The 57,671-nt window shown below is 71.0% G+C and carries 47 protein-coding genes (2 of these 47 running past the window's edge); 27 read left to right on the top strand and 20 right to left on the bottom strand.

Annotation, left to right across the window (positions count from 1 at the left end; genetic code table 11):
- Both poxB and ACFS27_RS01290 read right to left on the bottom strand, forming a co-directional pair.
- On the bottom strand, positions 1-82 hold the beginning of the coding sequence (poxB, locus tag ACFS27_RS01295) for a ubiquinone-dependent pyruvate dehydrogenase (protein WP_377179552.1). 1,652 nt of this gene lie to the left of the window's left edge; 82 of the gene's 1,734 nt are visible here — the first part of the coding sequence; the start codon lies at positions 80-82; the stop codon falls past the left edge of the window.
- Between the two features lie 128 nt (positions 83-210).
- Positions 211-957, bottom strand: coding sequence for a lytic murein transglycosylase (locus ACFS27_RS01290; RefSeq protein ID WP_377179550.1), 747 nt, complete (start codon positions 955-957; stop codon positions 211-213).
- Between the two features lie 140 nt (positions 958-1,097).
- On the opposite strand from ACFS27_RS01290, the gene ACFS27_RS01285 reads away from it, so the two are divergent.
- On the top strand, positions 1,098-3,473 hold the full coding sequence (locus ACFS27_RS01285) for a glycosyl hydrolase family 95 catalytic domain-containing protein (RefSeq protein WP_377179548.1): 2,376 nt from the start codon (positions 1,098-1,100) through the stop codon (positions 3,471-3,473).
- A gap of 133 nt (positions 3,474-3,606) precedes the next feature.
- Positions 3,607-4,866: a DUF4190 domain-containing protein gene (locus tag ACFS27_RS01280; protein WP_377179546.1), complete on the top strand. Its 1,260-nt coding sequence runs from the start codon at positions 3,607-3,609 to the stop codon at positions 4,864-4,866.
- Between the two features lie 19 nt (positions 4,867-4,885).
- Here ACFS27_RS01280 and ACFS27_RS01275 read toward each other — a convergent pair whose 3' ends face one another.
- A complete protein-coding gene (locus tag ACFS27_RS01275) occupies positions 4,886-5,410 on the bottom strand; it encodes a 2'-5' RNA ligase family protein (protein ID WP_377179544.1) in 525 nt (174 codons plus the stop codon).
- A gap of 117 nt (positions 5,411-5,527) precedes the next feature.
- Between ACFS27_RS01275 and ACFS27_RS01270 the strand changes: the two genes are divergently transcribed.
- From ACFS27_RS01270 to ACFS27_RS01260, 3 genes are all read left to right on the top strand, one after another.
- Positions 5,528-6,067, top strand: coding sequence for a GNAT family N-acetyltransferase (locus ACFS27_RS01270; protein WP_377179542.1), 540 nt, complete (start codon positions 5,528-5,530; stop codon positions 6,065-6,067).
- 146 nt (positions 6,068-6,213) lie between these two features.
- Positions 6,214-7,095 (top strand): glycerophosphodiester phosphodiesterase, encoded by an 882-nt coding sequence (locus ACFS27_RS01265; protein WP_377179540.1) that lies wholly within the window; start codon positions 6,214-6,216, stop codon positions 7,093-7,095.
- A gap of 93 nt (positions 7,096-7,188) precedes the next feature.
- A complete protein-coding gene (locus ACFS27_RS01260) occupies positions 7,189-7,824 on the top strand; it encodes a hypothetical protein (RefSeq protein ID WP_377179538.1) in 636 nt (211 codons plus the stop codon).
- On the opposite strand, the gene ACFS27_RS01255 is transcribed toward ACFS27_RS01260, so the two are convergent.
- Positions 7,799-8,569 carry a TetR/AcrR family transcriptional regulator gene (locus ACFS27_RS01255; RefSeq protein ID WP_377179536.1) on the bottom strand — a complete coding sequence of 257 codons (771 nt, stop codon included), beginning with the start codon at positions 8,567-8,569 and terminating at the stop codon, positions 7,799-7,801. The two genes, ACFS27_RS01260 and ACFS27_RS01255, sit on opposite strands and share 26 nt — an antisense overlap.
- A gap of 67 nt (positions 8,570-8,636) precedes the next feature.
- Here ACFS27_RS01255 and ACFS27_RS01250 point away from each other — a divergent pair, with 67 nt between their 5' ends.
- On the top strand, positions 8,637-10,748 hold the full coding sequence (locus tag ACFS27_RS01250; RefSeq protein ID WP_377179534.1) for a HelD family protein: 2,112 nt from the start codon (positions 8,637-8,639) through the stop codon (positions 10,746-10,748).
- A 6-nt stretch (positions 10,749-10,754) separates the two neighbouring features.
- Here the strand turns inward: ACFS27_RS01250 and arfB are convergent, their stop codons facing one another.
- Both arfB and ACFS27_RS01240 read right to left on the bottom strand, forming a co-directional pair.
- Positions 10,755-11,201: an alternative ribosome rescue aminoacyl-tRNA hydrolase ArfB gene (arfB, locus tag ACFS27_RS01245; RefSeq protein ID WP_377179532.1), complete on the bottom strand. Its 447-nt coding sequence runs from the start codon at positions 11,199-11,201 to the stop codon at positions 10,755-10,757.
- Positions 11,202-11,287: 86 nt separating this feature from the next.
- Positions 11,288-12,079, bottom strand: a complete 792-nt coding sequence (locus tag ACFS27_RS01240; protein WP_377179530.1) for an SDR family NAD(P)-dependent oxidoreductase — start codon at positions 12,077-12,079, stop codon at positions 11,288-11,290.
- A gap of 150 nt (positions 12,080-12,229) precedes the next feature.
- Here ACFS27_RS01240 and ACFS27_RS01235 point away from each other — a divergent pair, with 150 nt between their 5' ends.
- Positions 12,230-12,853, top strand: a complete 624-nt coding sequence (locus ACFS27_RS01235) for a TetR/AcrR family transcriptional regulator (protein WP_377179528.1) — start codon at positions 12,230-12,232, stop codon at positions 12,851-12,853.
- Here the strand turns inward: ACFS27_RS01235 and ACFS27_RS01230 are convergent.
- Together ACFS27_RS01230 and ACFS27_RS01225 are read right to left on the bottom strand one after the other, a co-directional pair.
- Complete coding sequence (locus ACFS27_RS01230) at positions 12,804-13,676, bottom strand: alpha/beta hydrolase (RefSeq protein ID WP_377179526.1); 873 nt, start codon at positions 13,674-13,676, stop codon at positions 12,804-12,806. The two genes, ACFS27_RS01235 and ACFS27_RS01230, sit on opposite strands and share 50 nt — an antisense overlap.
- 162 nt (positions 13,677-13,838) lie before the next feature.
- On the bottom strand, positions 13,839-15,692 hold the full coding sequence (locus tag ACFS27_RS01225) for a LamG-like jellyroll fold domain-containing protein (RefSeq protein WP_377179524.1): 1,854 nt from the start codon (positions 15,690-15,692) through the stop codon (positions 13,839-13,841).
- A gap of 113 nt (positions 15,693-15,805) precedes the next feature.
- Between ACFS27_RS01225 and ACFS27_RS01220 the strand changes: the two genes are divergently transcribed.
- Positions 15,806-16,714 carry a 1-aminocyclopropane-1-carboxylate deaminase/D-cysteine desulfhydrase gene (locus tag ACFS27_RS01220; RefSeq protein WP_377179522.1) on the top strand — a complete coding sequence of 303 codons (909 nt, stop codon included), beginning with the start codon at positions 15,806-15,808 and terminating at the stop codon, positions 16,712-16,714.
- A 24-nt stretch (positions 16,715-16,738) separates the two neighbouring features.
- On the opposite strand, the gene ACFS27_RS01215 is transcribed toward ACFS27_RS01220, so the two are convergent.
- Positions 16,739-17,542, bottom strand: a complete 804-nt coding sequence (locus ACFS27_RS01215) for an IclR family transcriptional regulator (RefSeq protein WP_377179520.1) — start codon at positions 17,540-17,542, stop codon at positions 16,739-16,741.
- 176 nt (positions 17,543-17,718) lie between these two features.
- Here ACFS27_RS01215 and kduI point away from each other — a divergent pair, with 176 nt between their 5' ends.
- The 8 genes from kduI to ACFS27_RS01175 all read left to right on the top strand — a co-directional run bounded on the left by kduI (position 17,719) and on the right by ACFS27_RS01175 (position 31,559).
- Positions 17,719-18,537 (top strand): 5-dehydro-4-deoxy-D-glucuronate isomerase, encoded by an 819-nt coding sequence (gene kduI / locus ACFS27_RS01210; protein WP_377179518.1) that lies wholly within the window; start codon positions 17,719-17,721, stop codon positions 18,535-18,537.
- Positions 18,534-19,337 (top strand): SDR family oxidoreductase, encoded by an 804-nt coding sequence (locus ACFS27_RS01205; RefSeq protein WP_377179516.1) that lies wholly within the window; start codon positions 18,534-18,536, stop codon positions 19,335-19,337. Before kduI ends, ACFS27_RS01205 begins: the two co-directional genes overlap by 4 nt.
- Before the next feature lie 79 nt (positions 19,338-19,416).
- Complete coding sequence (locus tag ACFS27_RS01200) at positions 19,417-20,499, top strand: sugar ABC transporter substrate-binding protein (RefSeq protein ID WP_377179514.1); 1,083 nt, start codon at positions 19,417-19,419, stop codon at positions 20,497-20,499.
- Positions 20,500-20,501: 2 nt separating this feature from the next.
- Positions 20,502-21,539: an ABC transporter permease gene (locus ACFS27_RS01195; protein ID WP_377179512.1), complete on the top strand. Its 1,038-nt coding sequence runs from the start codon at positions 20,502-20,504 to the stop codon at positions 21,537-21,539.
- Complete coding sequence (locus ACFS27_RS01190) at positions 21,536-23,098, top strand: sugar ABC transporter ATP-binding protein (RefSeq protein ID WP_377179510.1); 1,563 nt, start codon at positions 21,536-21,538, stop codon at positions 23,096-23,098. Before ACFS27_RS01195 ends, ACFS27_RS01190 begins: the two co-directional genes overlap by 4 nt.
- 2 nt (positions 23,099-23,100) lie before the next feature.
- On the top strand, positions 23,101-24,093 hold the full coding sequence (locus ACFS27_RS01185; RefSeq protein WP_377179508.1) for an ABC transporter permease: 993 nt from the start codon (positions 23,101-23,103) through the stop codon (positions 24,091-24,093).
- A gap of 78 nt (positions 24,094-24,171) precedes the next feature.
- Positions 24,172-25,659 (top strand): aldehyde dehydrogenase family protein, encoded by a 1,488-nt coding sequence (locus ACFS27_RS01180; protein ID WP_377179506.1) that lies wholly within the window; start codon positions 24,172-24,174, stop codon positions 25,657-25,659.
- 143 nt (positions 25,660-25,802) lie between these two features.
- Positions 25,803-31,559, top strand: coding sequence for a LamG-like jellyroll fold domain-containing protein (locus ACFS27_RS01175; RefSeq protein ID WP_377179504.1), 5,757 nt, complete (start codon positions 25,803-25,805; stop codon positions 31,557-31,559).
- 71 nt (positions 31,560-31,630) lie between these two features.
- On the opposite strand, the gene ACFS27_RS01170 is transcribed toward ACFS27_RS01175, so the two are convergent.
- Positions 31,631-31,855: a tautomerase family protein gene (locus ACFS27_RS01170; RefSeq protein WP_377179502.1), complete on the bottom strand. Its 225-nt coding sequence runs from the start codon at positions 31,853-31,855 to the stop codon at positions 31,631-31,633.
- 193 nt (positions 31,856-32,048) lie between these two features.
- Here ACFS27_RS01170 and ACFS27_RS01165 point away from each other — a divergent pair, with 193 nt between their 5' ends.
- The 4 genes from ACFS27_RS01165 to ACFS27_RS01150 all read left to right on the top strand — a co-directional run bounded on the left by ACFS27_RS01165 (position 32,049) and on the right by ACFS27_RS01150 (position 35,943).
- The gene (locus tag ACFS27_RS01165) at positions 32,049-32,735 is read left to right on the top strand and encodes a YcnI family copper-binding membrane protein (RefSeq protein WP_377179500.1); all 687 of its coding nucleotides are present in this window, start codon (positions 32,049-32,051) and stop codon (positions 32,733-32,735) included.
- Positions 32,735-34,432, top strand: a complete 1,698-nt coding sequence (locus tag ACFS27_RS01160) for a copper resistance CopC/CopD family protein (protein WP_377179498.1) — start codon at positions 32,735-32,737, stop codon at positions 34,430-34,432. The genes ACFS27_RS01165 and ACFS27_RS01160 overlap by 1 nt, the downstream gene beginning before the upstream one ends.
- A gap of 53 nt (positions 34,433-34,485) precedes the next feature.
- Positions 34,486-35,112 (top strand): LysE family transporter, encoded by a 627-nt coding sequence (locus tag ACFS27_RS01155; protein WP_377179496.1) that lies wholly within the window; start codon positions 34,486-34,488, stop codon positions 35,110-35,112.
- Positions 35,113-35,430: 318 nt separating this feature from the next.
- On the top strand, positions 35,431-35,943 hold the full coding sequence (locus ACFS27_RS01150) for a histidine phosphatase family protein (RefSeq protein WP_377179494.1): 513 nt from the start codon (positions 35,431-35,433) through the stop codon (positions 35,941-35,943).
- 6 nt (positions 35,944-35,949) lie between these two features.
- Here ACFS27_RS01150 and ACFS27_RS01145 read toward each other — a convergent pair whose 3' ends face one another.
- Together ACFS27_RS01145 and ACFS27_RS01140 are read right to left on the bottom strand one after the other, a co-directional pair.
- Entirely contained in the window at positions 35,950-37,410 is a 1,461-nt protein-coding gene (locus ACFS27_RS01145; protein WP_377183566.1) for an HNH endonuclease, read from the bottom strand.
- Between the two features lie 255 nt (positions 37,411-37,665).
- Positions 37,666-38,268, bottom strand: coding sequence for a PadR family transcriptional regulator (locus ACFS27_RS01140; RefSeq protein ID WP_377179492.1), 603 nt, complete (start codon positions 38,266-38,268; stop codon positions 37,666-37,668).
- Between the two features lie 46 nt (positions 38,269-38,314).
- Here ACFS27_RS01140 and ACFS27_RS01135 point away from each other — a divergent pair, with 46 nt between their 5' ends.
- Complete coding sequence (locus ACFS27_RS01135) at positions 38,315-39,022, top strand: bleomycin resistance protein (protein WP_377179490.1); 708 nt, start codon at positions 38,315-38,317, stop codon at positions 39,020-39,022.
- On the opposite strand, the gene ACFS27_RS01130 is transcribed toward ACFS27_RS01135, so the two are convergent.
- The 8 genes from ACFS27_RS01130 to ACFS27_RS01095 form a co-directional block, all read right to left on the bottom strand.
- Positions 39,019-39,789, bottom strand: a complete 771-nt coding sequence (locus ACFS27_RS01130) for a formylglycine-generating enzyme family protein (RefSeq protein ID WP_377179488.1) — start codon at positions 39,787-39,789, stop codon at positions 39,019-39,021. The two genes, ACFS27_RS01135 and ACFS27_RS01130, sit on opposite strands and share 4 nt — an antisense overlap.
- Before the next feature lie 308 nt (positions 39,790-40,097).
- On the bottom strand, positions 40,098-42,020 hold the full coding sequence (locus ACFS27_RS01125) for a chorismate-binding protein (RefSeq protein ID WP_377179486.1): 1,923 nt from the start codon (positions 42,018-42,020) through the stop codon (positions 40,098-40,100).
- 206 nt (positions 42,021-42,226) lie between these two features.
- Entirely contained in the window at positions 42,227-45,097 is a 2,871-nt protein-coding gene (locus tag ACFS27_RS01120) for a sugar-binding domain-containing protein (RefSeq protein WP_377179484.1), read from the bottom strand.
- 224 nt (positions 45,098-45,321) lie between these two features.
- A complete protein-coding gene (locus ACFS27_RS01115; protein ID WP_377179482.1) occupies positions 45,322-48,699 on the bottom strand; it encodes a family 16 glycoside hydrolase in 3,378 nt (1,125 codons plus the stop codon).
- Positions 48,700-48,841: 142 nt separating this feature from the next.
- Entirely contained in the window at positions 48,842-50,413 is a 1,572-nt protein-coding gene (locus ACFS27_RS01110) for an alpha/beta hydrolase (protein ID WP_377179480.1), read from the bottom strand.
- A gap of 227 nt (positions 50,414-50,640) precedes the next feature.
- The gene (locus ACFS27_RS01105) at positions 50,641-51,378 is read right to left on the bottom strand and encodes a phosphotransferase family protein (RefSeq protein WP_377179478.1); all 738 of its coding nucleotides are present in this window, start codon (positions 51,376-51,378) and stop codon (positions 50,641-50,643) included.
- A 17-nt stretch (positions 51,379-51,395) separates the two neighbouring features.
- Positions 51,396-51,932 carry a GNAT family N-acetyltransferase gene (locus ACFS27_RS01100; RefSeq protein WP_377179476.1) on the bottom strand — a complete coding sequence of 179 codons (537 nt, stop codon included), beginning with the start codon at positions 51,930-51,932 and terminating at the stop codon, positions 51,396-51,398.
- 95 nt (positions 51,933-52,027) lie between these two features.
- Positions 52,028-52,939, bottom strand: coding sequence for a LysR family transcriptional regulator (locus ACFS27_RS01095; protein ID WP_377179474.1), 912 nt, complete (start codon positions 52,937-52,939; stop codon positions 52,028-52,030).
- A gap of 220 nt (positions 52,940-53,159) precedes the next feature.
- Here ACFS27_RS01095 and ACFS27_RS01090 point away from each other — a divergent pair, with 220 nt between their 5' ends.
- The 6 genes from ACFS27_RS01090 to ACFS27_RS01065 all read left to right on the top strand — a co-directional run.
- The gene (locus tag ACFS27_RS01090) at positions 53,160-53,894 is read left to right on the top strand and encodes an SDR family NAD(P)-dependent oxidoreductase (RefSeq protein ID WP_377179472.1); all 735 of its coding nucleotides are present in this window, start codon (positions 53,160-53,162) and stop codon (positions 53,892-53,894) included.
- 84 nt (positions 53,895-53,978) lie between these two features.
- A complete protein-coding gene (locus ACFS27_RS01085; protein WP_377179470.1) occupies positions 53,979-54,602 on the top strand; it encodes an NADPH-dependent F420 reductase in 624 nt (207 codons plus the stop codon).
- Positions 54,603-54,749: 147 nt separating this feature from the next.
- Positions 54,750-55,625, top strand: coding sequence for a TIGR03619 family F420-dependent LLM class oxidoreductase (locus ACFS27_RS01080; protein WP_377179468.1), 876 nt, complete (start codon positions 54,750-54,752; stop codon positions 55,623-55,625).
- A gap of 83 nt (positions 55,626-55,708) precedes the next feature.
- Positions 55,709-56,332, top strand: coding sequence for an NADPH-dependent F420 reductase (locus ACFS27_RS01075; protein ID WP_377179466.1), 624 nt, complete (start codon positions 55,709-55,711; stop codon positions 56,330-56,332).
- An 89-nt stretch (positions 56,333-56,421) separates the two neighbouring features.
- Positions 56,422-57,366, top strand: a complete 945-nt coding sequence (locus ACFS27_RS01070) for an SDR family oxidoreductase (RefSeq protein ID WP_377179464.1) — start codon at positions 56,422-56,424, stop codon at positions 57,364-57,366.
- A 70-nt stretch (positions 57,367-57,436) separates the two neighbouring features.
- Positions 57,437-57,671 carry the start of an NADPH-dependent F420 reductase gene (locus ACFS27_RS01065; RefSeq protein WP_377179462.1) on the top strand. Its footprint extends 440 nt past the window's final position, so 235 of the gene's 675 nt are visible here — the first part of the coding sequence; the start codon lies at positions 57,437-57,439; the stop codon falls past the right edge of the window.

Raw genomic sequence — 57,671 nt, 5'->3', positions numbered from 1 at the left:
GGGAGTCACCGGGCAGGCCGTAGACCCGCTTGACCCCCGCGTCCTTGATGATCTCCACGACGGTCTCGGCGACATTCGTCATCTCGTGCACCTTTGCTCGTCAGCAGTCACTTCTCGATCAGAGAGCGTCTCGAACGTAGACCGGGGCGCATGCCGTCGCAATGCCAGGCGCCGCGGGTCACGAGCCGTCGCCGCGACGCCGGCAGAGCCCTACGAACCGTAGGACTCGGCGAGCTCCGCGACCTTGTGGGCGTAGGACACCGACTCGTTGTAGGTCCCCAGAGCCGTGGACCAGCCGTCGTCGGTCGTGACGTCGCCGCCGCTGTCGCACAGGTAGAGCGCGGCCGTCAGGGCAGCGTCGTCGATCTGGTTCGGATCCGCTTCGCCGTCGAGGTTCCCGTCCTCGGCGTAGTCCGCCCAGGTGGTCGGGATGAACTGCATGGGGCCGACGGCGCGGTCGTACTCCTCGTCGCCGTCGAGCTCTCCCTCGTCGGTGTCGAGGATCTCCTTGACCCCCTCGCTGCCGTCCAGCGCGATGCCGATGATGGACGGGCGCACGGTGCCGTCGGTGGCCGCGCTCGCTCCGCCGTAGCTGCCGTGGATCGTCTCGACGGCGCCGATCCCGGCCAGCGTGTTCCACCCGACGCCGCACTCCGGCCGGGTCTGTGCCAGCCAGAGGGATGCGCCGGCATAGGCCGCCAGGGCTCGCTCGGGGATCTCCGTGCGCTCGGAGACGTCCCGGAGCCAGTCTGACCGGGCGAGCTCGGCGAGGGGGACAGGGTCGGCGTCCGCATCGGGTTCCGCGGCGGACTCGGGCACCAGCTGGAGCGGCGCGGGTGGGAAGTCGAGCACCGGCGGGTCCTGGATCGGACCCTGGCTCGGTGCTGAGCCCATGCTGCAGCCGGCCAGGAGCAAGGCAGCCGCGACGGTGACGATCCCGGTTCTTGGTGTTCTCACGGTGCTGACATTACGGCCGTTCAGAGCCCCAAATGTCCATCCCGACAAGACCTCCCGCACATGTGCGCATCTGGACACGCCACCCGAGCGGAACACTAGGCTCGCGTCATGCCGGTGCAGCCCGTGACCTCGACCGTGCGATGACGGTGCTCGAGTACCCGGGTCCGGCGGCGGAGTGGCTGCACGCGTTGCCGCTCGGCAACGGACGGCTGGGCGCGATGTGCTGGGGCGGCGCGACGGCGCGGTTCGACCTCAACCACGAGGGGGTGTGGTCCGGGTCGCCCGACGGCGACGCGGCGTCCGCCGGCGGCACCGACCAGGAAGCGCGGCAGCTCCTTGCGCGGGCCCGCGACGCGGCGGTATCGGGGCGCTGGCACGAGGCCACCGAGCCGCTGCAAGCGCTCCAGGCGCCGTACGCCCAGGCGTTCCTGCCCCTCGGCACGCTGGAGGTCGTGACGGCCGACGCCGGTCCAGGTCGCCGGTCGCTCGACCTGCGCACCGGGACCCACACCTGGAGCTGGGCAGGAGGGCGGTCGCGCACGGTGGTCTCCGCGGTCGACGACGTGCTGCTGCACGTGGTCGACGGCGCGGTGCCGCACCCGGTCGAGGTGCGCCTCACCTCGCCGCTACGGGAGCTGCACCGGGAGCACCGCCCGGACGGGGTCGAGGTCCGGCTCCGCGCGCCGTCCGACGTCGCGCCCGGTCACGAGCCGGACCTCCCCGCCGCGACCTGGGGTCCCGGCGCGGTCGAGGCCTGCGTCGTCGTCGGCTGGCGCCGGCACGACGACCGGTGGGTGCTCGCGCTCGCCGTCGAGACGACCTACGACGGGCCGGGCTCGGCGCTGCGCGGGTCGGCCGGGGAGCTTGCCGACCGGGCCCGCGCACGGGTCGGACGGGTGCTTGCGGAGGTTCCCGCCGAGGTGCTGCGACGGCACGAGGCGGAGCACACGGGCCTGTTCGACCGGTGCGGCGTGCGGGTAGGCGGACCTGTCCAGGACGTGACGGGCAGCCAGGACGTGTCGGGCAGCCGGGGCGACGTCAGCGGTCGTGCCGACGGCGGCGGCCGGGAACCGGCCCGGACGCTCGAGGAGCGCCTGGCCGCTGCGCGCGCAGACCCGAGGCGGGTCCTGGAGGCCGACCCCGGACTGGCCGGCGCTCTGCTGGACCACGCCCGCTACCTGCTCATGGCGTCCTCGCGTGGCTGCCGGCTGCCCGCGACCCTGCAAGGCCTGTGGAATCTCGACCTGCAACCGCCGTGGAGCTCCAGCTACACGCTCAACATCAACACCGAGATGAACTACTGGCCCGCCGAGGTGCTCGGGCTGCCCGAGACGGTCCAGCCGCTGGAGGACCTCGTGGTGGCGCTCGCGTCCAGCGGCCGGGTCACCGCCCGCCGGCTCGGTGCCGAGGGGTGGGCGGCGCACCACAACAGCGACGCCTGGGCCTTCGCCTCGTCCGTCGGCGCTGGCCACGGCGACCCGGCGTGGGCGTTCTGGCCCATGGGCGGCCTGTGGCTCGTCCGGCACCTGGTCGAGCGGGTCCGCTTCGGCTCGGTCGACGACGACCACGTGCGGGAGGTCCTGTGGCCGGTGCTGCGCGACGCCGCTGAGTTCGCCCTCTCGTGGCTCGTGCGCCTGCCGGACGGCTCCTGGGGCACCGCGCCGTCCACCTCACCGGAGAACACGTTCGTCGACGAGCACGGCCGCACCGTCGCCGTGACCTGCTCGAGCGCCATGGACCGGGCCCTGGTGCGCGACGTGCTGCGCTCCGTCGTCGAGCTCGCGCCGCGGGTCGGTGCGGACTCGGCCGACCTCGCAGGCCGCGCCGCCGTCGTGCTCCCGGACCTGCCCGGGGTCCTGGTGACGACCGACGGCAGAGCCCAGGAGTGGGGTCAGGAGGAGGTCGAGAGCGATCCCCACCACCGGCACGTGAGCCACCTCTACCCCCTCTTCCCCGGCGACGAGGCGCTGACCGCGACCGAGGAGGCCGCGATGGCCGCGTCCCTGGAGGGGCGCGGCGACGACTCGTCCGGCTGGTCGCTGGCCTGGAAGATCGCGCTCTGGGCCCGCCTGCACCGGCCCGACCGCGTCTCCGACCTGCTCGACCTCGTGTTCCGCGACGCGACCGGCGTGCGCGGGCAGTGGGCGGGCGGCCTGTACCGCAACCTGTTCGCCGCGCACCCGCCGTTCCAGATCGACGGCAACCTCGGGTACGCGGCGGCGCTCGCCGAGTGCCTGCTGCAGAGCCATCGCGGCTACGTCGAGCTCCTCCCGGCGCTGCCGGCCGAGCTCGCGTCGGGCTCAGCCCACGGTCTGGTCGCGCGGCCGGGCGTCGTCGTGGACCTCGACTGGGCCGACGGCGACCTCGTGCGGGCCGTGGTGCGGCCCCGTTCCCCGGCGCCGGAGGCGGTAGCAGGGCGGACGGTGGTGCTGCGGTGGCGGGGTCGTGAGGTGCGGCGCCGGCTGACCGACGGTCCGGTCGTGGTGGGGCGACAGGACTTCCGCGTCGGGGCGTGAGCACAGATTCACCCGGGTGAATCTGTGGCTGGGCGGACCGTTTCGTGGTTCGTGGACAGGTATGACTCCTAGCCTTCCTGGCGGGAAGGCGAGCTGCCGAACAGCCGTTGTGGACGGGCAGGGGAGTCGAGAGATGCCGCAGGACCTTCGTTTCAACGTGCCTCCGGGCTGGCCGGCGCAGCCGGAGGGATGGCGCCCCGAACCGGGATGGCAGCCGGACCCGTCCTGGCCTCCCGCACCGGCGGGCTGGGAGTTCTGGGTACCCGCAAGCACGTCGAACCCGGAGCCCGTCTTCGCCCTGCCTGCCTCACCGAGGCCGGGCCTGCAGCCGCCGGGCATGATCCAGGTACCTGGGGCCGGCGCGCCCGCGTACCCGTCGTACCAGGCGCCGCCCCCGCCCGGCGGCGCGTACCAGGCAGTCGTCGGGCCGCCGACGCCGAGCAATCCGCAAGCGACCGCGAGCCTCGTGCTCGGGATCGTGTCGATGTTCGCGAGCGCGCTGTTCGTGACCGCGATCGTCGGCGTCGTGCTCGGGATCGTCGGGCTCGCCCGATCAGGCCGCACCGACCCGCCGGTCGGCCGCGGGAAGGCGATCACCGGTATCGCGCTGTCGGTGCTCAGCGCAGTCCTCGGCGTCTTCGTGCTGTCGTTCGCGATGAACGCCATGTCCGACATCGCGGAGGAGATCGAGGAGGCAGGTGCCCCGACGGTGTTCGAGGACGGCGGCTCGTCCGGCGGCTCGGACGGCGACGCCCCCGATCTCGCGGACTTCCGCAAGGTCGACGCCGCGCAGTGGGAATCCATCGCGAAGGACCCCGACAAGGCCAAGGACCGTGCCGTCATCGTGTTCGCCGAGGTCGCGCAGTTCGACAGCAGCACCGGCCCCGACCGGTTCCGCGCCGGCGCCGGCGTCGACCGGCCCGGCGCCGAGCTCGAGCTCCAGACCAACTCGCTCTTCGTCGCCGACGAGGCCCTGCTCGACGACGTGGTCGCCGGCGACGTGCTGAAGGTGCACGCGGTGGTGACCGGATCCATGGAGTACGAGACCCAGCTCGGCGGCGTCGCGACCGTTCCGGTGCTGGAGATCGCACAGCTCAAGGACGTCGGTTTCGCCGACCTGCGCAAGGACGTCACGCTCGGCACGGCGGAGTGGGTACAGGCCGACTGGGCACGGCTCCCGGCAACCGTGACCAACAGCAGCAGCCACAGCGTCACCTACCTGGTCGACGTCGTGGCCGAGAGCAAGGACGGCTCGACCTCCTACGGCACGGGGACGGGGTTGGCCGAGAACCTCAAGCCCGGTCAGAAGAAGGATGTGGTGGTCGACTTCTTCGACGAGGTCCCGGCGGACGCTGTCTTCCGGATCGAGTCGGTGGAACGCTTCCAGGAGTAGGGACCGGTGAACGCGGTCATCAGGGCATGACCGCGAGCGGGTGCACCGTGCCGGTGCCTGCGTCGACGAGCGCGGCGTGCGTCAGCGTGGCCGTCAGGGGCACGATCTCGTAGGCCGCCTCGAGCACCAGCGGTGTCTGCTCAAGGGGCACCCGCGTCGCCACGGTGACGTGCGGCGTCCAGATCCCCGGTACGTAGTGCTTGTGCAGCTCGTCCTCCGACGCGCCGAGTGCCTCGACGACCTGCTCCTGGCGTGCCACGAGGCGGCTCGACACCGCGGGGATCAAGCTCATCCGGCCGCGCCGGAAGGCCGCGACGGCGTCGAGCTGGACGGTGGTCGGGCCGGCGTCGGGCAGCGCCTCGATGGAGGCACGCACCTTGTCCAGGTCCCAGGACCGGAGGACCGCCAGGGACAGGTGCGGCACGTGCCTGCCGTGGGTGTGCGTGGCGGGCGTCGCCACGCCTCTTGCCTCCAGTCGCTGCCACAGCTGTCGCAGGACTCGCTCGGTCGGCCTGTCGAACAGCAGGCATATGGCCAGTGCCACGGAGCCAAGCCTAGGCGTGTCCCGTGAACCGGGCAGGTCGTCCAGGTCGCCGGCGGCCACTGGCTGTGACCGGGCTGGAGCGCCCTCGGCCGGTCCCGGCCCTGCTAGCGTCGAGCGATGGAACAGCCCACAGCGCCCGGGCAGGGCACCGTGCTGGAGACCGACCGCCTGCTCCTGCGGCCCTGGCAGGTCTCGGAGGCCGCCGTCCAGCGCGAGATGTGGACCGAGCGCGATCCTCGTGTGCCTGCGCACCGCCGGATCGACGCCGATGGCCGTCCCACCGTCGAGGATGTCGAAGGCTGGATCCGCACCAGGTCGCAACCCGACTCGCTGGGGCTCCTGGCGGCGGAACGCAAGGGTTCCGGCGACGTCATCGGCTACTGCGGGCTGATCGACAACACCCATGGTCCGGACGGCGAGCCGGAGATCGCGTTCGAGCTGCTGCGCAGGGCCTGGGGCCAGGGCTACGCGACTGAGGCCGCGGGGGCGGTCGTCGGCTGGGCGCAGGCGTCGGGCTACCGGCGCCTGTGGGCCACCGTCCGGGACTGGAACGGCGCCTCTCGCCAGGTGCTGGCGAAGCTCGGGTTCGCCGAGACCGGCCGTGTGGAGCCGGACGAGGTGCACGGGGACTCGCTGTTCCTGGCGAAACACCTGTGACGGAGGAGATGTTCGACTCCGACGGCAACCTGGCAAGATGTTCCGGACAGGTTTCCGGCTGAGTCACCCCCGGGCCATCCCTGGGTCGTGTGGGCTCGGCAACGTCACGTCCTGCCCTGTCCGTTCGGCCCCTCGGGAGATCGATCATGCGCTTGACCCCACGCCTGTCCGCCCTGCTTGCCGTCACCGTCGCCGGTGCCTCCACCGTGCTGCCCGCGTCGTCCGCCGTGGCAGCTGGTCCCCCTGAGCATGTCGACGTCGTCAACACCGCTCACCGCGGGGCCATGGGCCACGCGCCGGAGAACACGCTGGCTGCCTTCGCCCTGGGTGTCGAGATGGGCTCCGACCTGGTCGAGTCGGACGTGCAGCGGTCCAAGGACGGCGTCCTGGTGCTCATGCACGACACGACGCTGTCGCGCACCACCGACGTCGAGCAGGTCTTTCCCGACCGGGCGCCGTGGCGCGTCAGCGACTTCACCTACGAGGAGATCCAGCAGCTCGACGCCGGCTCCTGGTTCTCCGAGGAGTTCGCGGGCGAGCCCGTGCCGACGATGGCGCAGATGATCGAGCTGATCCGGCCGACCCGCGCGGGCATCCTGATGGAGCTGAAGTCGCCGGCGCTCTACCCGGGGATCGAGCAGCAGGTCGCCGAGGAGTTCGCGAGCTACCCCGGCTACGTGAAGTCGGCGGTCCGTGCGGAGCGGCTGGTCGTGCAGAGCTTCGACTGGGCGTCGATGGAGCGGTACCACGAGGTGCAGCCGTCGGTCCCCGTCGGCCTGCTGGGCCGCCCCGCCGAGGCGCTCCTTCCCGAGCTGTCGACGTGGGCCGACCAGATCAACCCGGGCTACACCACGTTCGACGCCGCGTACGTCGAGACGGTGCACGAGCTCGGCATGGAGGTGCACACCTACACGGTCAACGCGGCCGGCGACATGAACCTGGTTCTCGACCGGGGTGTCGACGGAGTGATCACCAACTTCCCCGACGTCCTCGAGGACGTGCTCGCGGAGCGCCGTACCGAAGGCTGACCGGGGCCCCTGGCCCGGCCCGTGGAGGGCCGGGCCAGGAGGGCACCGGATGTGCCGTCATCGGCGGGTGCCGCCGACCGCTAGGCTCTGCCGGTGATCGTCGTCGAGCCCGACCGCGCGTTGTACCAGGTCATGACGGGTATTTCCGAGCGGGTCCTTGCGCCGGCCAGTGATCCGTACGAGCTCGGTCTGGACGCGATGGGCGAGATCGTGCACGGCGTGATCGACACCGCCGAGCACGGCGCCGGGGCGTACATCCTGTGGGCCGAGCTCACGGACGTCGCGGACCATCCGCGGATCGCGAGCCCTCAGTGGTGCGTTGCGCTCACCAGGCTGGCCGCCGGCGAATGGCTCGCGGTCGACGCGACGCGCCGCGACGCCGTCGTCGAGTACTTCGACCGGTGGCAGGACCCGATGCTACGGACCCAGGATCTGCCCGACGAGCCCGACGGGAGGTGGCGTACCGAGTACTTCGCCTACCTGGAGCGAACGATCCGCGATGTTCTCGGAGCCGCCGGGGGCCTGCTCGCGCCGGTCGATGCGCAGATCGCCGGGGGCTACCTGGACGACGGCGACTACGGGCTCGCGCTTGACTATGTGGCTCTCGTGCTGTGCGAGTACGAGATCCCGATCCCGGATCGCATGCGGAAGCGGCTGGGCCGCATCGCCGACCTCATGTCCAGCGACCAGGCCTCGCGGGACATCACGCAGATCCCGGTAGTGGGCTAGGGCCGAGGTCGAGCCGGCGCTCCAGACCGTCGAGCATCAGCCTGAGCCCGGCCGCCAGGGTGCGCTGCGGGTCGCCCGCCGACGCGACGGCCTGCCCCACCTTGGACGAGATCGGCAGGTGCTCGTCGCGCATGGCCTGGGCGATCCGTGGTCCGACCAGCTCCCACCACTCGAGGTCGGTCAGCTGCGAGTCGCGGCGGGCGGCGTCGAGCGTGACCTGCCAGCGGGCGGCCGACGTCGCAAGGGACCGGACGGCGGTGAGCGTCTCGTCCATCTCGAGGAGCTCCAGGCCGATGCCGTCCAGCGGGGCGAGCTCGAGCTCGTAGGTGCGGCAGACACCCGGCCCGAGGACGGGGCGTGCGGGAGGCACCTCGTGCGCCCAGGGGTGGGCGCACCCGTGATCGAACACCCGCTGCGCGATGTGTTCGAGCCCTGCGCGCCAGTCGCCCACGTCGCCGGGGACGTCGTGCCCGGCGTAGGTGGCTCCGGCCACGCGGTCCAGCATCAGCTCGATCAGCTCGGCCTTGCCGGGTACGTGCCCGTAGAGGGTCATCACGGGCACCCCGACGTCGTCGGCGACGCGGCGCATGGTCAGCGCGCTCAGGCCCTCGGCGTCGGTGAGCTCGATCGCCGCGGTGACGATCGACCCGATCGTCACGCCGGAACGACCCACCCTGGTCGACGGCTCCCAGAGCAGGCCGACCAGCGCGAGCGGGTCGCGGGGCGGGCGAGCGGTTCGGGGCATCGGGAACAACTTTAGGGTGCGGGGCGTTAGGCCCGCGTCTACCGTACAACGTACGAAACGAGGATCTGTGCCCACTTCCCAGGAGACGACCCCTCTTGCCGAGGAGCAGCGCGTGCTCGACGCCGCATGGCGCCGCCGCGCCGACCTGCTCGCCGAGCTCGACAGCGAGCTCGAGGCCGCCCCGGCCACCGACTCGCGGACCACCGAACATGTCCGGCTCGCGCGTCTGAACGCCCGCCGCGGCGAGCTCCGGAGTGCTGCCGACGGCGTGATCTTCGGGCGGATCGACGGCGACGACGGTTCGGTGCGGCATCTCGGGAGGGTCGGCCTGTCCGGCGCCGCGCAGGACAGCGATCCGCTGGTGGTCGACTGGCGCGCCCCCGTGGCGCGGGCCTTCTACACGGCCACGCCGCTGGACCCGCAAGGGGTCCGCCGCCGGCGCCACGTCCGCACCAGGGGTCCCGAGGTGCTCGGCGTCGACGACGAGCCGATGGACGGCGGGCTCGACGGCTCGGGCCTCGTGGGCGAGGGCGCGCTGCTGGCCGCCCTGGACGAACGGCGCACCGGCCGGATGGGCACGGCCGTCGCGACGCTGCAGCGGGAGCAGGACGACGTGGTGCGCGCGGACGCGAGCACCGCACTGGTGGTGCAGGGCGGCCCGGGCACCGGCAAGACGGTGGTGGCGCTGCACCGGGTCGCCTACCTCCTGTTCACCCACCAGCACCTGGCGGAGCGGGGCGTCCTGGTCCTGGGTCCGTCCACCCGGTTCCTCGACTACATCGGCCAGGTGCTCCCGGCGCTGGGGGAGACGGCAGCGGTGGCCGCCACGTGCGACACCTTGGTCTCCGACGCCGGGGCGGAGCGCGACGAGACCCGCGCGGCCGCCGAGATCAAGGGGCGCGCGTCGTGGCTCGGCGCGCTGCGGCGCTACGTCGAGACCATGGTGCCGACCACCGACCGCCTCGCCCTGGTGCTCGACGGCGAGGAGTACGTGCTGCCCCCGGCCCAGGTCGCCGCCGCGCGCCGCGGCGCACGGTCCGGGTCCAGGAGCCTCGACCAGGCCCGGGCGCGCTTCGTGGACCGGGTGCACGACCTGCTGACCGACGCAGTGGCCGACCGGCAGGCCGAGCTGCTCGCCCACGCCGAGGAGGGATTCGAGGACGTGCTCGGGCGGCTCGACGCGAGTCTCGCCCGGCGGGACGACCGCGCGGCCCCCAGCGGGGTGAGCGGATCCGACGTCGACGGCGTGCTCTCCGAGGCCGACCTGGACGCGCTGCACGCCAGGGTCTCCGAGGACCCCGGCATTGCCAGGTCGCTCGCTGACTGGTGGCCGCGACGGGACGCCGCGCACGAGCTCGCTGCCCTGCTGGCGGACCCGGCGCTGCTGCGCGCACACGCTCCGGAGCTCACCGACGACGAGGTGGCCACCGTTGCCGCCGCGGCCACCGTCGGCTCTGCTGCGTCCGCCGCCGGTGCCTCCGGGTCCGCGCAGCGGAGCTGGTCGAGTGCCGACCTCGCGCTGCTCGACGCGCTGCGGGAGCTGATCGGGGACCCCGACGCGCGGACCTTCGGGCACGCCGTGGTGGACGAGGCCCAGGAGCTGTCGCCGATGCAGTGGCACATGGTGGTGCGCCGCTGCCCGTCGCGCTCCATCACCGCCGTCGGCGACATCGACCAGGCCGAGTCCGCGAGCCTGCACACCGACTGGGCACAGGCGGTCGGTGACGCCCTCGGCGACCGCTGGCGCCGTACCGACCTGACGATCTGCTACCGCACCCCGCGGGAGGTCATGGCGTTGACGGCGGACGTGCTGCGGGCCGCGGGCAGCCGGAACGACCCGCCGCGCGCGGTGCGGTCCTCCGGCGTCGAGCCGTGGATCCGCCACGCCACCCAGAAGGACCTGGCCGCGGTGGCCCGGGACGCCCTCGTCGGGCTCCAGGAGCGATACAGCGACGGGACGGTCGGCGTCGTCGCACCGGCCGGGCGGGTCGCCGCGCTGCGCCAGGTCCTGTCCGACGAGGTACCGGTCCTGTCGCCGACCGGCGCCAAAGGCCTGGAGTGGGACGCGGCGCTCGTGGTGGACCCCGACGGCATCGTGTCCGGTCCGCGCGGGTGGAACGCGCTGTACGTCGCGCTCACCCGGTGCACGCAGGAGCTCGGGCAGGTGGTCGTCGGCTGAGCGGCGTCAGTCCTCACGCCGGGGCTTGGACGAGCGCAGCTGCTTGGTCGCGGAGCGCTGCTTCTTGGCGCTCAGCCTGCGCTCCTGCGAGCCGCGGGTCGCCCGCGTGGGGCGGCGTGTCCGCGGGGGCGGCGCCAGCGCGTCGGCCACGAGAGCTCTCAGGCGCCGGGCGGCGGCGTCGCGGTTGCGGCGCTGCTCCCGGTGCTCCGAGGCGACGGCGGTGAGGACGCCGTCGACGAGACGGTCCGCGAGCCGCTCCATGAGCCGTCGGCGCTGCGCGTCGCTCAGGACGGCGGACCGGGCGACGTCCCAGGACAGCTCGACGCGCGAGTCCGTGGTGTTCACGCCCTGACCGCCCGGGCCGGACGAGCGGGAGAACCGCTCGGTGAGCTCGGCGCGGGGGATCGTCAGCGCTGTGGTGACGGTCAGGCCGGGGCGGACGGGAGATGGCATGTGCTCATCGTCCCGCGATCGGTGGCGTGCTCACAGTGGAGACCACGGGGAGGGCCACCCGACCCCCGTCGCGGCGAGCTCTCTGCTCAGGCGGGGGTCTTGAGGGCACCGCCGTGCAGCGCCCAGTTGGACCCGACGGCGCTGGGCAGCGTGGGGGAGGACAGCAGGACGATCACGCGGGCGATCTCCGATGGCTCGATCAGCCGCCCGGTCACCATGCCGTTCTGTTCGGGGAAGCCCTCCAGTACGGCGGCATGGCTCACTCCCAGGGCGGCAGCGACCTGCGCGGTGACGCCGCCCTCGCCGGTGAGCAGCGAGGTTCGGGTCCCACCCGGGGTGACGACGTTGACGCGCACGCCCTCGGCGCCCACCTGCTCGGCCAGCCCCCGGGAGAACGCGTTGATCGCTGCCTTGGCCGTGGAGTAGGACAGCGGCGCCCGGTGCGGCATCAGCGCCGAGTCGGAGCCGACGTTCACCACCGAGCCGCGCGCTCTCGTCAGCGCGGGCAGGGCGGCACGGGTGGTCCGCACGGCGCCGAAGAGGTTCAGGGCGAGAGCCTGCTCCCAGACGTCGTCGTCGCCGCCGAACGGGTCGGCGAGCACGCCGTCGGGCAGCACCCCGCCCCCGGCGTTGTTGACGAGCACGTCCAGCCGGGGGTCGTCCGCGAGGGCGGTCTCGACCATGCGCAGAGGCCCGTCGGGCGTGGAGAGGTCCGCGGCCAGGAACGTGGCCTCTGTCGCGTCCAGCTCTGGGGTGCTGCGCCGCGAGACGGCGGTGACCGAGGCACCTTCGGCGAGGAACGCCTGGACGGTGGCGAGGCCGATCCCCCTGCTCGCTCCGGTCACCAGGACGCGCTTTCCTGCAAGGTCGAGATCCATCGTGTTCTCCCGTTCGTAGGGTCCGGCGGTGGGTTAACTGGACCACAAAGGATCCGTCTACGTCAATAACCAAGACAACCATGTCTCAGGTAATGCCAGCGCGGCGACGGAGATGGCTCGGTTAGGATGTGCGCGGGAGGTGGTCGCGCTATGGGGGAGGACGTCCGGTCCAGGCCGGTGCGAGCGGATGCGCGGCAGAGCATCGCCCGCATCCTCGACGCCGCGCAGAGCGTGCTCACCGGCGACCCGAGCGCCTCGATGGAGCAGATCGCCGCGACGGCGGGAGTGGGCCGGGCGACCGTGCACCGGCACTTCCCGTCCCGGCAGTCGCTGCTCGACGCGCTGGTCGAGGATCTCAACGCCCGCTACAGGAGCGCGTTCGAGCGGGCGCGGGTGATGACCGGTCCGCCACTGGTCGGCCTGTACCGCCTGACCGAGATGGCCTTCGAGCTGAAGATCAGTCACCCGTTCGTCATCGGGCTGACTCCCACCGCGCAGAGCGCCGGCGGCCCCGCGTCCGACCCCGAGATGCAGGAAGGGCTGGAGCGGCTCTTCGTCCGGCTCCATGGGGCGGGAGAGATTGACGTCGACGATCCGGCCTGGTGCCGGCGTCTCTATGTCGCGCTCCTGCACGAGGTGCACGAGCTTCCCAGTGGCTCACCGGCGCTGGCCGCCGCCACGGACACTCCGGCCGACGGCGTCGGCGCCCGGGTCGAGTTACTGGTCAGGACGCTGCTGGGCGCGCTGGGCGGTTCGCGACGGCGTGCTCCGTGAGCCGGACGACGGCCTCTGCGACCTTCGGCCCGAACATGACGGCGTCGTTGTGCCCAGCCCCCGGGAGCACCAGGTGCTCGACCAGCCGGGGCGCGGCGCGCGCCACGGCCTCGCTCTGAGCCGGTGGCACGACGTCGTCGCTGTCGCCGTGCACGACGGTGACCGGGACCTGCGTCGCGGCCACGTGGTCGAGGACCTCGTACCGGTCCCGCAGCAGGGTTTCGACGGGCAGGAAGGGGTAGTGGTGGGAGCCGAGGTCGGCGAAGGAGGTGAAGGGTGAGCGCAGCAGGAGACCGGCGGGCGACACCTCGGCCTGGAGCGCGGCGACCACTCCGGTGCCGAGCGACTCGCCGAAGTAGATCGTTCGCTCGGGCGGGTAGCCCCGCTCGGCCAGTGCCCGCTGGGCAGCCTGGGCGTCCAGAGCGAGCCCGGTCTCGGACGGCCGGCCGGGGTTTCCGCCATAGCCGCGATAGTCCAGCAGGAGGGCCGCGAAACCGCGCTCCGTGAGCAGCTCGGCGAGCCCGGCGCGCCCGAGCCGGTTGCCGCCGTTGCCTGGCGCGACCAGGACGGCGACCTCACGGTCGCGCACCTCGGGCGCGGGCGGGACGAACCAGGCCTCCAGATCGAGCCCGTCGGCGGTGGCCAGCGTGACGTCGACGCCGCCGTCGAGCGATGACGCTGCCGGGCCCGGCGACGAGCGATCGGGGTGGTACACGAGCGCGTCCTGGCCGAGCCAGGCGGCGCAGACCGTCAGGCCGATGACTCCCGCAAGGATGCCGGCCGTCAGTGCCGCCCACCGCACCGCGCGTCGTGACGCTGCCATGCCTCAGTCTCCGCCGGGCGAGCGTTCGCGGTCGACCAGAACCAGACCACTGACGCCTCGCGCGTCGGCTCGGTGTTGTCCTCGATCCAGTCGAGCATGGTGGCCAGGTGGCCGCGGAGCCCGCTGCCGAGAGGGGTCAGGGCTCGATCGTGGGAAGCCTCGTCACTTGCCCCTGGCCGTGAGGAACTGCTCCGGCCGCAGTGCGCGCGAGACGATCCTCGTGTCACCGATCCACCCGTAGAAGCCCTGTCCGTACCGCTCGGCCGACTGGGTGCCGCCGATGGCGAAGGGCTTGCCGAGCGTCGAGATGCCCCGCGACTCCTCGGAGGCGTTGCGCGCGATCTTCGAGCCGTCGACGTACATCACCGTGTGCCGGCCGTCGTTGACGAGCGCGACGTGCATCCACCGGCCGACCGGGATCGCGTGGCTCCAGGACGTGGGGTCGGCATCGACCGGTACGGGGTAGACGACGAACTGCAGGAACCGCTCGCCCGACAGGTTCAGGCTGCACGTCGGCTCGTCGTCGGACCATCCGCTGTGCTTGCCCGCGTCGCCGGCGCGGCCCTCCCAGCTGAGGATGCCCATCCAGGAGTGATCGCCTTCGAAGGGCTCTGGCAGCTTGAGGAACGTCTCGATCGTGTAGCCGGACTCGAACGTCGCGCTGTTGACCGGGGCGTTCGGCCCGGTCCGCAGGACCGCACCGCGATCGGGCCCCTTGCCGCCGTCGAACCGCAGGCTCCCGCGGGCCGGCTGGGCGTCATGATGCTCGGCCGACCAGGTCAGCGCCTCCGGGGCGCTCGCGTGCAGGAGCTGGGAGGTGAGGTCGTTGCCGTTGCCGGTGAGGTCGCGGGCGACGGTGCCCGGCGCGACCGGGGTGCCGTCGGCCCCCGCGGTGGCGAGCCCGGCCTCGTCGAACCGCCAGTACGCGACCGTGCCCCGCGGCATGACTGCCGACGGCGGGAGCGGTGCGGGCAGCACCGGCGGCGCGAAGGCGGCGAAGCGCTCGTCGAAGTCGATCTCGACGGTGAACCGGTCGACGTCACCGCTGAGCTCCACGTGCTCCGCCTCCAGCGGCGTGCGGTCGTCCTTGCCCAGCAGCCAGGGCGAGAACGTCTCGACGTCGATCACGCCGCGAGCGAGGTCGAACGCGTAGTACCGCACCATGCCTGCCCCGCCGTAGTAGCGGTCCTGGTAGTTCGTGATGTGCAGGTGCACGGGGTTGCCTGCGTCGTTGGTCATCGTGGTGCGGCCGGAGGGCCAGTAGTGCCCGCCGAGCGCGAGGAAGATCTGGTCGTTGCCCCGGATCAGGCGGTCCCAGAGACGCTGCCCGTTGCCGGACAGGTGGGCCTGGCCGTCGTCCTCGGCCCACACGATGTCGTGCGTGGTCAGGATCGTGGGGAGCTGGTGCTTGTCGAGCACGCCCTCCGCCCACGTGAGCCCGGCGTCGGACACCCGCCAGTCCAGCGCCAGGACCAGCCACTCGCGTCCGCCACCGCGGACCACGTGGTAGCTGTTGTAGCCGTCGGGGGAGGAGCCGCCGTAGGTCTTCATCCCCGAGAACCGCCGCGGCCCGAAGGTGCGCAGGTACGGCGAGTCGCCTCGCTGGTCGTCGCCGGAGACGTCGTGGTTGCCGGCCAGCACGCTGTACGACAGGCGGCCCGCTGCGTCGAACGCGCGGCTCGCCGCCTGCATCTCGGTGACCGTGCCGTGCTCGGTCACGTCGCCGAGGTGGGCCATGAAGACGATGTTGTCCCGCGCCTGCTCACGAACGAGGTGGCGCAGTGTCGCGCGCACCGGTTCGGCGTCGGAGCCGCCGTCGTCCAGGAGGTACTGCGTGTCGGGCAGGACGGCGATCGTGAACTGCGGGTCGGTCGTGTCGGGCCGGCCGCCGTGCGGCGTGGCGGGCGTCGTCGCTGCGGCCGCCGACGGTGCGCTGACCGTCGCGGACGCTGCTGAGATCATCGGGAGAGCTGCCGCTGCCTGGAGCAGGGACCGGCGGGAGACCTTGTTTTCCACACGGGCATCGTGGCCGGGCTTGCTGGCGCCGGGATGACGCGGAGTCGAACGGTGGCTGACCATACGACCACCGGCATGCACCGTACCGGCCGCGGAATGCCAGACTGCCCGACATGGCCGCGCCCGCGTTGCTGCTCCCGTCACCGGTCGAGGTGCTCGACGACGAGCGTCTCGACGCAGCAGGCGTGCGGGTGCTGCTCAAGCGGGACGACCTGATCCATCCGGACCTGCCGGGCAACAAGTGGCGCAAGCTGAAGTACAACCTGGAAGCAGCCGAGGCCGCCGGGGCCGCGCGGCTGCTGACGTTCGGCGGCGCGTACTCCAACCACATCCGGGCGGTGGCCGCTGCCGGCGCGCTGTTCGGGTTCGAGACGATCGGCGTGATCCGGGGCGAGGCGCACGACCCGCTGAACCCGTCGCTGCAGTTCGCGGTCGACCACGGCATGCGGCTGGCGTACCTGGACCGTCAGACGTACCGGCGCAAGACCGACCCCGACGTGGTTGACCGCCTCGAAGAGGAGCACGGCGATTTCTACCTGCTGCCAGAGGGCGGCAGCAATGCCCTGGCCGTGCGCGGGTGTGCCGAGATGATCAGTGAGATCGACGAGGGCTTCGACGTCGTCTGCTGCGGCGTCGGCACCGGCGGGACGCTTGCCGGAATCGCGGCCGGGCTCGCGCCTGGCCGCGAGCCCGGACAGCAGGCGATCGGTTTCTCTTCGCTGAAGGGCGGGAACTTCCTGTCCGACGACGTCGCCGCGCTCCAGCGTGCCGGTCTCGGCGAGGTGACCGACAACTGGGAGATCGAGACCGGCTACCACTTCGGCGGGTACGCCAGGGCAAAGCCCGAGCTGACCGAGTTCGTCGACGACTTCCAGGCACGGCACGGCGTGCGCCTGGACCGGGTGTACGTGGCCAAGATGATGTACGGCGTCTACGACCTCGTCGCACGGGGGCGGTTCCCCACCGGGACGAGGATCGTGGCGGTGATCACCGGCCCCGACTTCGCGTCGCCGGCGCGTTAGTCGCCGGCCGGGTGAACAGGATCCTCAGCGCACCATGCTGTTGCCCTGCACGGCCGCCAGGCGCGCCTTGATGCTGAGCAGGGTCTCGATGATGAGATCCTCGCGCCCGTCGCCGAGCCGGCTGATCGGCACCGCGATGCTCATGGCGTCGACGGCCTCGTGGCTCAGGGGCAGCGCGACACCGAAGCAGCGCACACCCATGCACGACTCCTCGCTCTCGGTGGCGTAGCCCTGGTCGGCCGCTCGGTCGATGATCTCGAGCACGGCCTCCTTGTCGGTGGTCGTGCGCGGTGTGATCGCGGAGATCGACTCGGGTACCAGGTCGCGGCGGTCCTCGACCGGCATCTCGGCGAGCAGGGCGCGGCCCAGCGAGGTGGCGTACGCCGGGAGCCGGCGCCCGACGGCAGAGTGCATGCGCAGCGGGTGCACCGACTCCCGCTTGGCCGTGTAGATGACGTCGGCGCCGTCGAGGCGTCCGAGGTGGACCGTCTCCTGCGTGGCGGCGGCCACCTCGTCGAGCACGGAGGTGGCACGTGCCAGCGCCGGGTCGCCGTCGAGGTAGGCGGAGCTCACGACGAGGGAGTGGATGCCGAGCTGGTAGACGCTCCCGGTCGGGTCGGTCTGCAGCCAGCCCCGGTGGGTCATCGTCCGGAGCAGCGCGTGGAGGCTGCTCTTGGGGATGTTGAGGCGTGTCGAGAGCTGCAGCTGGGTTCCAGGGCCGTTGGCCGCGATGTCGTCCAGCAGATCCAGTGCACGGGCCGCTGACTTGACCGGCCCGGCGTCGTTGGTGCCGGTCGTCTCACTCTGGAGCTCCTTCTGAAGCTGCATGAACGCTCTCCTCTGGTCCTTCCCGGGCACCGGGACCGCCCCGGGGGGTGATTCTCACCCTACCCCCGAGTTCGCATACGTGGACACGTTTCCACCCCTTGACCAGTGAGCGGGATCACGTCTAGGGTCGAGCCAGTTCACATAGACGAACACAGTTCACAGACCAAGGGTGATTCATGATCCAGGTTCGATACTCGACATCTCCGTCCAGCGCGGAGACGGCTACTACTGCGGACCTGCGGGAGAACTTCCTCGTCCCAGACCTGTTCGTGAGCGGTGAGGTCCGGGGCACGTACACCCATGACGACCGGATGGTGATCGGTGGAGCCGTTCCGGGCGCCGGCCAGGTCGGTCTGCCTGCCTGGACCGAGGTGCTGGGCACCGAGACCCACCTCGAGCGTCGCGAGCTCGGCATCATCAACGTCGGCGCCGCCGGCCGAGTGGTCGTCGACGGCGAGAAGTTCGAGCTCGACCACCTCGACGGTCTCTTCGTCGGGCGGGGGAGCGAGGTGTCCTTCGCCGGTGCGGAGGCGGCCTTCTACTTCGTGTCCGCCCCGGCCCACGCGACGTACCCGACCAAGGCGCTGATCCACAGCGAGGTGGAGCCGGTCGCGCTCGGCTCGGCCGAGGCGGCCAACGAGCGCAACCTCTTCCGCTATGTCTGGGGCAAGGACGTCGAGTCCTCCGTGCTCCAGTTCGGCGTGACCGTCGTGTCCAGCGGCTCGGTCTGGAACACCTTCCCGCCGCACCTGCACGCCCGCCGCACCGAGATCTACTGCTACGTCGACCTCGACGAGCAGGACCGCGTCTTCCACTTCATGGGCGAGCCCGGCGCCACGCGCCACCTCGTGCTGCGGAACCGCGAGGCAGTCATCTCCCCGCCGTGGTCGATCCACGCCGGGTCCGGCACCGGGTCGTACGCCTTCATCTGGGCCATGGCCGGCGAGAACAACGCCTACACCGACCTGAGCCCCGTGGCGCTGGAGGACCTGTGACCACCTACCCGGCCGCAGAGCCCACCACAGAGCCCACCGCAGAGGCACGCTCACCCTTCGACCTGCACGGCAGGTGCGCGGCGGTGACCGGCGCGGGGCGTGGCCTCGGCCAGGCGATCGCGCTCGGCCTCGCCCGCTCGGGGGCCGACGTCGTCCTGCTCGGCCGGCCGGGCAACCAGGAAGCCACCCGCGACCTGGTCGCCGACCTCGGCGTCAAGGTCGACGTCGTCGACCTCGACGTGGGCGATCTCGACGCTGTCGAGCAGGTCAGCGCCGAGCTGAACGGCTCGCGTCAGATCGACGTCGTGATCAACAACGCCGGGATCATCGACCGAGCGGACTCCGTCGCCGTCGGCCGCGACTCCTGGGAGCGGGTGCTCGACGTGAACCTCAACGGGCTCTTCTTCCTCACCCAGCAGCTCGGTCGGCCGATGGTCGAACGAGGCCACGGCAAGATCGTTAGCATCGCCAGCCTGCTGTCCTTCCAGGGCGGCCTGCGGGTGGTGTCCTACGCCGCCAGCAAGCACGGCGTCGCAGGGGTGACCAAGGCGCTGGCCAACGAGTGGGGACCCCACGGCGTCCAGGTCAACGCCATCGCGCCCGGCTACATGGTCACCGACAACACCACCGCGCTCCGCGAGGACGCGGACCGCTCACGCTCCATCCTCGAACGCATCCCGGCCGGCCGCTGGGGCACCGCAGAGGACATCGCCGGAGCGGCCGTGTTCCTCAGCTCCTCCGCCGCCGACTACGTCAACGGCCACGTCCTGGCCGTCGACGGCGGCTGGATGGCTCGCTGACACCGGCCCTCCTCCCTCAGTCCCACCGCCACACCGCGGTACAGCACCACACGGCATCGAACGAAATCGAGGAACGACAATGAAGTTCACCTCTCGACCCACGGCCGCCGTCATCGGGATCACCCTGGCGGCCACCACCCTCACGGGCTGCACCGAAGCAGCCGGCGGGGGCGGCACGGCCACCGCAGCCGGCGGCTGCGAACCCTCTGACGTCACCCTGGTGGGCCAGGTCCGCAACGAGTCCAACCCCTACGAGGCCTCGTGGCTCGACGGCGGCGACGCCTTCGCCGAGCAGGTCGGCCTCACCCAGGAGCGGCTCACCTACGACGGTGACTCGACGCGTCAGCAGGAGCAGATCAGCCAGCTGCTCGCCGGCGACACCGAGTGCCTCGTCATGAACATCCTGCCCAACGGCGACTCCGACACCCCGCCCATCGTCGAGGGAGCCCAGGAGGCGGGCGCCTACCTCGTCACCCAGTGGAACAAGCCTGCCGACCTCGACGTCACGGAGTACGACTCCTGGCTCTCCCACATCACCTACGACGGCGTGGAGTCCGGCAAGCAGATCGGCGACGCGCTGGCCGGGGCGATCGGCGGCTCGGGCGGCATCGTCGCCCTGCAGGGGATCCTGGACACCGGCGCAGCGAAGGACCGCTTCGCCGGGCTCGAGGAGTCGCTGGCTGCCAACCCCGACGTCGAGCTGCTCGACGACCAGACCGCGAACTTCTCCCGCGCCGAGGCCCTCGAGGTGACCAAGACGCTGCTCACCAAGCACGGCGACGACCTCAAGGGCATCTGGGCCGCCAACGACGACATGGCGCTCGGTGCGCTCGAAGCACTGCAGCAGGCAGGTCGTGACGACGTGGCAGTGGTCGGCATCGACGCGGTGCCGGACGCGCTCACGGCGATCCAGGACGGCACCATGACGGCCACCGTCTCCAGCGACGGCCCGTGGCAGGGTGGCATCGGCCTGGCCATCGGCTACTGCGTGGCCACCGGTGAGCTCGCCGTCGAGGACATCGCCGACGACGACCGCGCCTGGTTCGCCGAGCAGTTCCTCATCGAGCAGGACAACGTCGCCGACTTCGTCTCCCCGGAGACCAGCGAGGCCGACTTCGCGTGCGACAGCCTCTTCAGCCGTTCGCAGGGCGCGATGTCGTGACCATGACATCCCCCACCGAAGCCGGCACAGGGGCCGGCACAGCGGCTGACTCTGAGGTCGCGAACGCGCAGCGCCCCCGGCCTCGGCGGGGGATATCGCTCACGGACGCCGGTCCGCCGATCGCCCTGGTCGTCATCTTCGGAGTCTTCGCGGTGCTCAGCCCTGACTTCCGGACGATCTCCAACGTGCAGAACGTCCTGGATGCCGCGGCGGTCCTGGCGGTCGTGACCTGCGGCATCAGCTTCGTGCTGATGATGGGGTCGATCGACCTGTCCTCCCCGGGGATCATGGGGGCGTCCGCGATCACGGTCGCCCTCCTGGTCGCCAACAACCGCAACGACAACGACCTCGGGATCCTCGGCGTCGTCATCGCCGTCCTCCTCGCGGCAGGGCTCGGCTGCCTCAGCGGGCTCGCCCTGGTCGTGCTGAAGGTGCCGTCGTTCATGACGACCCTCGGCGTCTCCGCCGTCGGCCTCGGCGTGGCCACCCTCATGTTCGCGGGCGTGCAGCCCAACGTCTCCGACACGATGCTGGAGGGCTGGGCGGTCGAGAGGTTCCTCGGTCTGGCCCGCCTGACCTGGATCGCCCTCGCCTGTGTGCTCGTGGGCTGGCTGGTGCAGCGCTACTCGCGCCTCGGGCGGTACGCCTTCGCGATCGGCGGCGCCGAGGAGGTGCTGGCGCTCTCCGGGGTCAAGGTGGCTCCCTACAAGGTGGCGGTCTTCACGATGGCGGGCGCGTTCTACGGTCTCGCCGGCGTGATGGTCACCAGCCAGCTCGGCGCCGGCCTCGTCCAGGCGGGCAGGGGCTACGACTTCTCCGCCATCACGGCGGCCGTGGTCGGCGGCACGCTGCTCATCGGTGGTCGCGGCGGGATCCTGCACTCCACGGTCGGAGTCCTGCTGGTGACGGTCCTGACCAACGGCCTCGTCCAGGTCGGGGTGAGCCCCTACTGGCAGGGCGGTGTCCAGGGCCTCATCGTCGTCGCGGCCGTCGCGGCCGCAGTCATCCCACAGCGTCGTAGGAACCAGGTGACGAAGTGAGCACGAACCTGCAGATCCAGCCCGAGTCGCGGGTGCCAGCACCCGAGCACGCCCTCGAGGTACGCGGTCTGGTCAAGCACTACCCGGGTGTCAAGGCGCTCGACGGCGTCGACCTGGTCGTACGCCAGCACGAGGTGCTCGGCCTGGCCGGCGAGAACGGTGCGGGCAAGTCCACGCTGCTCAAGGCGCTGGTCGGGCTGGTGCGGCCGGACGCCGGCGAGATCTGGGTGCGGGGCGAGAAGGTGCGGCTCAAGAACATCGTCGACGCCGCCGACCACGGCATCGGCATGGTGTTCCAGGAGCAGTCGCTCGTGCCCAACCTCACCGCCGCCGAGAACATCGTGCTCGGCAGCGAGGGGCCGGGCGTGCGCCGCGGCATCTACCGCTGGAACACGATGCGCAGGCTCGCGCAGGAGCAGCTGGACAAGATCGGGTCGCACATCGACCCCCTCGCGCGCACCGACACCCTGAGCTTCGCCGACCGGCAGATGGTCGAGATCGCCAAGGTGCTGCGCATCGAGGAGCGCACGTCCCACCCGCCGGTGATCATCCTCGACGAGCCCACCTCGGTGCTGGAGTCGAAGGAGATCGAGACCCTCTTCACCCAGGTGCGCCGGCTGCGCGAGTTCGCGTCGGTCGTGTTCGTCTCGCACCGGCTCGACGAGGTGCTCGACGTCTGCGACCGGGTCGCCGTGCTGCGTGGTGGCCAGTCGGTGGGCGAGGTGCCCGCCGCCGGCGCCGCTCCGGCCGAGCTGCACCGGATGATGATCGGCTCGACCGGGTCCGACGACCACTACCACGGCACCGCCGCCGAGCAGTCGGACGAGCCCCGCAGGCCCCGCCTCGTGGTGCGTGGGCTCTCTGGCAAGACCTTCCGCGACGTCGACCTGGACGTGCACGCCGGTGAGATCGTCGGCATCGTCGGTGTCCACGGCTCCGGCCGCGAGGACGTGTGCCGGGCGCTCTTCGGCGCCGAGCCCACCACCGCCGGCGAGGTGGTGCTCGACGGCGAGCGGCTCGACCTGTCCGGCACCCGCGCGGCGTGCGCCGCCGGCGTCGGCTACGTCCCGGCCGAGCGCAAGACCGAGGGCATGGTCGGCCCGATGTCGGTCGCCGACAACATGACGCTCACCAAGCAGCAGTCCCGCTGCAGCGGCCCGCTGGTGCGGCCGCGGAAACAGGCGACGCTGGTCGACAAATGGATCGAGAGGCTCTCGATCCGCACCCCGCACCGGGGTACCGCGATCCAGCGCCTGTCGGGCGGCAACCAGCAGAAGGTGGTCCTGGCCCGCTGGCTGGTGGCCGGGGACGTCCGGCTGCTGCTGCTCGACCATCCGACCCGTGGCCTCGACATCGGGGCGCGCTCCGAGGTGTACCGCCTGATGCGTGAGCTCGCCGGCAGCGGCGTGGCCACGGTGTTGCTGGCCGACAGCCTCGAGGAAGCGATCGGCATGTCCGACCGGATCATCGTGATGAGCGATGGCCGCGCCACCACGGAGGTGGCCGCCCCCGCCGGCGGCAAGCCGACACCGCTCGACCTCGTCAAGGAGATGGTCTGACCATGTCCACTCCCGTCCTCACCCAGCCGGCCCCTGACCCGGCCGTCGCGGGCCGTCCCACCGTGGGCCAGCGGCTCACGTCGTTCATGCCGGTCATCGCGCTCGTCGTGCTGCTGGCTGCGCTGACCATCGCCGACCCCGGCTTCCTGACGCTGAACAGCCTCACGGCCGCGATCCGCACCTCGGCGCCGCTCGTGGTCTTGGCGGCCGGCGCCACCCTGGTGGTCCTGTGCGGCGGCATCGACCTGTCGATCGCCGCGCTCTGCTCGCTGGCCACGGTCCTCTTCGCGTTGTGGCTGCCCGACCTCGGCGGGCTCACCATGATCGCGATCATCGCGGCCACCGGCGCGATCGGGGCGCTGCAGGGCGTCGCGCACGTCCTGTTCCGCATCCCCTCGTTCATCGTCACGCTCGGCGGGATGAGCATCTTCACCGCGATCGCCCTGGTCATCTCCGACGCCGGACCGATCCGGGTGGTCGACCGGGAGGCCACCAACTGGCTCACGCTCTACGTCGGCGGCGTGGTACCGATGTCCTTCGTCGTCGCGCTGGTCGTCGTCCTGGTCGTCTCCCTGGTCCTCCGGCTCACGCCGCTGGAGAGCTGGGTCCGTGCCACCGGCTACTCCGAGTCGGCGGCCCGGCTGGCCGGCACCCCGGTCGACCGGGTCAAGATCGCCGCGTTCACGCTCTCCGGCGCCTGCGCCGGTCTGGCCGCTGTCATGCTCGTCTCCCGGAACTTCAGCGGTAGCCCGACCATGGCCGACAACCTGCTGCTGCCGGCGGTCGCGGCCATCGTGGTGGGCGGCACCGCCATCACCGGTGGTCACGGTTCGCTGTGGCGCAGCCTCGCCGGCGCCCTCGTGGTGACCCTGCTCCGCGTCGGGCTACCGATCGTCGGGGTCCCGTCGGCCTACGAACAGATCCTCTACGGTGCGATCATCGTCGCCGCCGTCGCGCTCACCCTCGACCGATCGAAGGTGCTGATCATCAAGTAGCCGCGGCCCGACCCCGCCCCGGCCCCACGGCCGACCTCGAACCCCGAACCCGAATCCCGAAAACACGGAAGGCTCCCCATGTCCGAGAATCCCCATCTCCTGCCCGCCGTCTCCTCGTTCCTCTCCTCGCCCAGGCAGCTGCTGATCGACGGCGAGTGGGTGGACGCGAAGGACGGCCAGACCTTCGCGACGGTGAACCCCGCGACCGAGGAGGTCCTCGTCCAGGTAGCCCAGGCCTCAGCGGTCGACGCCGACCGGGCGGTCGTGGCCGCCCGCAACGCGTTCGAGACGGGCCCGTGGTCGAAGATGACGCCGCGCGACCGTTCCCACCTGCTGTGGCGCATCGGCGACATGATCGAGGAGCGCACCGAGGAGTTCGCGCAGCTCGAGTCCCTCGACAACGGCAAGAGCCTCGAGTCGGCCCGCGGCGACGTCGGCGTGGCCGCCGAGCTGTTCCGCTACTTCGCCGGCTGGGCCACCAAGATGGAGGGCACGACCATCCCGATGTCGGTGCCCGGCCGCGACTTCCACGCCTACACCCGCCGCGAGGCCATCGGCGTCGTCGCCGGGATCGTGCCCTGGAACTTCCCGCTCACGATGGCCTGCTTCAAGATCGTCCCGTCGATCACGGCGGGCAACACCATCGTGCTCAAGCCGGCCGAGCAGACCCCGCTCACCGCGCTCCGGCTCGGCGAGCTGCTGCTGGAGGCCGGTGTCCCGGCCGGCGTGGTCAACATCCTGCCCGGGTTCGGGGACGCGGGCGCCGCCCTGGTCGACCATCCGGGCGTCGACAAGGTCGCCTTCACCGGCAGCACCGAGGTCGGCAAGAAGATCGCCGCCGGCGCCTCGAAGAGCCTCAAGAAGGTGTCGCTGGAGCTCGGCGGCAAGGCGCCCAACATCATCTTCGCCGACGCCGACCTCGACGCCGCGATCGCCGGCGCCGCCCTGGCCGGCTTCTTCAACGAGGGGCAGTGCTGCGTCAACGGCTCGCGTCTCTACGTCCAGCGCGAGGTGTTCGACCAGGTGGTCGAGGGCGTCGCCGCGGCGGCGAAGGCCATCAAGGTCGGCGACGCCTTCGACCCGGCGGCCACCATGGGTCCGCTGGTCTCGCAGGAGCAGCACGAGAAGGTCATGGGCTACGTCCGGGGCGCGGTGGCCGACGGCGCCACGCTCGCAGCGGGCAGCCCCGACCCGGCCGCCGACAACGGCTACTTCTTCGCGCCGACCCTCATCACCGGTGTCACCGAGCAGATGGCCGTCCAGACCGACGAGATCTTCGGGCCCGTCATCACGGCGATCCCCTTCGACACCGAGGACGAGGTCGTCGCGGCGGCCAACAACACGGTCTACGGCCTGGCGGCCGGCGTGTGGTCGCGCGACCTGAGCACGGCCCACCGGGTCGGGAGCAGGCTGCGCGCCGGCACCGTCTGGCTCAACACCTGGCACGCGGACGACGTCACCCTCCCGCGGGGCGGCTTCAAGCAGTCCGGCTGGGGCCGCGAGCTGGGGTCGTTCGGCCTGGACGACTACACGGAGCTGAAGACGGTCATCGCAGAGCTCCGCTGAGCCGGCGCCGCAGGCGCTGACGAGGAGCACGAGAACCAATACCGCAACACCCGGAGTCAGGTCCGGGCAGCCGACCTCTGCGGAGGCTCGGCTGCCCCGGGCTGCCTCCATGTCCATGAACCACGTGCGAAAAGGGATCAACGATGAACCTGCTACGCAGACCTGACCCGCGGCGCCGAGCGCGCCGCCTCCGCCGGGTGCCCGCGCACCTGGCGGCCATGCTGACCGCCCTCGCGCTGGCCGTGCCCCTCGGGGGCGGCGTCGCGCAGGCCGCGCCCACCTCGGCCGAGCAGGCCGCCGCCGGATCCGTCGACGACGGCGAGCTGCGGGTCCTGCTGTTCTACAAGCCGAACTTCCACGCCTCCCACGTCCAGGCCCGCCAGGCCGTGCGCGACCTCGCCACGGACCTGGGTGCGGAGTACTCCCAGCCGGTCGACATCCAGGAGACGGACGACCCCGCCGCGTTCACCACGGAGAACCTCGCGACCAAGGACGCTGTGGTCTTCGCCCAGACCGGAGGCGTGCTGTTCAACGTGGCCCAGCGCGCCGCGCTGGAGACCTACATCCGTGACGGCGGCGGATACATGGGCCTGCACTACGCCGGCTGGTCGGTCGGGCAGAGCGAGCACGACGTGAACCCGTTCTACGCCCGGCTCGTCGGCGCGGTGTCAGAGGGCCACCCCGAGAACCCAGCGGTGCGCCCGGGCCGGGTCGTGGTCAAGGACACCTCGCACCCGCTGACCCAGGGTCTGCCCGCCGACTTCACCCGCAGCGACGAGTGGTACGACTGGTTGGTCAACCCGGCCCCCCACGTGCGCACCCTCCTCGAGGCCGACGAGTCGTCGTACGGGATGGGCGCCAACGGCACCACCCACCCGATCACCTGGTGCCAGGAGATCGACTCCGGTCGGTCCTGGTACTCGGGCATGGGCCACGAGGGCTCCGCGTACGCAGAGGCCCCGATCCGCACGCACATGAAGAACGGTCTCGCCTACTCGGCCGGCCTTCTCACGGCCGACTGCTCGGCGCCGGACAAGGCCGAGCAGGGCTCCTGGAGCGGGGTCACCCCCTGGCCGCTCGTGCCGATCAACGCGGCCCTGACGTCCGACGGCCGCGTCCAGTCCTTCGGCAGCGTCTCCTCCGGCTGCACCGACGGCACGCCGTACGACTTCGGCGGCAACTCGTGCGTCACCCAGGGCGGCCAGATGGAGATCGACGTCTGGGATCCCGCAGAGGAACGGACGGCCGCCAACGTCGGCTCGGGGATCGTCTCGAACTCGACGTACACCGACCTGTTCTGCTCGATGCAGGTCCAGATGCCGCACCGGCGGGCCACGATGACCGTCGGCGGTGACGACGGCCTGGGCGGCAACGCACCCAACGACGCGTCGCTCGGCGTCACCAGCTACACGACGAACCAGGGCCTGCGCGACGAGGCGCCGATGAACTTTCCGCGCTGGTACCCGACGGGCACCACCCTCCCCGACGGCTCGGTCGTCGTGCAGGGCGGCAGCCTCAAGGGCGGCCCCGGTGGTCCCGGTGTGCTGACGCCCGAGATCTACACGCCCGACGAAGGCAGCTCCTGGAAGCTCCTTGACGGCGCCACCAGCGCGGCCGCGTACGGCGACGGCGGCAACGGCAACGGGCCCGACGAGAACCGCTGGTGGTACCCCCGCGCGTTCGTCGCACCGGGCAACGGCAACGTCTTCAACATCACCGGCACGCAGATGTACGAGCTCGACCCCTCCGGCGACGGTGAGGTGATCCTCCGGGGCACGCTGCCCGCCGAGATCGCCGACCAGGACGGGCTCGGCAACCCGGTCGGTGCCACGTCCACGGCGACCATGTACCGCCCTGGCAAGATCCTGCAGGTCGGCGGCGGCTGGTGGGCCAACGGCGGGGGCCCGGACGGCGCCCGCGCCGGCTTCACCGTCGACATCACCGGCGGCACCGACGCGCCGGTGGTCGAGGCGACCGAGCCGATGCAGCACGCCAGGCACTGGGGCACGTCCACCGTGCTGCCCGACGGCAACGTCATCGTCACCGGCGGTTCCCGCGACAACAACGGCAACGGTGGCTATGTCACCAACGCCGAGATCTGGAACCCCGACACCGGCGAGTGGACGGAGGTGGAGGTGCCCTACGAGCACGCCCGCCTCTACCACTCGACCGCGCTGCTGCTGCCCGACGGTCGCCTGATGCTGGGCGGCGGCGGTACGCCGGGTCCGCGCAACTACACGGACGTGGAGTTCTACTCCCCGTCCTACCTGTTCGACGGCGACGAGCCCGCTGCACGTCCTGAGGTCACCGGCGTGCCGAAGAAGGTCGGCTACGACGGCACGTTCGACGTGCAGGCCGACGGCCCGGTCTCCCGGGTCACGCTGGTCCGCAACGGCTCGGTCACGCACGGGTTCAACAACGACCAGAACTTCCAGGACCTGGCGTTCTCCCAGACCGACGGCGCCCTGACCGTCGAGACCCCTGTCGACGGCACGTACGCCCCGCCCGGTGCGTACATGCTCTTCGTCTTCGACGAGGACGGCACGCCGTCCGTCGCCGACATCGTCCAGATCGACCCGAAGGTCGCCATGGACGACCGTGCGCCGCACCTGGTCGACCAGCTCGAGTACCCGCGGATCCCGGCCGAGTGGCGCTCCGCCAACCCGCCGGCAGTCGTGGACGTCGCGCCGGGCAACGGCCGGATGTCCCCGTGGGAGGTCGACAGCGAGGTCCAGCTGGTCCGTGCGGCCGCGCCCAGCCAGGGCGGCCTCGGCCTCACCGGCTACCACCTCGGCGTGGGGAGCGAGGGGAGCCTGACCCGTACGGTCAAGGGCCTCGACCCGAACCGCGAGTACCGCGTCTCGCTGCGCTACGCCAGGGACAGCCGGTCCGCCGGCACCGCGCCGGGCACCGCCCAGCTCTCGATCGGTGACCTGTCGACCACACTGACGGCAGCGCCGGACGTGTCGTCGAAGGACAAGTTCGACAAGTACGTCGGGACCTTCGTCGCCGGGGCGCGCTCGGAGGATCTGACGATCGCCGCCGGAGACTCCGGGGCGGGCGTCATGATCGACGACCTGGTGATCGTGGGCTCGGATCCTGGCGCCTCCGACATCCCGGTGCACTACGAGTTCGAGGAGGGCTCCGGGACCCGCGCCGCGAACACCGGGACGGACGCGTCGGTGGGCGCTGCCACGCTCACCGGAGCTACCGGATGGAGCGAGAACGGCGTGCCCGGCGACGCCGTCGACCTCACGGGCGGGTCCAACGCGAACGCGGTCGACCTGCCCGACAACCTGCTCCAGGGCGAGCAGGACTTCACCACCTCGTTCTGGGTGCGGCCGGACACGAAGTCCGACTGGGCCGGCCTCTTCCACATCGGGGACGGACTAGGGGACGGGGGCAGCTTCTTCCAGATCCAGACGCAGACCAACGCCGCCGGCGCTACCGGGCTCGCGGCGACGTTCAAGGCAAAGGGCGCGACTCTGCAGGAACGGGTCTACGCCACGCCGACCCGTGACGTGGCGGTCGACGAGTGGAACCACGTCGCGTTCACGCGGCAGGGTGCCACCGGCACGCTCTACCTCAACGGTGAGCCGGTCGCGTCCCGCTCCGACCTGACGATCGACATGACCGACGTCGGGCCGACGGCCAACAACTGGCTGGGCCGCAACGGCTTCCCCGACCCGGCCTACGACGGTCTGATGGACGACGTCCGCGTCTACTCCTCGACGCTCGGCGACGCCGACATCGCGGCGATGTACGCCGACGGCACCGCCCTCGCCACGACCACGACGGTCACCGTCGAGCCGGGCTCCCCGTCGCCGTTCGCCGAGCCGGTCACGGTCTCTGCCGTCATCGCGGCAGGTGCCGGCGAGGCGCCCTCTGGCGTCGCCGAGCTGTGGGCCGACGGGTCCCGCGTCGGTGGGCAGGTCGACGTCGTCGACGGCGCGGTGCGGTTCACCGATGTCGCGCTCTCCCCTGGGGAGCACGAGATCGAGGTCCGCTTCCTCGCCGCCGACGGGTGGCGCGACTCCGCACAGACCGTGCAGCACACGGTCGAGCGGCCGCCGCCGGGCGAGGGGACACCGATCCACTACGCCTTCGACGAGGGCCAGGGCTCCACCGCTGCCAACACCGGCCTGGACGGCTCGGTCGGGGCGGCGACGCTCTCCGGTGCAGCCGGCTGGACCCCGAACGGCAAGTTCGGTGCGGGGGTCAACCTGCCCGGTGGTGCGGCGTCGACGGGCAACCAGGTCGAGCTGCCCGACAACATCGAGGCGGGGATGGACGACCAGTTCAGCGTCTCCGTGTGGGCGCGCCCGGACGCGTTGCCCACCTGGGTCCCGCTGTTGCAGATCGGTAGCAGCACGGACACGTTCTTCCTGCTGCAGTCCAACACCCAGACCAGCGGCGCGACCGGTTTCGCCGCGACGTTCAAGGCGCCAGGCACCCCGGGCAGCGCCCAGGAGCGGCTGGTCCTCGGCCAGGGCAACGACCTGCCGCTGAACGAGTGGACGCACGTGGTGTTCACTCAGAGCGGCTCGGTCGGGAAGATCTACTTCGACGGCGAGCTCCAGGCCACACGCGACGACTTCACCGTCACCATCGGTGACGTCGGGGTGGGCGGCCAGACGACGACCAACCTGATCGGTGGCACCAGCTGGGGAGACGCCCGCTGGGACGGGCTGGTCGACGACTTCCGGATGTTCGGCTACGAGCTGACCGGAGAACAGGTGGGCGAGCTCCATGCCGGGACACCGGTCAACGCGGCGCCCGTGGGCGCCGCCGACGCCTACGGCACCGTCGAGGACGAGCCGCTGACGGTCCAGGCGCCGGGGGTCCTGACCAACGACACCGACGCCGACGGCGACGACCTGACGGCGACCGGGCTCACGCAGCCCGCGAACGGTGAGGTCACCCTGGAGGCGGACGGGGCCTTCACCTACACGCCCGACAGCGGGTTCGCGGGCACGGACACGTTCACCTACAAGGCCTCCGACGGCACCGCGACGTCGGCGGCGACGACGGTGACCATCACCGTGGAGGAGGGTGAGCAGCCGCCGGTCAACACGGCACCCGAGGCGGGTGACGACGCCTACTCGGCCGTCGGCGGGGAGCCGCTGACGCTCCCGGCCCCGGGGGTCCTGGCCAACGACACCGATGCCGACGGGAACGTCCTGACCGCGACCGGGGTCACCCAACCGGCCAACGGCAAGGTCACCCTCGAGGCGGACGGGGCCTTCACCTACACCTCCGACGCCGGGTTCTCCGGAAAGGACGTCTTCACCTACCGGGCCGATGACGGGGAAGACCTCTCCGCCGCGGCGACGGTGACCATCACGGTGAAGTCGCCTGCGGTGACGGCGGTGGCCGGAGTGGCCCTGCCCATCACCTACGGCACGGCGGGCACGGTCTCGGTGGCGGTGTCACCCGACACGGCCACAGGTGCGGTCGAACTGCACGACGGCGACACGGCCCTCGCGACGGCCACGATCGCGGACGGGCGAGGAACCCTCGTCCTGCCGGCCACCTCGCTCCTGCCGGGGACGCACGACCTGACCCTTCGCTACGGGGGCGACGCCGACCACCGGGCCTCCTCGTCGAAGGTCAGGGTCACGGTGGAGAAGGTGGTGCCCACCATGGAGATCTCGGCGACGAAGGCGGGCAAGCAGGCCGTCATCGAGGTGTCGCTCACCGCGGCGAACGAGGTCCCGGTGACCGGGGAGGTGCGGGTCGCCGTCCAGGACGGTCCCACGCTCGTCGGGACCGTCGAGAACGGCCGGGCCCGCTTCGAGGTGCCCAAGCCCAAGAAGGGTGACCTGACGCTGACGGCGTCCTACCTCGGTAGCGAGCTCGCCCTTGCGGCGGAGACCAGGGTGACGACCAGAGTGCGATAGCAAGGGAGCGGCGTGGGCCCGGAGGATGGATCCTCCGGGCCCACGCCGCGTGCCGACCGAGTCGCTCAGGCTCAGTCGTCGGCCAGTGCCGCGACCACGCCGGCGCGGCTCTCGTCCTCGCTGGCGAGCACACCGCCGTTGGCGACGATGTCGGGAGTGATCTCGCTGAAGACCATGCGGACGTCCTGGCGTCGAGCACCCAGGATCTCGACGGCGCTGTCGGCAACGGCCTTGGCGAAGTCGCGGCGCTGCTCGATGGTCCGGCCGCGCAGCAGCTCGACAGTGATGTTGGGCATGTCTTCCCTCCGGAGGTGGCCGCTCCGCACCCAGCAGTCTGTTCACAGAGGCGACCTTGATTCAGTGACATGAACCAAGGTACGCGTACAGCACGGTGTCGTCCATGATTTCAGCCGCTCAGTTCACACTCTTGACAGGAGTTCAGCGGGCTGATTTGGTGTGCGAGCCACCTCCAACGTCGGGGAGTCGTTCATGAATCGCAGGACTGTCGTCCGTCGCGTGACCCTTTCCGGGATCGCCGCAGCCGGCCTCGTGGCCCTCGGGGCGACGCCGGCGACGGCCCACGTGACCATCACCCCGTCCACCACCGCGGCGGGCGCCACGGCCGTCCTCCAGGTCGAGATCCCGCACGGGTGCGACGAGTCGGCGACCACAGGGATCTCCATCCGGATGCCGGAGGGCGTCGCGGACGTGACCGCTACCGGGACGGACCGCTGGACGGCCGACCAGGCCGCGGACGGCCTGACCTACACGACCGACGAGCCCCTCCCGGACGGGGAGCACGCCCAGGTCGAGTTCTCCGTACGGCTGCCCGACGACGTCGGCGCAACGCTCGTCTTCCCGGTCATCCAGGAGTGCGAGGAGGGCGAGGCGGCCTGGACCGAGGTCGCCGAGCACGCGGAGGGCCACGACGCGCTCGACAGGCCGGCGCCCGTCGTCGTCGTGACCTCCGGTGGCGCTGAGGCGCCGAGCCCGGCAGCAGACAGTGAAGCGACCGACCCGGCAGCCGACCGCGAGGCGCCGAGCCCTGTGACAGTGCGCATGACCGCCGGCGCCGAGGAGAGCGACCCTCTGGTCCCCTTCGGCGCGGGCGGCGTCCTGGTCGCGGGCATCCTCGTGGGCGGGGCGGTCCTGCTGCGGCACCGCCGGCGCCAGTGATGCGCCTCGACGCAGGGCGGCGCCGCAGCGCCGGGCGGCGCACCGGCAGCCTGCTGCTCCTGCTCGCCGTCGTCTCCGCACTTCTCCTCGGCCCGGCGGGCAGTGCAGCGGCCCACGCGACCCTCCTCAGTACCGACCCGGCGGAAGGCGCGGTGCTCGACGCCGCCCCCGAGCGGGTCACGTTCACCTTCAACGAGTCCGTCATCGGTGTTCCCGCGGGGATCAAGGTGTTCGACGCGACCGGGGAGGAGGTGGACTCCTCGGCCTCGGTCCGGGAGTCGCAGCTCCTCGTCGACCTCGACGAGGAGGTCGCGGACGGCACCCTCGTGGTCCTGTGGCGGCTCGTGTCGGAGGACGGGCACCCGATCGGCGGCTCGCTGGCCTTCGCCGTCGGCGCTCCCAGCGACGTGGTGGACGTACAGACGTCCAGCGCCGACGCGGCCACCGACGCGCCCGTCCTGCTGGGCCTCGTCCGCGGTCTCGGCTACGTGGGTCTGCTCCTGGCTGCCGGGGTGGCGGCCTTCGCGGTCCTGTTCCTTCCGCGGGACCGGAGCGCCGACCGCTCGCGCGCCCGGCTCCGGCCCGTCGCTCGTGCGGCGGCCGGAGTCGCCGCGCTCGCGTGGTGGCTGGCCGTGCCGCTGGTGGCGCTCTACCAGCTCGGCCTACCGGCCTCGGCGATCACAGAGGGCTCGACCTGGTCATCGCTCGCGCCGGCCGAGTACGCCGTCCCTGCCGCCGTGGTCGTGGGGCTCGCGCTGGCCGTGGGCGCGCTGCCGGCTGGCGGCGCACCGGGCCGGCCGAGAGCCGCCCTGGTACTGGCCGGCTGCGTCCTCGCGGTCGCGGCGCCGGCGTTCACCGGCCATACGAGGGCCACCACACCCGAGGCACTGGTGATCGGCGTGGACGTGCTGCACCTGGCCGCCGGGACCCTGTGGCTCGGCGGCCTGGTGGCGATCGCGCTGGTGCTCGGGGACCTCGCGCGCGGGGACTCCGGCGCCGTCGTGCTCCGCAGGTTCTCGGCCTGGGCGGCCGGGCTGCTGGCCGTGCTCGTGGCCGCCGGGTCGTTCCTCGCCTGGAGGATCGCCGGAAGCTGGGACGCGCTCCTCGACTCCGGCTACGGAGCTCTCCTCCTCGTCAAGGTCCTCGCCGCACTCGTCGCCGTCGCCCTCGCCGCGTGGAACCGGTACTCCCTGATGCCACGCCTCAGTGCGGCCACCCGCGGCCGCGACCGTGGGTCCCCAGCCACGCTCGTGGTCAGAACGGCGGTCGCGGAGGCGGGCGTGCTCGTCGGGATCCTGGTCATCACCGGTTTCCTGGTGGACCGGAGCCCCGAGACCGACGTGGTCACCGCCAGCGAGAGTGCGGGGCAGAGTGCGGGCGAGGGCGCCCGTGAGCCCGTGCAGCTGGACGAGATCTCGGCGCAGATCACGCTGGACCCCCTGGACGTCGGTCCGGCCACCCTCACCATCGAGATGACCGACGCGGCAGGGGAGCCCGCCGAGGGTTACGAGGCCCCGCAGCTCAGCCTGACGTCCGGGGACGTCGACCTCGGAGTGGTGCAGGTCAGCTCGCTCGGCCCGGGCGTCTATGCCGGCGACGTGGTGCTGCCGACCGGGGGCGAGTGGGAGGTGCAGGTGTCGCTGCGCACCACGGAGTTCGACAACCCGGTGAAGACGGTGACGTTCCAGGTGCCGTGAGGTGCTCCGCCGGTGACTTCGGCCAGATCCGGTAGGACCGTATGCTGTCCGCCGTGCCGCTCTCGCTCTGGTTCGCCCTGGTCGGTGCGGGCGTACTGATCTCCCTCACGCCCGGCGCCGGGGCGATCAACACCATGTCGAACTCGCTGTCCTCCGGCTGGGCCCGGTCGATCTGGGGGATCCTCGGTCAGCAGGCGGCGCTGCTGATGCACCTCGTGATCGTCGCGGCGGGTGTCGGCGTGCTGGTCGCCAGCACCCCGTGGCTGTTCGACGCCATCCGGTACGCCGGCGCCGCCTACCTGGTCTACCTCGGCGTCCGGCAGTTCCTGGCGAGGCAGGGGGCGGACACCGGTGAGGTCGGGGGCGTTCGGCTCCCTGAGCCCGCCTGGTCCATGTTCCGGCGCGGGCTCCTGGTGAACCTCATGAACCCGAAGGCGATCGTGTTCTTCCTGGCGTTCGTCCCGCAGTTCGTGCGGCCGGATCGCCCGATGCTGGCTCAGTACGGGGTTCTCGCGGCGACCGTCGTCGTCATCGACGTCGTCGTCATGTGGTTCTTCTTCGCGACGGCCGCACGTGGGCTCGGCCGGCTGACCGCTGGAGAGGCGGGGCAACGGATCATCAACCGTGTGTTCGGCAGCCTGTTCGTCGGCGTGGGTGTGCTCCTCGCCGCGATGCACTGACGGTCGGCGCGCCACCCGGCGGGCGGCGAGCTCGCGTCTGCGGCACGTTCCCGAGGCCGCCGTGGCGCTCCACGACGACGGCTCAAGGAGAGATCAACTCAGGTGGCTTGGTACGTCACTCTCTGATTGTCGCTGGATGCTGTGTCACGAGGATGCTGAACTCTGCTACGTCGTCAGCTCGGTCGAGGTCCAGGCCTGGTGCGCCGTCATGAGTCGTGACCACCACTGCGACCGGCCCCATGGATACCCCGGTCCGGGTCGAGTACATGGGCTGCCCATCCTTGTCGACGACGTGGACCATGCGGAACTGTAGTTCCCGTGAGTCTCTACCTGGTGCGGCACGGGCGGCCGACGGTCGACCCGTCCTTACCCGCTTCGGAGTGGATTCTCGATCCGGGTCACGAGGACGACGTCGTTGCTTGTGGCGTCAGCGGTGAACTACCTGACGGCGCGGCCTGGTTCACCTCGCCCGAACCCAAGGCTGCGCGGACGGCGGAGCTTCTGGCCGGACGACCGGTGGGCGTCGTGCACGACCTGCGCGAGCACGACCGCACCGCGGGCTGGGTCGAGGACTTCTCCAGCACCGTCGCCGAGGCGTTCGCGCGGCCGGACGAGGTCGTCCACGACGGCTGGGAACCCCTGACCCGCACGCGGCAGCGAGTGGGCGCGGCCGTCCGGAGGATCCTCGCCGAGCATGTCGGACGGGACGTCGTGCTGGTGGGACACGGGACCGCCTGGACGCTGCTGGTCGCCGAGCTCACCGGTGCGGAGCCGGACCTCGAGCGATGGAGTGGGCTGTCGATGCCGGACGTCATCGTCGTCGAGTACTGACGTGTTCTACACCCAGGTGAGGTCGGCCCGGTGTTGCCGTTGTGGTCGTCGGGACGTCCGGCGGCCGGGACCTCGGTTGCGGTGCGGCCGGTAGGCGATGGTGCCGTGGGCGGGCGTTGTCCGGCAGCCGATGGAGTATCGGCTGCGTGACGCACGAGCACTGGGTCTGCCCATGCCGACGGCGGGGGTCCATGGCGGAGTCTCGCTCCGCACCGGTTCCGGCGGGGGTGGGGCGACCGCGACATGGGTGTGCCCTGTCGGGGTGGTCGTCTCTACTGCGTGCCGGCCCTCGACCTCGGTGGTCTGCTGTTCCCAGCCCGGTGCTTGTTTGGCGTGGTTGCAGCGGGCGCACAGGCCCTGCCCGTTGTCCAGGCTGGTGCGCCCGCCCTGAGCGTGCGGGATGACATGGTCGATGTGGCGTACCGGTGCGTCGCACCAGGATGTGCCGCAGATGCCCTGTTCGCGGGCGCGCAGGAGTGCGGCCAGGCCGTGCGGGTGGAACCGCGAGGCCGACGTCGTGGCCAGCAGGCGACCGTGAGGGTCGACGTAGATCGATCGGAGCCATGCCGCGTCGGCGTCGATCGCGTGTGCGGCGAGTTCACGTGCCACGGTCGCCGGGACGGCGCCCACTCCGGCGGGGCTGCCCTCGACCATCACGCCGGGCTGGTCACCGCCGGCCAGGAGGGTCTGGTCGGAGACGAGGAGGTTGATGGTGACAGGGACTTCGTCGGCGCGGCTGGGCTCGCGGCCGGTGATGCGTTCGATGAGGGTGTCGGCCATGATCTGCCCGGTCCCACGCTCGTCCCCGGTCGCCTTGGTCGCCTCTACGTGCTTCTTGAGCTGCGCATACGCTTGGATGCCCTGCTGCATCGGCACCAGCGCGGTCAGGTAGACCATCAGATCCGGGGCAGGGCGCACGCTGACGCACCGCTGCGAGGCGGCCTTCGCGTTGCGCTTCACGCACGCGTGCACGTCGAGCTGGGCGGCCAGCTCCTTGACTCGGGCGGCCAGTCGTCGGGTACCTGTCCGGGCCAGCGCCGCGAGGTTGGCGGGTCCGCAGATCTCCTCGTCGATCTGGGCGCGGTGCTCCGCCGACAGGTGGGAGGTCTCCCAGACCAGCAGGGTTGCGCGCCACTGCGAGAGCACCCCGGTGCGCAGAGCGTTGAACGTGTGCGGCATCCCGGTCACCCAGACGCGTGCCGTGCTCAGGAACCCGGCACCCGCATGCGGGCTGCACCGCAACGCCGCACCGACCTGGTTGGGCACACCACGACCCCGCCGCTCAGCACGAATGCTCTGCTCGGCTTCGCCGGCCCGGGTGGCTACGTCCAGTGCGACGGCCAACCGCGCCTGCGTCGCCGTCACAGCGTTCTTCACTGCTTCGAGCTCGCTGAGCAGGTCCACCCACTGCGCCTGCACCTCCTTCGAGGCTGGAGACCCGCTGTTGGAGGCGCCTGGCAGGATCATGCCCGCCAGCATCTCGCGCACAGCGCGGACCTCCGCGACATCGACGACCCCAGGAACCGCAGCACCACCAACGGGCAGCACCGACCCGGCGGGCTCATCGCCTGCCTGAGTCGTCACCTCGACCGTCCGTGCCATGCGATCAACATATCGCACAAGCGTTCGTATTGCTTGCCGAACCAGGCCGGTCTGCCAGGAGCAGAAAGCGGCGCCCGGCACGACCCGGCCGTCCGGGCGCGGTGCGACTGCCTGCTCTTGCTACTCGCCCTGCGGGTGTGCCGCAGCACCGGCGAACCGTTCGCCCTCGCCCTCGAAGGTGTACGCGCCGCCCTCGATCCGCTGGATCAGGCCGCGGGTCCACTCCACGCCCCCGTCCGCCGAGTGCACCCAGAAGTGCATGACCTCGCCGATGTGGCCGAGCTGTCCGGGCCCGTCCTCGGGGGTGTAGTGGTCGGTGACGCTCCTGCGCCACTCCTCGTGCCCCTCCACCCGCTTCTTCAGCAGCTCCACCGCCTCCTCGCGCGGCAGGTGGACGATGAAGCCGATGCCGGCCGAGACGACGTCCATCTTCTGGTCGCGGGAGACGAGGGCCTCGCGAAGGTGGGAGAAGAATTCCTCGGTGCCCCGCTGCGTGAGCTCGTACTCGGTGCGCGGCGGGCCGCCCGCCGTGGACGGGCCGACCTCGTGGGCCAGCAGCAGGCCTTGCTTCGCCATCTGCTTGAGCGCGTGGTAGATCGAGCCGGGCTTCGCGCTCGACCACTCGTGTGCACCCCAGCGCTCCAGGTCGTTGCGCACCTGGTAGCCGTGCGCGCGGCCATGCTGGCGGACGGCACCCAGGACGAGGAGGCGGATCGTGGACATGCAGAGCACCCTTCCTCTTCTAATCAACTTTGACTAGTCTAGCGGTATGGCCGAGAAGACGATCCCGTTGCTCCCCTGTCAGACCATCCAGCCCGTCATCGACTTCTACACGGCTCTCGGTTTCGAGGTGACCTTCCTGCAGAAGAGCCCCAATCCGTTCGCGGCTGTCGAGCGAGGCGATATCGGGCTGCAGTTCTTCGGCATGAAGAAGTACGAGCCCAGCGAGTCGTACAGCACGTGCTACGTCCTCACTGACGACGTGGACGGGCTGTACGAGGCGTTCCGGGCCGGGCTCAAGGCCGCGTACGGGAAGATCCCGAGCCGGGGCATTCCGCGGATCGGGCCGCTCAAGGACATGTCATACGGCGTGCGGCAGTTCCTGATGACGGACCCAGGGGGCAACTGCATCCGGGTGGGGCAGCCCACCAGCGAGGACCTGCACCACCGGCCCGCCCCGAAGGAGACTTTCGCACGCGCGCTGCACAACGCCACACTCTTCGCCGACTCCAAAGAAGACCTGGCAGGCGCGGCGAAGATCATCGATCGGGTGCTCGGGCTCGAGGGCGAGCAGCCGACACCCGCGCAGCTCGTACGCCTCCTCGTCCTGCGCGGCGACGTGGCCGGGCGGCTCGGTGACGAGACGACGGCGGTGTCCGCGCTGAAGCAGGCCGCCGCGGTCCAGCTCACCGACGAGGAACGGCAGTCGCTCAGCGGCGACCTGGAGAGACTGAACCACTCCCGAGATGCGCCCTAGCTGTGGCGTAGCGGCGTCCACCCGAAGGGAACCGGGCCGCTGATCGCGGCCCGCTCGCGGTCGGCTCGGTGAGACCAGCCCTGCGCAGCGTGGTCATCAGCGTTCCCCGCGGCGCCCTGTGCCAGGCGGAACCCCACGTCGTCGAGCCGTGCTCCGGGCATGCTTCCGCGACGGACGGATGCGCGGGTGCTCCAGTGCCTGTCTGCCCAGCCTCCGCCGCGCAGCGTGCGGTAGTCCGCGTAGCGGGCAGGGTCGGAGTAGTCCCAGCACCACTCCCACACGTTCCCGAGCATGTCGTACAGGCCGTAGCTGTTGGGCTGCTTGAGCCCGACGGGCTGCGGACCCTCCGTGTCGTCGGCGTCGGTCCAGGCGACGTCGGAGAGCGGACCGTAGGTGGGACCGCTCGTACCTGCCCGGCACGACCATTCCCACTCGGCTTCTGTCGGCAGCCGGAAGCCTTCGGCGCTCACGTCCCAGGCGACCGTCGTCCCGTCGATCGCATAGGCCGGGGTGAGTCCGGAAGCGCGGGAAGCCTCGTTGCACCACTCGACCGCGTCCAGCCACGAGACGGAGTGGACCGGTGCGTCACGATGCTCACCGTCGGGGACCGGAGCTCCGCGGACAGCCGAGTAGAGCTCCCAGGTCACCGCAGTTCGCGCGACGGAGAAGCTGCGCAGCTCGACGTGCCGGGCGCTCCTCGTCCTCGCGTCCCGCAGGGTGATTGATCCGGCAGGAACCCGGACTGTGTCGGGACGAGGCGCAGGCACCCCTCAAGCCTAGGGTCCAGCAGGGAGATCAACGTGGACTCGCGGCCGGAGCTGGAGTCCTCCAGGGCGGTGAGTACCCCAGGAAGACCGCCACGACGAGCCCGGGGACGCCGACGGAGATACCGAACGCGCGACAGGCGGCGAGGAGATGGTGGCCCAGCGTCCTGGTCCCGGCGCCGGGTGGGTCCTGGACCTGCTCGCCTCGGATGGCCATGCCGCAAATTCTTGCGCAGAGGCTCGGCCCCGTCGCGGAAAGCGCCCGCACCGAACTGCCGGGTGCGCCCTGCGAGACCCACGGGCCGGCACGTTCAGCGCGCCGGGGACTGTTCCGTCGGCACCCCCATGACATGCCGGGTCAGCGCGTCGAGCACGGTCAGCCCGTCAGCCGAGAGCACCGATTCCAGATGACCCTGGACCGAGGCCACCCCGGGCCCGCGCAACGCCGTGAGCACGCCGTCCGCGTCGGCCGACGGTTCCAGGGCGAGCCGTGCCACGGGGTTGTCCGCTGCCGCGGCGGAGACCGTGGTCAGCTGCGCCCCGAAGGTGTTGTAGTAGCCGATGGCGGCCGTGGCGCCGAACACGTCGGCGTCGAGCCGCACGCCCTGACGCGGCGCAGGCAGCGCGCGGATCGGGAAGCCGGCGAGCCCGGCGAGCACCTGGTGGCTGAGGCAGACCGCGAGCAGCGGCCGCCCCGCGCTGACGCGCTCGTGGATCCGGCGGACGACGGCGGCGATGCGCGGGTCCTCCTGGTCGCGCGGGTCGCCAGGTCCCGGACCGAGGACGACGAGGTCGTCAGCGAGCACGTCGTCGACAGCGTCCCACCGGACCACGCGGGCGTTCAGTCCGAGGTGGCGCAGCTGGTGGGCGAGCATGGTCGTGAACTGGTCCTCGTGGTCGACCACGAGGACGTTCCGTCCGGCCAGCGGAGACTTCGCTGCGTCCTGCGGACGGACCCAGAACTCGGCGAGCTGGCTGTTCCGGGCGGTCAGCGCCTCGGCGACGCCGGGCTGGGCGTTCAGGTCGACGACGGCGTCGGGGCCGGCCCCGCGCGGCACCAGCCCGAGCGACGCGAGCACTCCCGCTGCCTTCGCTCGGGTCTCCGCCACCTCGTGCTCCGGCACGGAGTGCCGCACGAGGGTCGCTCCGGCCGGGACGGTCACGCGGCCGCCGTCGTGCAGGTAGGCCGTGCGGATGAGGATCGGGGCGTCGAGCGAGTAGCCGACGTCGTCCGGCTCGAACAGGGCGAGGATTCCCGAGTAGTAGCCGCGCGGGCGGGTCTCGTGGCGGGTGATGACCGTGCAGGCGTTCTCCATGGGGGACCCGGTCACGGTGGGCGCGAACATCGTCAGCCGCAGCGCCTCGCGGGGATCGACGGCGGTGCGGCCCTCCAGCAGGTACTCCGTGTGGCTGAGGCGGGCCATCTGCTTGAGGTACGGGCCCACGATGCGCCCGCCGTCGGGGCAGAGCGCGCTCATCATCTTCATCTCCTCGTCGACCACCATGAAGAGCTCCTCGTTCTCCTTGGTGTCGCGCAGGAACTCGAGGACGCCGTCGCGCGTGGGGCCCGACGCGGGGTGCCGGTAGGTGCCGCTGATCGGGTTCATCCGGGCCACACCGTCGTGCAGCGTGAGGTGCCGTTCGGGAGTGGCGCCCGCCAGGGACAGCGTCTCGGTGGCGGACGACGGCGCGTGGACCGCGAAGGTCCAGTACGAGCCGACCTCGTGCGTGAGCAGAGCACGGAACCACGACGCCAGCGCGAGGACCGGCGCGGCGGAGGTGCGAGCCTCGAAGCGGCGCATGACCACGAAGTTGGCACCCGCACCCTGCCCGATCTCGTCCTCGATCACGCGGCGCACGATGCCCGCGTACTCGTCGTCGGGGATGTCGAAGCCGAGCGGCTCGGCAGCGACGGGCTCGTGGGGGAGCGCGGCGACGACGTCGGACAGGGGGACCCGCTCGGACTCGCGCACGACGATGCAGCGCAGGGGAGCGCCGTCGTCGTGAACGGTGAACCCGCGCTCGCGAGCCTGACGGAACGGGACGACGGCGAGCACCGGAGCGCCGTCGAGCGGGATGTCGCGCAGCAGGTCGACGTCGACGACGTCACCGGTCAGGACCTCGACCTCGGTGCCGCCGTGGCGGCGCAGGAGCGCGAAGGGCAGCGATCCGTCGGATGCCAGGACTCGGTCGAGGAGGGGGTGCTGCGTGGCGGAGCGATGGGTGCGGGACATGCGTGGCCTCTCGGTTCGGGGTGCTCGCCCTGGACCGGGAGTCTCGTGGGTACACGAAACGACCGCCTCGGGGCGAGACGGTCGTTGACGTGAGTGGATGCGTCGCGAGCCCGCCTATTCGGCGGGCCACCAGTCCTGGCAAGTCAGGTGCGACGTCATGGCCGGAACGTTAGCCGGACGAGGGCCGGGTGTCCACACCACGGGCGTCAGCGCAGGACGCTCCTCAGTGCGCTCGGCTCGATCAGGCCGGCGGGTGCGAAGTCGGCACTGCCCAGGTACTCGAACAGGCTCGTCCGGAACTGGCGTGCGGCACCGCGGCCGCTCGCGTCGAGGTTGAGCGAGCTCACCATGATCCTGCCGCGCCCGACCTTCGCCTCGAAGAGCACACCCAGCCTGCGCGCCTCGAACCACGTGTCGATCGGCTGCACGAGCGGCCGCAGCTGCGGGGGGAGCTCGTCGAGCAGCATCGCCTTGGCACCGTGCAGCAGCTCCCACCACTGCCAGTCGGTGAATCCCTCGGTGGGGAAGTGGCGGAACACCGGGTGTGCGGGGTCGTGCAGCACACCGAGCGTGTGCGGGGCCTGGCCCTCGGTCCAGGCGGTGTTCCAGAACGCCGGCGTGAAGCCCAGTGCGACGTCGTTCCCGATGTCCTCGGGGCCGAGCTCGAGCAGCACGGTCCCGCCGTCCGCGGCGGACGCGACGGCGGCGTCGATCTCGCTGGTGACCAGCAGCCCGGCCGGGGGCTCGGCGGCACCGCCGGGGTACACCCACAGGTCCCAGTCGTTCTCGAAGAGGGCCCCGGCGGCGTCCTCCACCGTGACGGTCAGCGTCAGCCGTGCGGGCGAGGGGGCGAGCTCCGCCGGGACGACGACGGGTCCCAGCCGCGTACCGTTGCCGACCGGGATGTGCGCACCCCGGGCGACCGTGCCGCTGCCGACCTCCGTTCCGGTGGTGTCGCGGAGGTGCCAGCGCACGTCGGCGTCGAGCGGCGTCGGCCCGAAGTGGGCGACCTGCACCTCGAAGCGGATCTCCTCGTCGGCGCTCCAGACCCGGCGCGGGAGCCGGGCCAGGGGGACCGTGGGGCCACAGAACCGGGCGAACTCCTCGGGAGTGCAGTAGCCCTTCGACTCCCAGAACGGGTTGAGAACACCGACCAGGGCCGTTCCCTGCCCGGGAAAGTCGCTGAGGCCGAGAAGGTGGAAGCCGCCGAACCCCTCGGTGCGCAGCGCCGCCTCGATGTCCTCCTTGTAGCAGAGCACCTGGAGCCTGCCCGAGGCGTGCAGGAACGCCTCCGCCTGGTCCGCCATGCCTGCCTGGCTCAGGAAGTCGGCGAAGATGCCGAAGTTCTTGGGCCGCATCAGCCCCGTGTACCTCGACGTCTCCGCGAAGTCGGGGTACGCGCACCACTGGCCGATCTCGTGGCTGACGATCGGGCGCGGACGCGCCCGGACCCACTCCGCGTAGTCGGACTCCGTCTCGGGCGGCCGGCCGTTGAGCCGCGACTCCAGGCCCTCGCCCCACCGGTGCGCGCGCGGGTCCGGGATGTTGTCGAAGTCGTTCTCCACGATGGCGGGCCAGCCGGCGCCGCTCGTGTACAGGCGCCTTGGGTCGTACGCCCGCCACGTGGCGACCCAGGAGGCGAGGAACTCCGCGTCCCGCCCGCCGGGCTCGTTGCCGTGCGCCATCATGATGAACGACGGGTGGTTGCCGTAGGCGTCGAGGATGCGCCGCGTCTCGTCGAACAAGAACGCGTCGACCGGGCGCCCCTCGCCAAGGGCGGCGCCCTGGTTGGCCCAGACCGGACCCTCGACCTGGACGTAGAAGCCGGCCTCGTCGGCGGCCACGAACGCCGCCTCCGGCGGGCACCAGGAATGGAAGCGCAGCAGGTTCAGGCCGTGCGCCCGGCAGACCTCGATGATGCGCCGCCAGGAGCCGACGTCGGTCGGCGGGTAGCCCGTCAGCGGGAAGACGCAGGACTCGAGGGTGCCCCGGATGAAGGTGCGGCGGCCGTTGACCGTCACCTGGGTCTCCTCTACCCCGACCTCGCGCAGGCCGAAGACGGTGCGGGCGACGTGCCGGTGCTCGGTGCCGTGCACGTCCGTGACCAGCTCGACCGTCAGCTCGTACAGGGCCGGCCCGAACTCGTCCCACGTCAGCGCGTCGTCGCCAAGGGGCAGCAGCACGTCGACGTGCGTCCCGCCCGCGGTCAGGCCGCGTTCCCCGAGGTCACGGCTGTGCTCAGCCGCGAAGGTGGCGTGGACCGGCCCGGCCTCGTGCTCACCCGGAACCTCGCCGGAAACGTTGGAGCGCCGCGCCGAGACCCGGACGCTCCCGACGCCCGCGCCGCCGCGGCCGGCCGCTACGTCCACCTTGACCAGCGCGGACCGGGCAGCGACGTCCGGCACCACCCGCACCCGCCGGATCGTCACCTCCGGCTCCGCCGTCAGCGACAGCGCGCCGACGATGCCGTTCCAGTTGCCCTGGGTGTGGTCGGAGACGCTGTGCGCGTTCGGCCCGACGTCGACCACTGCTCGGTTGTCCACGCGGACCGTGAGCAGGTGCCGGCCGGGGGAGAGGCGGCCGAGGTCGAAGCGGTGGGCGGTGGTGAGGCTGCGCTCGGTACCGACCCGGCGGTCGTCCAGCCAGACCGTCGACTCCCAGTGGACCCGCTCCAGCGCCAGCACGACGTCGCGCTGCTCCCAGCCCGCCGGGACCTCCACCTCGCGCTGGAACCAGGCGGCGCCGCGGTAGTAGACGCGCGGCTGGAGCCAGAACGGGACAGCGACGTTCCCCGGCTCGCGGTACGGGGCGTAGCGCTCGTCGGTGAAGTACGACCGGTCGACGATGCTGCCGGTCCACGGCGTGTCGACGCCGACGGGGTCGCCGAGGCCCTGGTGCTGGATCGAGCCCGGCAGGGCCACGGTCGGGGCCTCAGCGGGCAGGGCACGGCGGAACCACTGCTCCAGCTCGCCCACGCCGTCCGGGTCCAGGGCGCAGCGCCACTCGCCGGACAGGTCGAGGGACCAGTGCGCCTCGGGCGAGGTCGTCGCGTCAGGGACGCTCGGGTCAAGAAGCATCGTTGCGGGTCCCTTCGGAACGGGTCAGGCCGATCCTTCCGACCCTAGGCGCGCTCCGGCGGACGAAGAAGGGACGATGCTCTGCACTTGCCTGGATGATTCGCTGCCCGGTGATCACCGGTGCGGAGCAGGTCCGCTCCGAGAATGCGATCAGGCATGGTCAAGCGGCCTGGACCATGCCTGATCGCATTCTCGAAGCGGACCTGCGTGGGGGCGAACCCCGGTCAGCGCACGGTCAGGTCGACCGCCGTCGTGCTCTGTTTGTGCGCCTCGTCGCCGAGGTACTCCACCGTCACCTGGTGCACCCCCGCGTCGAGCCCCGACGTCGGGAGCCGGAGCCGTGCCGGGCCACGGTCGAGCTCGGCCCTGACGACCTCGTCCCCGAGGGTGACCCGGACCGTCCCCGTCGGCGCCGGGCCGTCTCCCGTGGCGGACACCTGGACCAGCGCAAGGGCGTCCTGGTCAGCGGCGACCTGCGGTGGGGCGAGCCGCGCCGAGACCTCGGTCGTCAGACCCTGACCAGGGGTGTCCTGGTCGGAGAGGCTCTCGATCCAGACGTTGCGGAACCGGGGGTTCAGACCGGGGTCCCCGTGATCCTGCAGGCGGATGTGACCCGGCGTCGGGCCTTCCGCCCTGCCGTTCCCGGTCTTGCCGTCGATCGCCACGTCGTCGTGCACGAGCTGCCCGTTCCACCAGAGGGAGAGGCGCGCGTCCGCGACCTTGGTGCCGTCGCTGTCGAACCGGGCAGCGCGGAACGCGATGTCGTACGTCTGCCAGGTACCCATCGGGGTCGCCGCGTTCACGTCCGGCGCCTTCTTCAGGTAGATCGAACCGGCGTCGTTCGTCGCCGGCGGGTCGATGCCGAAGGACTCGAGCACCTGGACCTCGTAGCGCTCCTGGATGTAGACACCGCTGTTGCCGCGCGACTGGCCCGTGACGTCGGGCGCGTGCTCCGGCTGGTACCACTCCGCATGCATCCGGAAGTCCTCGAACTTCTCCTTCGTCCGGATGTCGCCGCCGAAGGACTCCATCGAGCCGTCCGCGACGGGCCAGGTCGCGGGCCCTCCGCCGACCTTCTCCCACGCGTCGAGATCGCCACCGTCGAAGAGAGCGATGCGCTCGGTCGGCGTGACCGTGAGGCTGTCGAGGTTCACGTGCCCCACGTCATCGGACTCGTAGACATAGGCGATCGAGTTCGCTCCCTTCTTGAGCCGCACGGTCTCGACCTGCGTCGCCCAGCTCGACCAGCGCACCGTGCTGTCGAGCCAGACCTGCTTCTGCTTCTCGCCGTTGACGTACAGGCTCATCGATCGCGGCAAGGGGCTCGGGTCGGAGTTCTGGCCGTTCGCGTACCGCAGCGCGAGGTCGTGCCGGCCGGCCTTGTCGGCCTCGACCGCGAACGTCGTACGTGCCCCCGGTTCCCAGTTGCGATCGACGAAACCGGCGCCCGAGTACCCGGCATGGTTGGTGTTCCAGCCCGCACCGCCGGAGATGTCGGCAGCCTCGGCCTCGTAGACCGGCGGCGGGGTCGAGCCGTCCGGCAGTCGGTTGAGCGTGTACCACGCCTCCGTGCTCCACAGCTCGTTGCCGCTCGCCGACTCGAACGGGCGCGGGGAGTGCACGTTGACGACCCGCCCGGGACGCAGCCCGTCGATCATGAGCGTCACCGTCTTTCCGTCGTCGGACAGCGTCGCCGAGGTGACCTCGAGGTCCTCCTCGCCGATCTTCGGTCCACCGTACTGAGGGGTCGACACATACCTCCACTGCGCAGCGGAGTACTTCGCCGCGAGGTCCTGCGCGGTCTCGTCCGACAGGGGCTGCGTGTACTCGATCTCGAACCCGCCGTCGATGGCACGCATCTCGAGCATGTCGAACGCGCGGCTCTCGTCGAAGGTCAGCTTCTGCAGGCCGTAGCCGAGCTTGCCCGCCTGGCCCCAGTTGCCCGACCAGCCGATGCCACCGACGTAGATCGAGCCGTCCGGGCCGATGCTGGTCCTGCTGACGCCGGACTCCAGCCCCTGCGTCATGCGGAACACCGCGCCCTGCTCCTGGCCGGCGACCTCCTCGAGATAGGCCCGCTGCAGGCCGCCGTACGTCACGTCGCCGATCGCCAGCTGCCCGGCGAACACGCCGTCGGTCAGCAGGACGGGGTTGCTCGGCGAGTTCGAGATCTCGCCGTGCGGCATCCACAGGACGGGCTCGGTCACCGGCTGGTCGTCGTACGGGCCGTCCGGGTTCGTGTAGTGGTTGTAGAACGCGCCCTCCTTGACGCGCACCAGCTTCGACGTGGGGACGTGCATGCCCTGGTTGTCGGAGACGTACATGCCGCCGTCGGCTCCCCAGCCGATGCCGTTCGGCGTGCGCAGGCCGCCCGCGAGGTACTCCACCTCACCGGAGTCCTTGTCGATCTTCATCACCGAGCCACGGTTCTCGACCAGCTGCGGGTCGCGTGTCGCGCCGCCGGGGACCATCGCGATCCCCGTGGTGACGTAGAAGTACCCCTTCTCGTACAGGAGACCGAACGCGAACTCGTGGTAGTTGCCGCCGAACGGCCAGGTCGCGACCGAGCGGTACTCGTCGGTGACGTCGTCGCCGTCGTCGTCGACGAGCTCGGTCAGGCCGTGCTTCTCGGACACGTAGATGCTGCCGTCGACGTACGAGAGGCCCATCGGTTCCTCGAGGTTCTCGGCGATCTTCGTGTACGTCACGTCGTCGGCGTCGCCGTCGCCGGTCGTGTTGTCGACCAGGTACACCTCGCCGAGCACCGTCTCCCGGTCACCGCCCCACGTGGAGATGGCCATCCGGCCGTCCGGGAGCCAGTCCATCCCGGTGACCTGCGGCTCGAACCCGTCCGGGCGCAGGTCGGTCAGCGTGTAGTCGGGGTGCACCTCGGTCAGCGGCAGCCCGTCGCCGGGTGCCTCGGTGACTCCCTCGCAGGACTTGCGCCCCGGCGAGGTGACGCGTGTGACGTCGGCGTCGGTGCTGAGGACCGAGTTCGGCACCAGCGCGAAGCCCGAAGCGCCCGGCGGGCGCCACTCCAGCTTCAGCCGCTGGTCGAAGTCACCGTCGAAGTGGTCGATGCGCAGAGCGCGGTAGCCGGCCTCGAGCGCGGCCGACCCCTCCTTGGGTGTCGCCCCGTGCTTGCCGGGGTGGTCGACCACCAGGGCGTCGTCGAGCAGGAGCCGCGCGCCGTCGTCGCTGGTCAGGCGGAAGTCGTACGTGCCGTCCGCCGGGACGTTCAGGTAGCCGGTGACCTCGGTGACGAACCGGTCCGCGAGACCGAAGTCGGCCGCCGTCGTCCAGTCGATCGTCGGCATCAGCTTGTCGATGTTCGGGGTCTGGCCCGGCTTCAGCGTGCAGTAGTCGTCGAGCGGGACCTGGACGTCGAACACGCGCAGGGTGACCCCCGGCTCCTGCGGCCGGATGTCGTCGTCGCCCTCGGAGGCCTGCGCCGGGAGCACGGTGAGCGGCAGCGCGAGCGCGCCGAGCATCGCGGCGAGCGCCCGGCGTCGGCGCCTCGGGGGTGGACCGGCGGGTCGCCGCGGGGCACGTGCGTGCCCTGCGGCGCCTTCGGGTACGGGGTAGGTCGATCTGGGTGCCATCAGTAGTCTGCCTCTCCATCGAGGGACCTTGCCTGCCTGGGCTGTGCATGGACGCCGGTGGCGTGCATGCCTCGTCACTATGGAGTCTGGGGTGACATCGGACAATAAGTTGCCATTTGTTGCCCTGCTGTTGAGGTAGGCCCTAGCGCTCCGGCCGGGGGCCCGACGTCGTCGACGCACCGCAGAAGATGTCGTCGCGCGGAAGGCTGCCGTCGAGCAGGAAGCGCGTGGCGGTGTTCAGCGCGCAGGGGTTGTCGCCGTAGACGTAGACGCCGTGCCCGCCGGCGTCGACGCTGACCAGCCGCGCCCGGTCGCCGAACGCCTCGCGGGTGATCTCCCCGCCGAGGAGCGGGGTCGCGGGGTCGCGCAGGTTCTGGAGCACCAGTACGTTCTCGGGTCCCTCGTCGTCGATCTCCAGCGGCGGGTCGACCGGATCGTTGTGCCAGAAGGCGCACGGGTTCACGTTCGCCGCGGCGGCACCGAACAGCGGGTAGCGCTTGCGGTCGACGGCGACGTTGCGCTGGTACGTCCTGACGTCCTCGGCCCACTCGGTGTCGTTGCAGGTAACGGCCAGGAACGCGGAGAAGGCGTTGTCGTGCGGCGACGGCGTCGTCCCCGACCCGGGTGACACCCCGGGGACGGCCGTCGGCAGGTCGGACAGCTCCGACCGCAGCGTGTCCGCCTGCCGGGCCGCTGCCTCGACGTCGCCGTCGTCCAGCGACTGCCAGAGCTGGGCGAGCGGGGCGAAGGACGAGTCGCTGTACAGCGCGGCGAAGACGAAGAACCGGAAGTTCGCGCCGGTCAGACCTTCCATCGGCGCGCGATCGAGCCGGGAGCCGAGTGCGAGGTAGTTCTTCCGGACCTGACCGGGGGTCGTGCCGAGCCCGTAGCTCTCGTTGCGCGCGGACGCCCACGTCGCGAAGTCGGGAAAGCGATCCTCCAGGCCGAGCGCGAACCTGCGGACCGCATCCTGGTCGAGCGCGGGGCCGCCGGTGTTGCTGTCCACGATGATCCGGTCGCTCCGCTCAGGGAACAGGGAGGCGTACGCCGAGCCCAGCGCGCTCCCGTACGAGGCACCGTAGAAGCTGATCGTGTCCTCGCCGAGCGCCTCGCGGATCACGTCCATGTCCCGGGCGGTGTTGGCCGTGGTCATGTGCTGCATGCGGCCGTCGGTGTCGTGAGCGGCGCACTGGTCGGCGATCGTCCTCGAGTACTCGGCCTGCTTCGCCACGGCCGCTGCGTCGGGAGCGTACGGCGGAACGTTGCCCGGATAGTTCTGCTCGACGGTGAAGCCGCAGCTCACCGGTGAGGAATGGCCGACACCGCGTGGATCCATGCCGATCAGGTCGTAGGCGTCGAGGACGCTGCTCGGCAGACCCAGCATCGAGAGCTCGGACGGCTGGGGCAGACCGGCGCCGCCGGGGCCGCCGGGGTTGAGCAGCAGCACGCCCCGCCGCGCAGTGGTGTCCGTGCTGGCCAGCCGCGAGATCATGACCTCGATCTTCGTGCCGCCGGGGTCGTCGTGGTCCAGCGGAACGGGGACGGTCGCGCACTCGAGCGGTATCGCCGTCACCACGTCGTCCGGACACGTCCCCCAGTCCGGCCCGCCGGACCGCCTGTCGTCGCTCGCCGCCGGAGCGGCCAGCAGCGTCCCGGCGAGCCCGGCCACCGCCGTCAGAGCCATGACCCGCTTGACCATGCGTCGTCGTTCCATCTCGCAACCCCTCGTGTCGTCAGCGTTCGGCACGTGTGAGACCCACTTCAAGGGATGTCCCAAGGGCATGGTCAACCGCTGGTGTCGTGACGTGGGTCACTCGCGACCGGCCCGGCTCTGACCTCGGTGCGGCGACGGACCGCTCGTCCGGCGTCGGCTCCGTCGTCTTCCTGATCCCGGTCGTCCTGCTGGCGATCATCACCTCGGTGATCTGGTACCGCGGCCGGTCACATGCGGGCTCGCAGCACGTCGACCTCGCAGCCGGGCGCGGCCGGGTCGAAGCCGTGCTCGACCAGCCAGCGGACTGCCAGCAGGCTTCGTAGCGACCACCACGCGCGGATCACGTCACGGTCGAGGTCGGCGCCGTAGCCGGCCGCGACGTCGTCAAGGTGTTCCTCGTGCCCGAGCGTCAGGATGGCCAGGTCGAACAGGGCGTCACCCCGGCCCGCCTCGGACCAGTCGATCACGCCGGTGACCTCGTCGCCGTCGACGAACACGTGAGCGACCTGCAGGTCGCCGTGGATGAACACCGGAGTCCACGGCCGGAGCGCGGCCTCGGCGACCTGGCGGTTGCGGGTGACCAGGGCGGCGGGAAGCACCCCGTTGGTGACGAGCCACTCGCACTCGGCGTCGAGCTCCGAGGCGAGCTCGTCGACACTCCGGCCGGGCCATGGCGGCAGCGGGGAGTCGTGCAGCTTCCGTACGGCGGCGCCCGCAGCAGCCCATGCCGCCGGCGAGGCGGGCGACGGCTCACCGAGGCGGCCGAGCGCCGTCCCCGGGAGAGCGGCGAGAGCAAGCACGGGCGGCTTGCGCCAGAGGATCTCCGGGGTCGGGACCGGGACCATGGCCATCGCCTCGACCTCGACGTCGGTGCGCGTCTGGTCGCCGTCGATCTTCAGGAACACGTCCCCGACACGCAGGGTCGCGCACGCCTGATGAGCGACGACGACCTTGACCTCTTCCACGCCGGCCACCGTTGCGCTCAGAGCCGATCGAACGAGGCGGCGTAGCGGAACCGCCCGGCGTACTCCGCACGCCATGCGTTCAGGGTGCGCGCCTGGAAGTAGTCACCCCATGCCGGGTCGGGCGCCTCGATCCCGAGACCACGGGCGGGCACGAACCCGAACCGGGAGTAGAGCGCCGGGTCTCCGAGCAGCACCACGACAGGTTCGCCCATCGCGTCGGCCGCGCCAAGGAGCGCGTGCATCAAGGCGGCCCCGATCCCGCGGCCCTGGTGCGCCGGATCAACGCTGAGCGGCCCGAGCCCTAGCGCCGGCCGGTCCGCGAGCCGTCCGTGGGTGGCGACGACGTGACCGACCACCTCCGCGGCGGACTCGGCGACCAGGGACAGCTCCGGCACCCACCCCGGGTCGTCGCGCAGCCAGCCGACCAGGGTGGCCTCACCGGGCACGCCATCCGCCTCGACCGGCGGCGCAGCGTGCGTGACCCTCTCGAAGGCCGCCGCGGTGACTGCCCGGACCGCCTTGGCGTCGGACGGACGCTCTTGTCTGATCAGCATCCCGACACTCTGGAGGGAACCTGGGCTGAGGAGCAAGACATATTCGAGGCGCGGTGTGCCCGGTCAGGGAGTCACATGCTCGGAGTGCTCGCTGCTCAACCGCGCTGTGCAGCGGCGTCGTTCGCGAGCTGCCACATCTCGTAGTTCCCGCATTCTGCCGTGATCTCGGCCGCGGCCTGAGCGGCGGCGAAGAAGTCGTCGGCCAGCTGCGAGGTGCGCGACGCCGTCATCGCGACGAAGACCTGGTCGGGCGCCAGCTCAGGGACGGGCACGTAGCTGATGTCCGGGCGTGAGAAGAACACGGTCTCGGAACGCCCCACGAACGAGATGCCACGGCCGGCCGCGACGTGCTCCAGCTTTTCCTCCACCCCGCGCACCCGGAGCCCGGAGTCGGGCTGCGGGCGTCTGGTGGGCTGGGTGCTCGCGTCGGCATGCCAGATCAGCGGCTCACCGGCCAGGTCGGCCTCGGTGACCTCCTCCTTGCCGGCCAGCCGGTGGTCGGCGGGCAGCACGACCATGAGGGGCTCGGTGTAGAGCGGAGTCAGGCGCAGGCCGGTCTCGTCGATGGGCAGGCGCACGTAGCCGACGTCGACGCGGCCGTCGAGCAGCATCGGGGCCTGGTCGTCCCATTCCATGCGCTGCACCTCCACGACCACGTCCGGATGCTGGGCCTCGAACACCCGCGTCGCCGGGATGACCGGGATACCGGCACGGAAGCCGACCACCAGCCGCTGGCCGCCGCGTTCTGCCACGGATACCCGGCGCCGGACCGCGTGCGCCGAGGCGAGCAGCGGGCCGGCGTCGTCCAGCAGCTGCCGGCCCGCGTCGGTCAGCGTCACGCCGTGGCTGTCCCTGGTGAACAGGGAGGCGCCGAGATCCTGTTCGAGCGCGCGGATCTGCCGGCTGAGCGCCGGCTGCGCGATGTGCAGCTCCTCGGCGGCGCGGCCGAAGTGCAGCCGGTCGGCCACGGCGACGAAATAGCGCAGCTTGCGCAGGTCCAGATCCATGGGGCCTCCCGGTCCGGCAATGCCTCAAGGGTATCACCACGGCTGAAACAGGTCTTGGACGCCCGATCAAGGCGGTGGCATTGTTCATGAGGCCGGAAGAAATCGGCACAAGAATTCGGGATCGGAACTTGGCGGCAGTGCCCAGAACAAGGATGAGCACATCAAGATCTGGGCCTCTTCTGTTCCTTTCTCGGAAATCCATCAATTCAAAGGAGTGACCGTGGGAAAGCTCGATGGCAAGGTCGCGGTGATCACCGGTGGGTCCACCGGCCTGGCACTGGCCGGGGCCAAGCTGTTCGTCGAGGAGGGAGCGTATGTCTTCATCCAGGCCCGGCGGCAGGAAGCGCTGGATGACGCCGTCAAGGTGATCGGCCGCAATGTGACCGCCGTCCAGGGTGACGCGTCCGATCTCGACGACCTGGAGCGCTTGTACGACACCGTCAAGCGGGAGAAGGGCTCGATCGACGTGCTGTGGGCCAGCGCCGGAATGGGTGAACCTGCCGTCCTCGGCGAGATCACCGAGGAACAGTTCGACCGCTCCTTCACGCTCAACGCACGCGGCACCCTGTTCACCGTCCAGAAGGCCCTGCCGCTGATCAACGACAACGGCTCGATCCTCATGACCGGTTCCAACGCCTCTCTCGGTGCCTTCCCTGGCTGGAGCCTCTACGCGGGAAGCAAAGCCGTCCAGCAGGCCTGGGCCCGTGTCTGGCTCAACGAGCTGCGCGACCGCAAGATCCGGGTGAACGTCCTGACTCCTGGGCAGGTCGGCACCGCCAAGCAGGAGGAGCTGTTCGACGAGGCGACGAGGGCCGCGTTCGAGTCCCTCATTCCCCGCGGAACGATGGGCCGCCCTGAAGAGATCGCCACGATCGCCCTCTTCCTCGCCTCCGACGACTCCAGCTACGTCAACGGCCTGGAACTCGTTGCCGACGGCGGCACGACCGCCATCTGAACGACGCCATCTGATCCACACACGAACGCGTCGGAGCGGCGCCTGGGGAACAGGCGCCTCGAGAACAGGAAGAGAGCACAGCTCATGAGCAGCATCACCTTCATCGGTGCGGGGAACATGGCCCGCACGATCGGCACGCTCGCGGTGGCGGGCGGCAACACCGTCGAGATCATGGCGCGCGACCAGTCCAAGGCCGACGACCTGGCCAAGACACTGGGCGGCGGCACCACGGCCGGTAAGTGGGGCGCCGTCCCGGCCGGGGACATCGTCATCACGGCCGTGCTGTACGCCGGCGCCGTCTCTACCGTCGCCGAGTACGGAGACGCCCTGGCGGGCAAGACCATCGTCGACATCAGCAACCCGTTCAACGCCACGTTCGACGGGCTGGCCCACAGCGAGCAGACCTCGATCGCGCAGGAGATCGCCAAGGTCGCCCCGGCCGACGCCAAGGTCTTCAAGGCGTTCAACACCATCTTCCGTGGGGTCCTGGAGACCGGCCGGCCCGACGTCTTCTTCGCCGGCGACGACCCACAGGCCAAGGCGGCCCTGGCGGCCTTTGTCGAGAGCCTCGGACTGCGCCCGATGGATGTCGGTGGCCTGAAGATGGCGCACTGGCTGGAAGGAGCGGGCGTGCTCACGGTAGGGCTCGTGGGCAACGGGGTCGGCCACGGGAACTTCGCCCTCGGCGTCAACGAGTTCACCGGCTGATCCTCCCGGGGCCGGACGGTCGCCGTACGAGGCGCCGTCGGCCCCGGCTGGTTGCTGGACCACCGACTCTCATGTCGGAGATCAATAAACGCCAGATCTCGCCTGAGGAGGCTTGTCACCATGCAGCTCGGTTTCACGATTCCAGTTGTGGGGCCCGCTGTCAGCGACGCTCCCGCCCTGAGCGCTTTCGTCCGCGGGCTCGAGGACCTTGGCTACGACACCCTGTGGATCGGTGATCGCCTGGTCACGCCGGTTGATCTGGGCAGCGGCTACCTGGACCGAGGGCCGCAGATGACCCGCTCCTTCGATCCGGTGCTGCTGTTGACCGTCGCCGCGGCGGCGACCAGCCGGGTGCGCCTGAACACCAGCACGCTCAGCACGTTCTACTACGAGCCGCCGCACCTGGCCCGGCAGCTGACCACGCTCGACGTGCTCAGCGAAGGACGTCTCGGCGTCGGGGTCGGGGTGGGGTGGATGAAGCAGGAGTACGACGCGGCTCGTAACGCGGACTGGCAGCGGCGCGGCAAGATGCTTGACGACACGCTGGCGTTCCTGCAGGCGTGGTGGACGACCAGTCCCGCGTCCTGGGACAGCGAGTTCTTCACCATGCCGCCGGTCCACGTCGGCCTCCGGCCGGTCCAGGCGGGCGGGCCGCCCATCTGGATCGGCGGTGCCAGCGAGGCCGCGATGCGTCGGGTCGGCCGCAGCGGGGTCGGCTGGCTCGGGGTCGAAGGGCCGGCGCCCGCCGCGTCGATCAGCAGTCAGGACGAGGGCGCCGGCCGCCTGTGGTCGATCGCGCGTCGAGCGGCGGAGGACGCCGGCCGTGATCCCGACGCACTGAAGACGGCCATGCGGATCAACCTGGAGCCGGGCACGTCAGTCGACTCGGTCGCGGACCAGCTGAAGCGGTATGCCGACTCCGGTGTTGATGAGGCGTACTTCGACGCCTTTGCGATGTTCACCAGCCTTGACCGGCTGCTCGACTTCGCCGGCCAGGTGATCGAGCGTACCGGCCCGTTGTGACCACTCAAGAAACGACCATCCAAGAAATAACCACCCAAGAAATAACCACCCAGAAACGATCACCAAGAAAGAGAGCACTCACCATGAGCAGCATCAGCTTCATCGGCCTCGGGGGCATGGCCCACGCCATCGCCTCCCGCGCGGTCACAGGCGGGCACTCCGTCGAGCTCATCGGCCGTGACCCGGCCAAGGCCAAGGGCCTGGCCGCCGAGCTCGGTGCGGGGGCCACGGCAGGGACCTTCGGCACCGTCCCACTGGGCGACCTCGTCGTCCTCGCCGTGCCGTACACCAGCGCCGTGCCGGTCGTCACCCAGTATGGGGATGCCTTGGCCGGCAAGGTCATCATCGACATCTCCAACACCTTCAACGCCGACGCTACCGGGGTGCTCACTCCTGATGGCACGTCCGGTGCGCAGGAGATCGCCAAGGCTGCTCCGGCGAGCGCGTACGTCGTGAAGGCGTTCAACACCGTCTTCGGCCACGTGCTGGTCCAGGAGCGTCCGTTGGACGTCTTCTTCGCCGGAGACGACGCGGGCGCCAAGGCGAGCGTGTCGGTGTTCATCGAGAGCCTCGGGCTGCGTCCCCTCGATGTCGGGGGCCTGGAGATGGCTCGCTGGCTGGAAGGGGTCGGGCCGCTGCTGATGGGCCTGGCCCGGAACGGCGCGGGAACCTTCGACGTCGCCCTCGGCGTCGACTTCCCCCGCTGAGCCAACCCCGCACCACTCACCCCGCACCACTCACCCCGCACCACTCACCCCGCACCACTCACCCCGCACCACTCACAAGGAGTAGTACCGTGCGCGTCTTCGTCACTGGCGGGACCGGCCATTCCGGTTCGTACATCATTCCAGAGCTCGTCACCGCCGGACACGAGGTCACCGGCCTGGCCCGGTCGGACACCGCCGCGGCGGCGCTCTCCGCGCTCGGCGCGAAGGTCCGCCGCGGCGACCTCCAGGACCTCGACGGGCTCAAGGAGGCGGCCGCAGACTCGGACGGCGTCATCCACGTCGCGCACCGGCAGGACCTGCTCCCGTCCGGCGGGGTGGCCGCCGTGGCCGCCGCAGAGCTCCCGATCATGCTCGCGTACGGCGAGGCTCTCGCGGGAACCGGAAAGCCCCTGGTCGCGGCGGGGAGCATCGGCTCGCCCGGGACCGGGAGCGACCTGGGCCGGCCGGGTACCGAGGACGACCCGGCCCTTCCCGTCGGCGACGAGCACAAGGGCACCCTCCGGGCCCGCAATGTCGTAGAGACTGCGGTCATCGGCCTCGCCGAGCGGGGGGTGCGATCCTCCGTCGTGCGGATCGCCAACATCGCGCACAGCACCACCGACCAGGCAGGCTTCCTCCCCAGCCTGATCGCGCTCGCGAAGGAGAGGGGCTTCGCCGGCTACCCCGGAGACGGTGAGAACCGGTGGAACGCCGTGCACGCCCGTGACGCCGCCTCCTTGTTCCGGCTGGCGCTGGAGAAGGGCCCGGCCGGCAGCTACTGGCACGCGGTCGAGGACGGAGGCATCCCGTTCCGCGAGATCGCCGAGGCCATCGGCAGCCGCCTGGGTGTGCCCGCCGTGAGCGTCCCCCTGGACGAGCTGATGCTGCCGGGGTACTTCGGGTTCCTCACGAACGTCGCCACGCAGAGCTACCCGACGTCCAACCTCATCACCCGCCGCACCCTCGGCTGGGAGCCGGCTCAGCCCCGCCTCCTCGACGATCTGGACAACGGTCACTACTTCCCTGCCACCTGACAGCAGTAACCCCACAGCAACGAGTCCGGCATGACAAGGACTAGGCCCTACTGAAAGGGACACGAAGAACATGACGACCATAGGTTTCATCGGAAGCGGGAACCTCGGCGGCAACATCGCGCGGCTCGCCGTCGCGGCCGGCCACCAGGTCGTGCTCAGCAACTCGCGCGGCCCCGAGACGCTCGCGGGCACGGTCGCGGAACTGGGGCCGCTGGCCTCCGCGGGGACGCGCGAGGAAGCCGCGGCGGCGGGTGACATCGTCGTGGTCTCGATCCCGGTCACGGCGTTCGCCGACGTCCCCGTCG

Origin of the sequence: Promicromonospora vindobonensis (genome assembly GCF_042685865.1) — a bacterium.
Lineage (GTDB): Bacteria > Actinomycetota > Actinomycetes > Actinomycetales > Cellulomonadaceae > Promicromonospora > Promicromonospora vindobonensis.
This window is presented reverse-complemented; position numbering and strand designations above follow the sequence as displayed.

Coding starts and splice junctions, on each gene's coding strand:
- ACFS27_RS01285 (WP_377179548.1), top strand. CDS start 1,098: ATGACGGTGCTCGAGTACCCGGGTCCGGCGGCGGAGTGGCTGCACGCG.
- ACFS27_RS01280 (WP_377179546.1), top strand. CDS start 3,607: ATGCCGCAGGACCTTCGTTTCAACGTGCCTCCGGGCTGGCCGGCGCAG.
- ACFS27_RS01270 (WP_377179542.1), top strand. CDS start 5,528: ATGGAACAGCCCACAGCGCCCGGGCAGGGCACCGTGCTGGAGACCGAC.
- ACFS27_RS01265 (WP_377179540.1), top strand. CDS start 6,214: ATGCGCTTGACCCCACGCCTGTCCGCCCTGCTTGCCGTCACCGTCGCC.
- ACFS27_RS01255 (WP_377179536.1), bottom strand. CDS start 8,569: ATGCCCCGAACCGCTCGCCCGCCCCGCGACCCGCTCGCGCTGGTCGGC.
- arfB (WP_377179532.1), bottom strand. CDS start 11,201: ATGCCATCTCCCGTCCGCCCCGGCCTGACCGTCACCACAGCGCTGACG.
- ACFS27_RS01240 (WP_377179530.1), bottom strand. CDS start 12,079: ATGGATCTCGACCTTGCAGGAAAGCGCGTCCTGGTGACCGGAGCGAGC.
- ACFS27_RS01235 (WP_377179528.1), top strand. CDS start 12,230: ATGGGGGAGGACGTCCGGTCCAGGCCGGTGCGAGCGGATGCGCGGCAG.
- ACFS27_RS01230 (WP_377179526.1), bottom strand. CDS start 13,676: ATGGCAGCGTCACGACGCGCGGTGCGGTGGGCGGCACTGACGGCCGGC.
- ACFS27_RS01220 (WP_377179522.1), top strand. CDS start 15,806: ATGGCCGCGCCCGCGTTGCTGCTCCCGTCACCGGTCGAGGTGCTCGAC.
- ACFS27_RS01215 (WP_377179520.1), bottom strand. CDS start 17,542: ATGCAGCTTCAGAAGGAGCTCCAGAGTGAGACGACCGGCACCAACGAC.
- kduI (WP_377179518.1), top strand. CDS start 17,719: ATGATCCAGGTTCGATACTCGACATCTCCGTCCAGCGCGGAGACGGCT.
- ACFS27_RS01200 (WP_377179514.1), top strand. CDS start 19,417: ATGAAGTTCACCTCTCGACCCACGGCCGCCGTCATCGGGATCACCCTG.
- ACFS27_RS01195 (WP_377179512.1), top strand. CDS start 20,502: ATGACATCCCCCACCGAAGCCGGCACAGGGGCCGGCACAGCGGCTGAC.
- ACFS27_RS01185 (WP_377179508.1), top strand. CDS start 23,101: ATGTCCACTCCCGTCCTCACCCAGCCGGCCCCTGACCCGGCCGTCGCG.
- ACFS27_RS01180 (WP_377179506.1), top strand. CDS start 24,172: ATGTCCGAGAATCCCCATCTCCTGCCCGCCGTCTCCTCGTTCCTCTCC.
- ACFS27_RS01175 (WP_377179504.1), top strand. CDS start 25,803: ATGAACCTGCTACGCAGACCTGACCCGCGGCGCCGAGCGCGCCGCCTC.
- ACFS27_RS01170 (WP_377179502.1), bottom strand. CDS start 31,855: ATGCCCAACATCACTGTCGAGCTGCTGCGCGGCCGGACCATCGAGCAG.
- ACFS27_RS01165 (WP_377179500.1), top strand. CDS start 32,049: ATGAATCGCAGGACTGTCGTCCGTCGCGTGACCCTTTCCGGGATCGCC.
- ACFS27_RS01160 (WP_377179498.1), top strand. CDS start 32,735: ATGCGCCTCGACGCAGGGCGGCGCCGCAGCGCCGGGCGGCGCACCGGC.
- ACFS27_RS01145 (WP_377183566.1), bottom strand. CDS start 37,410: ATGATCCTGCCAGGCGCCTCCAACAGCGGGTCTCCAGCCTCGAAGGAG.
- ACFS27_RS01140 (WP_377179492.1), bottom strand. CDS start 38,268: ATGTCCACGATCCGCCTCCTCGTCCTGGGTGCCGTCCGCCAGCATGGC.
- ACFS27_RS01135 (WP_377179490.1), top strand. CDS start 38,315: ATGGCCGAGAAGACGATCCCGTTGCTCCCCTGTCAGACCATCCAGCCC.
- ACFS27_RS01125 (WP_377179486.1), bottom strand. CDS start 42,020: ATGTCCCGCACCCATCGCTCCGCCACGCAGCACCCCCTCCTCGACCGA.
- ACFS27_RS01120 (WP_377179484.1), bottom strand. CDS start 45,097: ATGCTTCTTGACCCGAGCGTCCCTGACGCGACGACCTCGCCCGAGGCG.
- ACFS27_RS01115 (WP_377179482.1), bottom strand. CDS start 48,699: ATGGCACCCAGATCGACCTACCCCGTACCCGAAGGCGCCGCAGGGCAC.
- ACFS27_RS01110 (WP_377179480.1), bottom strand. CDS start 50,413: ATGGAACGACGACGCATGGTCAAGCGGGTCATGGCTCTGACGGCGGTG.
- ACFS27_RS01100 (WP_377179476.1), bottom strand. CDS start 51,932: ATGCTGATCAGACAAGAGCGTCCGTCCGACGCCAAGGCGGTCCGGGCA.
- ACFS27_RS01095 (WP_377179474.1), bottom strand. CDS start 52,939: ATGGATCTGGACCTGCGCAAGCTGCGCTATTTCGTCGCCGTGGCCGAC.
- ACFS27_RS01085 (WP_377179470.1), top strand. CDS start 53,979: ATGAGCAGCATCACCTTCATCGGTGCGGGGAACATGGCCCGCACGATC.
- ACFS27_RS01075 (WP_377179466.1), top strand. CDS start 55,709: ATGAGCAGCATCAGCTTCATCGGCCTCGGGGGCATGGCCCACGCCATC.